The sequence below is a fragment of the Streptomyces sp. ISL-99 genome (assembly GCF_018614005.1).
Lineage (GTDB): Bacteria > Actinomycetota > Actinomycetes > Streptomycetales > Streptomycetaceae > Streptomyces > Streptomyces flavidovirens.
This window is the reverse complement of record NZ_JAGGPC010000048.1, coordinates 115,344-172,543: the sequence shown is the minus strand read 5'-3', so window position 1 is coordinate 172,543 and position 57,200 is coordinate 115,344. Positions and strand designations below refer to the sequence as shown.

Sequence of the window (57,200 nt, the reverse complement as noted above, 5' to 3'; positions counted from 1 at the left end):
GGATTCGGCTCCGCATGGCCGGGACGGCGCCACGGCCGCCGCGCTACGGGCCGAGGCCGGGCTGCGCAAGCGTTCCGCGCGGGCAAGGCGGACGCTGCTGGCGCACTACGACGCCGTCGTCGCCGCCCATCCCTCCACCGCCGGGCGGCTGGAGCCGCTGCGCGAAGCGGTGGCCAGGCAGGCGGACGCGCTGCGGGGCGAAGGCCCGGCGGGCCGCGCCCCCGCGCCCCCGGCCGTCGCCGCGGAGCGCGGAGCCGCCCTCAGGAAGCTCGCAGCCGAGGAGCAGCGCGGCGCCGACGCGCACTCCGCGGCTCTCCTCGAAGCACCGCCGGAGCTGGCCCGGCTGCTGGCGTCCGTCGCCGCGGCCGGCGCCGCGCACGTATATCTGCTGACCGAGCTGCTGACCGAAAGGAGCGACGGGTGAGCGGGACGCCGACCGCCATGCAGGCGGTGGAGGCCGTACAGGCCGCCCTGGCCGCCGAGCACGCCGCCGTGTACGGGTACGGAGTCGTCGGCGGCCGGGTGGCCGAGGAGCGCAGGAACGAGGCACGGGAGGCGTACGACGCCCACCGTTCGCGGCGCGACGCGCTGGAGCGGACCGTGCGCGACCTGGGCGCCACCCCGGTGGCCTCGGCCGCCGCGTACGCCCTGCCGTTTCCGGTGCCGGACGCGGCGGCGGCCGTACGGCTCGCCGCCGAGCTGGAGGACCGGGTGGCCGGGGTCTACTCCGACGTCGTACGCGCCGCCGGGGGCCCCTTGCGGCGCGAGGCGGCGGGGGCGCTGCGGGAGGCAGCGGTGCGGGCCGTGCGCTGGCGGGGACGCGGCGTAGCCTTTCCTGGGCTTGCCGAGCTGGCCACCCCGGCGGTGAGCCGCAAGCAGTGAGCTTCGACCCGGACTCGAAACCGGCCTCTGAAGGGGACACCACACGCATGCTTTTCGAACCGCCGCAGCGTCTCGTACGAGCGCTCGGCGAGGTGTACCCGGACGTGGCCGCCGACTGGCTCGGGCAGGTGCCCGAACTTGCCGAAGAGGCGGTGTCCCGGCGGAAGTTGACTATCGAGCGGGTGCAGAACCCCGGCGGCAGGAGCAGCCTGGTCGTCCTCGTACGGCAGCAGGACGGCACCCCCGCCGCGCTCAAGATCGCACCGGAGGCGGCCGGGCCCGCCCTGGAGCGCGCGGCGCTGGCGCACTGGAACGGCTGGGGAGCGGTCCAGCTGCTCGACACCGATGCCGGCGCCGACGCGGCCGCCGGCGCGGGTGAACTCCTGCTGGAGCGCCTGCACTCCGAGGTCTCGCTGCGTTCCCTGCCGGAGGCCAAGGCCCTCCTGGAGGCGGCCGGAATCGTACGCCGGCTCTGGATCGAGCCGCCCCCGGACCACGTCTTCGAGACGGTCGCCGGGCGCACGGCCCGCCAGACGGCGGCGATGCGCTCGGCCGACCCCGCGCTGGCCCCGCTGATCGAGGCCGCCCTCGCGGCGCGCGACGAACTGACGGCATCCGCGGACGAACTCCTGCTCCTGCACGGCAACTTCAGGCAGGGCAAGGTGCTCGCCGGCGACCGGGCGCCGTGGCTGGCCGTCGGGCCCGATCCGCTGGTCGGCGAGCGGGCGTACGACCTGGCCCGGCTGGTCCGCGACCGCGTCGAGGACTTGGTCGCCTCCGCCGGCGGCCCGTCCGCCACCCGCCGCCGGGTGAACAGGCTCGCCGACTCACTGGACGTCGACCGGGCCAGGCTGCACGGCTGGACGCTGTTCCGTGCGGTGGAGTCGGGCGTACGGGCGACCGCGGCCGGCCGCCACCAGGACGCGGAGCTCCTGCTGGAGTTCGCGGCCTGGCTGTAACCGGCCCGGATCCGCTGCGCGGGCTTTCCCCGACCCGCCCCTTCCCGAACTGGGGGCAAGCCCCCAGACCCCCGGGACGCCCTTCGGGCGTGTCCTCAAACGCCGGACGGGCTGGACGTGCCGCTCAGCGGCAACTCTCAGCCCCTCCGGCGTCTGAGGAGCGGGGTCTGGGGCGGAGCCCCCCGCGGCGGAGCCGCAAATGTCACGGCCGGGAAGGGGCGGGTAGGGGAACAGCGCCGCAGGCACCCGCACCCGCACCTCCCGGCCGGGCCTCAGGCCGTCAGGCGGGCGATCGCCTCGTCGACGGTCAGCTCCTCGCGCTCGCCCGTGCGGCGGTCCTTGAGCTCCACGACGCCCTCCGCGCTGCGGCGCCCCGCCACCAGGATCTTCGGTACGCCGATCAGCTCGGCGTCCGTGAACTTCACACCCGGCGAGACGCCCGGACGCTCGTCCACCAGCACCCGCAGCCCCGCCGCGCCCAGCTTGTCCGCGACCTCGACGGCCAGCTCGGTCTGGAGCGCCTTGCCCGCGGCGACGACGTGCACGTCCGCCGGGGCGATCTCGGCGGGCCAGCACAGGCCCTTGTCGTCGGCGGACTGCTCGGCGAGCGCGGCCACGGCGCGCGAGACGCCGATGCCGTACGAGCCCATGGTCACGCGGACCGGCTTGCCCTGCTGGCCGAGCACGTCGAGCTGGAAGGTGTCGGCGTACTTGCGGCCGAGCTGGAAGATGTGGCCGATCTCGATGGCGCGGTCGAGCTTGAGGCCGGTGCCGCACTTGGGGCAGGGGTCGCCCTCTTCGACGACCACGACGTCGAGGTACTCGTCGACCTCGAAGTCGCGGCCCGCGACGACGTTCTTCGCGTGGGTGTCGGGCTTGTTGGCGCCGGTGATCCAGGCGGTGCCGGCGGCGACGCGCGGGTCGGCGATGTAGCGGACCTTCTCCAGGCCCTGCGGGCCGACGTACCCGCGTACGAGGTCGGGACGGCCCACGAAGTCCTCGGCCGTGACGAGCTCGACCACGGCGGGCGCCAGGTGCTCGCCGAGCTTGCCGAGGTCGACCTCGCGGTCGCCGGGGATGCCCACGGCGACGATCTCGCCGTCGACCTTGACCAGCAGGTTCTTGAGGGTCGCCGACGCCGGTACGCCCAGGTGGTCGGCGAGCGTCTCGATCGTCGGGGTGTCGGGGGTGTCCAGCTCCTCGACCGGGCCGTGCTCCGAGCCGTCGTACGCGGCGGCGACGGCCTCGGCGCTGAACGTCACGGCCTCGGTGTTGGCGGCGTAGTCGCACGCCGGGCAGTCCACGAAGGTGTCCTCGCCCGCCGCGGCCGGGGCCAGGAACTCCTCGGACGCCGAGCCGCCCATCGCGCCGGACACGGCGGAGACGATGCGGAAGTCGAGGCCCAGGCGCGTGAAGATCTTCTGGTAGGCGGCGCGGTGCAGCGCGTACGACTCGGCGAGGCCCTCGTCCGTCGTGTCGAAGGAGTAGGAGTCCTTCATCTGGAACTCACGGCCGCGCAGCACGCCGGAGCGCGGACGCGCCTCGTCGCGGTACTTCGTCTGGATCTGGTAGAGCATCACTGGCAGGTCCTTGTAGGACGTGCACTGGTCCTTGACCGTCTGCGTGAAGATCTCTTCGTGCGTCGGGCCGAGAAGGTAGTCGGCGCCCTTGCGGTCCTTGAGACGGAACAGCAGGTCGCCGTACTCCTCCCAGCGGCCGCTCGCCTCGTACGCCTCCTTGGGCAGGAGGGCGGGCAGCAGCACCTCCTGGGCGCCGATCTCGTCCATCTCCTCGCGCACGACGCGCGAGATGTTGTCGAGGACCTTCTTGCCCAGCGGGAGCCAGGTCCAGATCCCCGCCGCGTTCCGGCGGACATAGCCTGCGCGCACCAGCAGCTTGTGGCTGAGCGTCTCGGCGTCCGCCGGGTCGTCACGCAGTGTCTTGACCATCAGACGGGACATGCGCTGGACCTGGGCCATGGTGAACTCCTGCGAAGAAAAGTGTGATGGCAAGGAGGTTAGCCGGGCGGCACAGACACGGGAAATCCGTTACTGGCCGTGACGGCGCAGCGGTAGCGGCGCACCCATGACGGCGTACGGCCTCGGGGCGCTCGGGAAGTGGACCTGGCGCGCCAGGTCGACGTAACCCAGCGCCCGGTAGAGGCCGCGGGCCGGGCTCTCGATGTCGATGGCCGAGAGGATCGAGCGGGGCTGCGCGGCGGCGTCCGTGATGGTGGTGATCAGCTCGCGGCCGATGCCGCGTGCCTGGTGGGTGGGGGCGACGTGCAGTTCGGTGATGACGAAGGAGTCGTCGAGCCAGTCGTCGTTGCCGGTGCGGCGCAGGTACGGCTCGACGACGGTGGACCACCAGTGCGTACGGTCGTTGGGCATCCCGTAGACGAAGCCGACGAGCCGTCCGTCGGGTGTCGTGGCGCCGAGCGCCCGCGCGCCGGGGCTGAGCAGGTGCCGCAGCACGATGTGCCGGCGTACACCGATCTCTTCGTCGGTGAGCCCGAAGGCGAGGGCCTGTACGGCGAGCGCCTCGTCCACGCGCGCGGCGAGATCGACCGGCGCGACCACTACGGCGGGGGTCTGGGGTCCGCCCCCGGAAAGAGGTGCCATGCAGCGCACCCTACTTCGGGGCGGCGTCAGAACAACACGCTCATGAACGCGCCCACCTCGCGGAAGCCGACCCGGCGGTACGACGCACGCGCCGCCGTGTTGAAGTCGTTCACGTACAGGCTGACCACGGGCGCGACATCGGCCAGCGCGTAGCGCAGAACGGCAGCCATGCCGGTCTCGGACAGTCCCTGGCCGCGGAATTCGGGGGCCACCCAGACGCCCTGGATCTGGCAGGCCCGCGAGGTCGCGGCGCCGATCTCGGCCTTGAAGACGACTTTGCCGTCCTCGATGCGGGCGAACGACCGGCCCGCCGCGACGAGTTCGGCGACCCGCGCCTGGTAGAGCAGCCCGCCGTCGCCCGCGAGCGGCGAGACGCCGACCTCCTCGGTGAACATCGCCACGCACGCGGGCATGATCACGTCCATCTCGGCCTTGCGGATGCGCCGGACGCGGGGGTCGGGCCGGACGTCGGGCGAGGGCTGCTCGGTGACCATGAGCGGCTGGTGCGGGCGTACTTCGCGGGCGGGGCCCCAGCTGGGTTCGAGCAGCCGCCACAGCTGCCTGGTGCTCTCGGCGGGGCCGACGATCGACGAGCAGCGGCGGCCGGCCCTGCGGGCGCGGTCGGCGAAGCCGCGTACCGCTTCGGGGGTGGCGCAGATCGGGACCAGGTTGGCGCCGGAGTAGCAGAGCGAGCGGAGGCGGCCGTCGGCGTACCAGCCCCACATCTCGCCGCCGAGGCGCCACGGGTCGAGGCCGGCGGCCTGGACGCGCGAGGTCACGAAGGCGTTGGCGACGGGCTCGCTTTCGAGGATGGCGAGCGCGGCGCCGAGTTCGCCGGGGTCGAGGACCCGGGTAGTGGTCTGAGTCAACACGTGAGGGGCCTCACCGTACGGTCTTCTGATCTCCGCACTCTACCGGGCGTGTCCGCGGGGCGTCGCCTACGGAACGGAGCCCCGCCGGTGGGGGCGGGGCTCCGTGTCGTCGTTGTGCGGGCGCGTCAGCCGACGGAGACCGCCGGCTCGCCGGACATGACGCCGTCCTTCTCCATCTGCTCGGCGATTTTCATCGCCTCTTCGATGAGCGTCTCGACGATCTTCGACTCGGGCACGGTCTTGATGACCTCGCCCTTGACGAAGATCTGGCCCTTGCCGTTGCCGGACGCGACACCGAGGTCCGCCTCACGCGCCTCACCAGGACCGTTGACGACACACCCCATGACGGCGACGCGCAGCGGCACCTCCAGGCCGTCGAGACCGGCGGCCACCTGGTCGGCGAGCTTGTAGACGTCGACCTGCGCGCGGCCGCAGGACGGGCAGGACACGATCTCCAGACGCCGCTGCTTGAGGTTGAGCGCCTCCAGGATCTGAAGGCCGACCTTGACCTCTTCGACCGGCGGCGCGGACAGCGAGACCCGGATGGTGTCGCCGATGCCCTCGCTCAGCAGCGCGCCGAAGGCCACTGCGGACTTGATCGTGCCCTGGAACGCCGGACCGGCCTCCGTCACACCCAGGTGCAGCGGATAGTCGCACTGCGCGGCGAGCTGCCGGTAGGCGTTGACCATCACGACCGGGTCGTTGTGCTTGACCGAGATCTTGATGTCACCGAACCCGTGCTCCTCGAAGAGGGAGGCTTCCCACAGCGCCGACTCGACGAGCGCCTCCGGGGTGGCCTTCCCGTACTTCTGCAGCAGCCGCGCGTCGAGCGACCCGGCGTTCACACCGATGCGGATCGGGGTGCGGGTCTCCAAGGCCGCCTTGGCGATCTCCTTGACCTTGTCGTCGAACTGCTTGATGTTGCCCGGGTTCACCCGGACCGCCGCGCAGCCGGCGTCGATGGCCGCGAAGACGTACTTCGGCTGGAAGTGGATGTCCGCGATCACCGGGATCTGCGACTTGCGCGCAATGGTCGCCAGCGCGTCCGCGTCGTCCTGGGTGGGACACGCCACCCGTACGATCTGGCAGCCCGAGGCCGTCAGCTCCGCGATCTGCTGGAGCGTCGCGCCGACGTCGGACGTCCTGGTGGTCGTCATCGACTGCACCGAGACGGGCGCGTCCCCGCCGACCGCCACTGATCCGACCTGGATCTTGCGGCTGACCCTACGGTCGGCGAGCTTCGTCGGAACGGACGGCATTCCGAGAGAAATTGCAGTCATCTGCTGTGCAACCCCAAGGTGTGGATCAAGGTCCCGAGATCGGCGGGCTCCGGACATCGAGGTTACGTCACCGCGAAAGCCCGGAGCACACCACGTCTGCGAGTCCGCTCAGGAGATTCGTACCGGATTGACCACATCCGCCACCAGCACGAGCGCCGTGAAGCAGATGAAGATCCCGGCGACGACGTACGCGACGGGCATCAGCTTGGCGACGTCGAAGGGGCCCGGGTCGGGCCGCCGGAAGACCTTCGCCACATTGCGCCTCAGCGACTCCCACAGGGCTCCCGCGATGTGCCCGCCGTCGAGCGGCAGGAGCGGCAGCATGTTGAAGAGGAAGAGGGAGAGGTTGAAGCCCGCGACGAGGTACAGCATCATCGCGGCGGTGTTCTCCATGGGCAGCCCGAGCCCGAGGATCTCGCCGCCCACGCGCGCCGCGCCGACCACGCCCATCGGGGAGTCGGCCTTGCGCTCCTCGCCGTTGAACGCCGCGTTCCACAGGTCGGGGACCTTGGACGGCAGGGCGATGAGCGAGTCCACACCGGACTCGATCATGACGCCCATCCGGTCCACCGAGTCGGTGAAGGACAGCGGCGTGACGGCCATGCCGGGGCCGAAGCCGAGGTAGCCGGCTTCGACGTACTGATCGGCGACGGGCTGGCCCTGGGCGTCCTTCTTGGCCACCTTGTTGGCGATCAGGTTCGCGTGGAGGACCTTCTCCCGGCCGTCGCGCTCGACCGTGATCGTGGCGGGGCCGATGGTCTCGCGAATGCGGTCCGAGAGGGTGGTCCAGTCCTCGACGGGCTTGCCGTTGAAGGCGACGATCTTGTCGCCTTTCTCCAGGCCGGCGGCCTTGGCCGGCGACGCGGGGTCGCCCTTGCGGCAGTCGCGGTTCTCGCTCTGCGCGACCACACAGGGGACGACCTGGTCCACCGTGGTCGTCTGCTGGTTCAGACCGATCGTCATGAAGACACCGAGGAAGATCGCCACGGCGAGGATCAGGTTCATGAAGGGTCCGGCGAACATGACGATCACGCGCTTCCACGGCTTGCGCGTGTAGAAGAGGCGCGTCTCGTCGCCGGGCCGCAGTTCCTCGTACGCCGCCGAACGGGCGTCCTCGATCATGCCGCGCCACGGGGAGGTCGACCTTGCCTCTATCTTCCCGTCGGTTCCCGGCGGGAACATCCCGATCATGCGGATGTAGCCGCCGAGGGGGATCGCCTTGATGCCGTACTCGGTCTCGCCCTTGTGGCGCGACCAGATGGTGGGTCCGAAGCCGACCATGTACTGCGGCACGCGGACGCCGAAGAGCTTGGCGGTCGAGAGGTGACCGAGCTCGTGCCAGGCGATGGAGATGAGCAGCCCGGCGAAGAAGATGACTATCCCGAGGACCGTCAACAGGACCGTCGTCATGCGCGAGCCTCCGCTGTTGCCTGTGCAGCTGTCTGTACTGCGATTTCACGGGCCCGGGCTCGTGCCCAGGTCTCGGCTTCCAGGACGTCCGCGACCGTGAGCGAGGTTCCCGTACGAGGGGTGCCGTGCTCGGCCACTACTTCGGCGACCGTATCCACGATTCCCGTGAACGGCAGCCGTCCCGCGAGAAACGCGTCGACGCACTCCTCGTTCGCGGCATTGAACACCGCGGGGGCCGTGCCCGCGAGCCTACCGACGTGACGGGCGAGTGCCACGGAGGGGAACGCGTCGTTGTCGAGCGGGAAGAACTCCCAGGTCGACGCCTTGGACCAGTCGAAGGCGGGGGCGGCGTCCGGGACACGCTCGGGCCACCCGATGCCGATGGCGATCGGGCCACGCATGTCGGGCGGCGTCGCCTGGGCGAGCGTCGAGCCGTCGCTGAATTCCACCATCGAGTGAACATACGACTGAGGGTGGACGACCACCTCAATGCGGTCGAAGGGAATGTCGTAGAGGAGGTGCGCCTCGATGACTTCGAGCCCCTTGTTGACCAGGGTGGCCGAATTGACCGTGATCACCGGGCCCATCGCCCAGGTGGGGTGCGCGAGGGCGTCCTCACGGGTGACATGCGCCAGTTCGGCCTTCGTACGTCCGCGGAAGGGGCCGCCTGACGCGGTGACCACGAGCTTGCGTACGTCGGAGCGGGTGCCGCCGGCCAGCGCCTGGAAGAGCGCCGCGTGCTCGGAGTCGACCGGGATGATCTGGCCGGGCTTGGCGAACGCCTTCACGAGGGGGCCGCCGACGATCAGCGACTCCTTGTTCGCGAGCGCGAGGGTACGGCCCGCTTCGAGGGCGGCGAGGGTGGGGGCGAGGCCGATGGATCCTGTGATGCCGTTGAGGACGGTGTGGCACGGGGACGCGGCGACCTCGGTGGCGGCGTCGGGCCCGGCCAGGATCTCGGGGAGCGGCTCTGTGGTCCCGTACTGCGCCTTCAACGCCTCGCGCAGCGCGGGCACGGCGTCCTCGCGGGCGACCGCGACGGTACGGACCCGCAGCTGCCGCGCCTGCTCGGCGAGCAGTCCGACCCGGCCGCCGGCCGCGGAGAGCGCGGTGACGCGGAAGCGGTCGGGGTTGCGGAGAACCAGGTCGATGGCCTGGGTTCCGATGGACCCGGTGGAGCCGAGGACGACGATGTCCCGGCGGCCTTCGGACGGGTCGAAGGCGATGTGCGGGTCGGCGAGGGGGGCTGGGCTGTCGCTCATGACCCCCATTGTTGCCGCAATGGCTCACCGGTTGGACAGCACGTCCCGTCGATCCGGGTCACTTGGGGCCCACCGCCGCCCGGAACTTCTCCCACTGGGCGTCGGTGACCTCCTCGGGCACGCCGCCGAAGTCCTTGGTGTCGGTGATCTCGCCGCGGAAGGAGAGGGTGGCCGAGCCGGAGCGTACGACGGTGAGGTACTCGTGGAGCTTGAGCTTGCCCTTCACGTCCAGAATCGTGAAGTGGTACGCCCTGGCCTCGTCCGCGCCGGCTCCGAACTCGGGCGCCTTGACCGGCTCCACCTTGAGGTACTTCCCCTTCGCGACGGCACGCACCTCGGTGAAGCCGTCGGCGCACTCCTCGCCGGCCTTGTCGAGCGCCTTCATGACGCGGGCGGCGTCGCCGCCTCCGTACGAGCGGAGCTGGACGGCGACGGTGAGGCCGAGCATCTCGTCCGGGACGTCCGCCTGGCGGTTGACCTCACTCTTCAGGTCGTAGTCGGTCACGTCGGCGGCGAGGCTGACGAGGGGCTGGCAGACGGCGGGGTCGGCGGTGTAGTCGTCGCCGTGGGGCGCGCCGAGGGTGTACTCGGACGCGGTGTACTTGCCGACCGTCTCGCCGTCGGTGAAGGAGGCGGCGGTGAGCTGCGCCTCGGTGAGCGCCTTGGGCCCGGTGGCGCTCGCGGTGGCCTTGCTCTTACCGCTGGGCTTCTTGTCGTCCTGCCCGCCGCCGTCGCCCTCGCCGCCGCACCCGACCGCACCCGCGAACAGAAGTCCGCCCACGGCGAGGGCCACCCCACGCCGCCGCCTGTTGTGCCTTCCCGCCCCGAACATGCGTGACCCCTGGTTCTGTTGACGCGTGGGTGAGGGCACGATTGTGGTGCATGGGTGCGGCTCGCGCCACAGGCGCCGCCCCCGGTCGCCCGTACGAGAAGGAGCTCTCCGTGACCACCGACCGCATCAGTCCGTTCTCCATCGCAGGTGAGCGCGAGACACTGCGCGCCTTCCTGGACTTCCACCGCGCGACGCTCGCCATGAAGTGCGAGGGGCTGACCGACGAGGACCTGCGCGAGCAGTCGATGCCGCCGTCGACGCTGTCGCTGCTGGGGCTGGTGCGGCACATGGCGGAGGTGGAACGGGCGTGGTTCCGGCGGGTGATCAACGGCGACGACATACCGCTCGTGTGGTCGGACGAGGGCGATTTCCAGGCGGCGTACGACGCGAGTTCCACCACCCGGTCGCAGGCGTTCGACGCCTGGCAGGCGGAAGTCGAGCACGCGCGCCGCATCGAGGCGGAGGCGGAGTCGCTGGACGTGACGGGCGTCTGGGCGAGGACGGGCGAGGACGTGTCCCTGCGGGTGGTGATGCTGCACATGATGCATGAGTACGCCCGCCACAACGGTCACGCCGATTTCCTCCGCGAGGCGATCGACGGAAGCGTCGGCGTGTGAGGCGCGGCGAGCGCCTGACGGGTCACCAGGCGCGCTGAAGCGCCGCGAAGGCCTCGTGGAAGGCCGGGAAGGTTTTCCGTACACAGCCAGGATCGTCGAAGGTGACGCCGGGTGTGGTGCGCAGTGATGTGACCGCGAAGGACATCGCCATGCGGTGGTCGCCGTGGGTGGCGATCTCGGTGGGGCGGGGCGTGCCGGGGTGGATTTCGATCCAGTCGGGGCCGGTGGCGACCGTGACGCCCATCCGGCGCAGATTCTCCGCGCACGCCTCCAGCCGGTCGCACTCCTTCACGCGCGTGTTGGCCACGTCCTCGATGCGGACCGGTCCCGCGGCGTACGGCGCGATGGCCGCCAGCGTCGGCATGGTGTCGGAGATGTCGCGCATGTTGACGGTGAGGCCGTTCAGGGTGCCGGTGCCCCGGACGGTGGTGCTGTCGGGCGTGACGCGGACCTGCGCGCCCATCCGCTCCAGTACGTCGACGAAGCGCAGGTCCCCCTGGAGCGCGCCCGCGCCGAGCCCGGGGACCGTGACCTCGCGGCCGGGCGAGAGCGCCGCCGCCGCGAAGAAGTAGCTCGCGGTGGAGGCGTCGGGCTCGACGGCGTACGTCGTCGCGCGGTAGCCGCCGGGCGGGACGGTGAAGGTGTCGCCCTCGCGGGTCACTTCGACGCCGAAGCCGCGCATCATCGCGAGCGTGATCTCGACGTACGGCGCCGAGACGAGGTCGGTGACGGTGATCCGCAGGCCCTCGGCGGTGAGCGGGCCGAGCATCAGGAGCGCGGTCAGGTACTGCGACGACTCCCCCGCGTCCAGGGTCACTTCACCGCCCTTGATGCCGACGGCGGCGATCCGCAGCGGGTGGTGGCCCTCGGCCTCCTCGTGGCGCAGGTCGACGCCGAGCGCGCGCAGTGCGTCGGTGAGCGGGGCGAGCGGGCGGCGGCGCATCTGCGGGGACGCGTCGAAGCGGTACGTACCGGACGCGCCGGCCGCTGCGAGCGTGGGCAGAAAGCGGGCGGTGGTGGCGCCGTCGCGGCAGTAGACGTCGGCCTCGCTCACGGCCGGGCCCTGCGGGCGCCCCTCGACGCGCCAGGCGTCGGGCTCCCGGTCCACCCGGTACCCGAGCCGGCCGAGCCCCTTGGCGAAGCCCTCGGTGTCGTCCGAGCGCAGCGGGCGCAGCAGGGTGGTGGTTCCGGCGGCCGCGGCGGCGAGAAAGAGGGCACGCGCGGTCACGGACTTGGATCCGGGGATGTCTACGACGGTCACGCGGCCCATCCTGCCGGGTACGCGGCGGCGGACACGGGCTGTTTCGCCCTTTGGACGACGGGGGTCGGCGGTCGGCCGCCGACCCCGGTCACACACGGTCCGCTCAGCGGATCGGGCGGTGGACGTTCTCCCGTTCGGAGGGGCCGGGTGCGGCCTCCGCGATCCAGGGGCCCTCGCCGCTCGGGTCGACGATGCCCTGCTCCAGCCAGGTGTACGTACCGGACAGGACGCCCTTGACGACCTTGTTGTCGAGGTCGTCGGTGTTGGTCCACAGGCGGTTGAAGAGTTCTTCCGTCCGGATGCGGGACTGGCGGCAGAAGACGTCGGCCAGTTGGTACGCCTCGCGGCCGTGGTCCGTTGTCGTACGCAGGAGTTCGGCGCGTACGCACGCCGCGCTGATCGCGAAGAGCTCCGCGCCGATGTCGACGATGCGGCCGAGGAAGCCCTGCTTCGTCTCCATGCGGCCCTGCCAGCGTGACATCGCGTAGAAGGTGGAGCGGGCGAGCTTGCGTGCCGTGCGTTCGGCGTAGCGGAGGTGGACGGAGAGGTCCGGGTGGCCGGGCGGGTGGAACTCGGCGTACGAGCGCGGGAGCTGACCGGGGCCGGTCACCAGCTTCGGGAGCCACTTGGCGTAGAAGCCCGCCGCGTTCGCGCCCGCCTTCGCCTTCGCCGACAGCGGCTTGTCGGGGTCGATGATGTCGCCCGCCACCTTCAGGTGGGCGTCGACGGCCTCGCGCGCGATCAGGAGGTGCATGATCTCGGTCGAGCCCTCGAAGATGCGGTTGATGCGCAGGTCGCGCAGGATCTGCTCGGCGGGGACGGCCCGCTCGCCCCGCGCCGCCAGGGAGTCGGCCGTCTCGAAGCCCCGCCCGCCGCGGATCTGGACCAGCTCGTCGGCCATGAGGCAGGCCATTTCGCTGCCGTACAGCTTGGCGAGGGCGGCCTCGATGCGGATGTCGTTACGGTCCTCGTCGGCCATCTGCGAGGAGAGGTCGAGGACGGCTTCGAGCGCGAAGGTCGTCGCGGCGATGAAGGAGATCTTCGAGCCGACGGCCTCGTGGTAGGCGACCGGCTTGCCCCACTGCTCGCGCACCGACGACCACTCGCGGGCGATCTTCAGGCACCACTTGCCGGCGCCCACGCACATCGCGGGCAGCGACAGGCGGCCGGTGTTGAGCGTGGTGAGGGCGATCTTCAGGCCGGCGCCTTCGGGGCCGATGCGGTTCGCGGCGGGGACCCGTACCTGGTGGAAGCGGGTGACGCCGTTCTCCAGGCCGCGCAGGCCCATGAACGCGTTGCGGTTCTCGACGGTGATGCCCGGCGAGTCCGCCTCCACCACGAACGCGGTGATGCCGCCCTTGTGCCCCTCGGACTTCGGCACGCGCGCCATCACGACCAGCAGGTCGGCGACCACCCCGTTCGTCGTCCAGAGCTTCACGCCGTCCATGACGTACGAGTCGCCGTCCGGCACCGCCGTCGTCGCGAGCCGGGCCGGGTCCGAGCCCACGTCGGGCTCGGTGAGGAGGAAGGCGGAGATGTCGGTACGGGCGAGGCGCGGCAGGAAGGTGTCCTTCTGCTCCTGCGTGCCGAAAAGTTTGAGCGGCTGCGGTACGCCGATCGACTGATGCGCCGACAGGAGCGCGCCGATGGCCGGGTTCGCCGAGCCGACGAGCGCCAGGGCCTTGTTGTAGTACACCTGGGTGAGGCCGAGGCCGCCGTACTTGATGTCGATCTTCATGCCGAGCGCGCCGAGCTCCTTGAGCCCGTTGATCACCTCGTCGGGGATCTTCGCGTCGCGCTCGATCCGCGCGCCGTCGATCTTCGTCTCGCAGAAGTCCTGGAGCTTGGCGAGGAAGGCCTCGCCGCGCGCCGCGTCCTGGGGCGGCGGCATCGGATGCGGGTGGATGAGGTCCATGCGCAGGCGGCCGAGGAACAGTTCCTTGGCGAAACTGGGCTTGCGCCAGTCCTGTTCGCGCGCCGCCTCCGCGACCTGGCGCGCTTCGCGCTCGGAGACCTTGGGCTGCTGGGTCGGTTGTGCGGACATGAGGAGCTCACCTCGCCGCGAGTCGTGGCCCGGTCGGTCGCATTACCGACCGGTTTTACTCGACCGTATCTACCCGATTCCCGGCATCCTCACCACCCCTGGCGCACCGATCGGCGACGATCGGCGTTCGCGGCACAAGGGAACGGCCGGAGCCCCCGCACAGTGGGCTCCGGCCGTGGCTCAGGTGTCGTACGAGGTCAGAGGGCGAGGCCCGTGAGGACCATGACCCGCTCGTACGTGTAGTCGTCCATCGCGAACCGCACACCCTCGCGGCCCACGCCGGACTGCTTGACGCCGCCGTACGGCATCTGGTCCGCGCGGTACGACGGGACGTCGCCGACGACCACGCCGCCGACCTCCAGCGCGCGGTGGGCGCGGAAGGCCGTCTGGAGGTCGTGCGTGAACACGCCCGCCTGGAGGCCGTACTTGGAGTCGTTGACCGCGGCGAACGCCTCGGCCTCGCCCTCCACCCTGCGCACCGTCAGGACCGGGCCGAAGACCTCCTCGCAGGAGATCGTGGTGTCGGCCGGTACGTCGGCGAGAACGGTCGGGGCGTACGACGCACCCTCACGCTTTCCGCCGGTGAGCAGGGTCGCGCCCGCCTTGACGGCCTCGTCGACCCACGCCTCGACGCGCTTGGCGGCGTCCTCGTTGACCAGCGGGCCGACGTCGGTGGCAGCGTCGTTCGGGTCGCCGGTGACCTGGGCCTCGACGGCCGCGACGATCTTCGGGACGAGACGGTCGTACACGGACGCGTCGGCGATCACGCGCTGCACGGAGATGCAGGACTGGCCGGCCTGGTAGTTGGAGAAGGTCGCGATACGGGTCGCGGCCCAGTCCAGGTCCTCGTCCGAGGCCCAGTCGGCCAGGACGACGGCCGCGCCGTTGCCGCCGAGCTCCAGGGTGCAGTGCTTGCGCGGGACGGAGTCCATGATCGCGTAGCCGACGGTCTCGGAACCGGTGAAGGAGATGACGGGCAGGCGCTCGTCCTGGACGAGGGCCGGCATCTTGTCGTTGGCCACGGGGAGGACGGACCAGGAGCCGGCCGGGAGGTCCGTCTCGGCGAGCAGCTCACCCAGGATCAGGCCGGACAGCGGCGTCGCGGGCGCCGGCTTGAGGATGATCGGGGTGCCGACGGCGATGGCCGGGGCGACCTTGTGCGCGCACAGGTTCAGCGGGAAGTTGAACGGCGCGATGCCCAGGACGGTGCCGCGGGGGAAGCGGCGCGTCAGGGCGAGGCGGCCGGTGCCGCCGGCGTCGGTGTCGAGGCGCTGGGCCTCGCCGCCGTTGAAACGGCGGGCTTCCTCGGCTGCGAACCGGAACACGGAAACGGCGCGGCCGACTTCACCGCGGGCCCACTTGATCGGCTTGCCGTTCTCCGCGGAGATGAGCTGCGCGATCTCTTCGGTGCGCTCGACGAGGCGCTTGCTGACGTGGTCGAGGGCGGCGGCGCGGACGTGCGCGGGTGTGGCCGCGAACTCGGCCTCGACCGCGTACGCGGCGGCGACGGCCTCTTCGACCTGCGCGTCGGTGGGGATGCTCACCGAGCCGACGAGCCGGCCGTCCCAGGGGGACGTGACGTCGAACGCGTCCTCGCCGGTGGCCTGGCGGCCGGCGAGCCAGAAGGCGTGGGTGGAAGTCATATCGTTTCCGGCCCTTCCGAGGGGGTGGGTGCTGATGTCCACCACGGTAGGGGTGCGGAGGCCGCAGGTCGTTTGTCCGAGGTGGAGTGCTGCGGGTCGCGGGGACGCCGGTTTGGAGGACGACACGCCGTTACGCCTCCGGCTGGGGGGCGGGGACGCGTGGCGGGGGTGGGGTGCGGGGTGCGGGGTGCCTGCGGCGCTGTTCCCCTACCCGCCCCTTCCCGAACTGGGGGCATGCCCCCAGACCCCCGGACGGGCTGGATTTGCCGCGCAGCGGCAACTCTCAGCCCCTCCGGCGTTTGAGGAGCGGGGTCTGGGGCAGCGCCCCGGCACCCCCCATCAGGCGGAGCCGGACCCCGTCCCCGATGTTGCCTTCAGCGCCAGCCACAGCTCCATCCGTACGTCCGCGTCGTCCAGCGAGCGGCCCAGGATTTCCTCGACGCGCCGCATGCGGTAGCGCAGCGTATGCCGGTGGACGCCCAGGTCCGCCGCCGCCGCGTCCCACTGGCCGTGCCGCGAGAGCCACGCCCGCAGGGAGGCGATGAGGTCGCCCCGGCCCTTCGCGTCGTGCTCGTGCAGGGCCCGCAGCGTGCCGTCCGCGAAAGACCGGACCGCGTCGTCCGCCAGCAGCTGCATCACCGAGCCGGCCGCGAGCTCCTCGTGCTCGACCAGCGCACGCCCCCGCCGCCGCGCCACCGAGAGCGCCTGTTCGGCCTGCTTGTACGCCCCGACCGCCGCTATCGGCCCGGCCGGCGCCGAAAGGCCGACCACCAGCTCGTCCTCGTCCGCCGGCTCGTGCGGCCGCGCCGAGTCGCCGCGCCGTGCCTCCGCATGGGCGAGGCACGCGCGCACCGCGTCTCCTCCGTCCGCCGCGAGCACCACAAGCCGGTCGCCGTCCGGCACGGCCAGAACCGGCTCCCCGGCCCGCAGCGCCGCCGACTCCATCGCCTCGGCGAGCGCGTGCAAGGGATCCGACGTCGTAGGCGCGCCCTCCGTCTCCGCGGCCGCCCGCTCGGCGATGAGGAGCCGGAAGGGGGCGTCCAGCAGCGCCCCGTACAGGTCGCCGGCGACGGCCCGCGCATGGTCCGGTTCCCCCGCCAGCAGCATCCGCAGCACCGCCGCACCGAGCCGCTGTTCGGCGGCCTGCAGGGACCGCGACCGCTCCGTCGTCAGCGTCAGGAGCGCGATGGCCGAGTGGACGGCGTACCGCTCGGCCGTCCCCAGCGGGGCCCCGGTCCCGACCGCCAGTACGCCGCGCACGCGTCGCCCCGCGCCCAGCGACTGCAGCTCGACGCGGTCGTCCGCCTCGGCGTCGCCGTCCGCCCCGCCGCCTCCGACGACGGAACTCGCCGGCGCGGGCCGCTCCCGCAGCCGTTCCACGTCGGCCGTGAGGCGGGCGGCGCGGCGCGCGGCCCAGTCGGGCGCGGCGGCGACGACCGCGCCGGAGACGTCGTACAGCGCCGCCCAGCCGTTCACGTGCGAGGCCAGGCGCGCCAGCAGATCCCCCGGGCCGTCGCCCGACAGCGCGGCCTTCGTCAGCTCGCGCTGCGCCTCGAAACCGGCGGTCACCGCGCGGTACTGGTCGGCGGCGTTCGCGGCGGACACGGCCTTGCTGATGGCGATGAAGGGCGTACGGCGCGGCACTTCCAGCAGTGGCAGCCCCTCCTCCGTCGCCGCGTCGACGAGCGCCTGCGGAATGTCGTCGTAGTGGACGCCGATGGCGAAGCCGAGCCCCACGACACCCGCGCCGGCCAGCCGCCGCACGTACCGCCGCATCACTTCCGGGTCCTCGGCTTCGAGTTTCACGGCGGTGACGAGCAGCAGCTCGCCGCCCTCCATGTAGGGCACGGGGTCGGGGAGCTCACTGACGTGGGCCCAGCGCACCGGCGTGTCCAGCCGGTCCTCCCCCGCGCGCACGGTGAGCTTGAGCGCCGAATGGTGGACGAGGGAGGCGAGGGTGGGCGGCATGGACGGTTGACCTTAGGACGGAGGATTTTTCGGAAGTTTTTCGCCGTCGCGTATGAACGGCTCATATCGATTCTGCCAGGGCGTACGGGTCTCCGGCACCGCGCGCCGCGCCATTCAGCTCCGCAGGTCCACCAGCAGCGGCGGCGCGTGCTCCCCCCGCACCGTCGTCAACGACAGCACCGCGTGCCCGGCCGGCACCGAATGCGCCAGCTCCGACGCGGACCACCGCTCGCGCTCGACCTTCCGTACCGTGATCGCGTCCGTCGTCACGGCCTTGCCGGTCACGATCCGCCGGAAGACGTGAAGGGCCCGGGTCAGTGGCTGGTCGGCGAAGACCGTCCGGCTCGTCACGTCACGCGTCTCGACCCACTCGGTCCCCCACGCCTCCGCGAACCGCTTCCCGTCCCAGGTCGTGACTCCCGAGAAGGCCATCCGGCACCCGACCGCGCCGAGCAGCGCCGCGTGCAGGTTCTCCGGTACGTCGTCGAGCGACCGCAGCGTGATCACGGCGCCCGCGTGGGCCGACCTCAGCCGCTGGATGCCCCGCACCGTCTCCGCGGTGATCGCGCGCGTCGCGTCGTCCAGTACCAGGCAGGCGAAGAGCGAGCGGTCGGCGCGGTGCGCGGCGCTCGCGGTGAACTGGGCGAGGACGAGCCGCGCGAGCATCCGCGACGCCTCGGCGTGACCGCGCTCGGGCAGGTCGATACGGACCCGCAGCGGATGCTCCAGGGAGCGCAGCGAGAAGGGCCGCGCCGAGCCGCTCGTGTCGAAGAACGAGGCGAACGCGGGCCGGTCGAGCAGCGCGACCCGGTCGGCGAGAGCGATACCGGGGTCCCCCGGCGTCCCCGACTGCCGGGCCCGCGCGTCGAGTTCGCGCTGGAGGGCGTACTGCGTACCGTCGTCGAGCGCCCCGCGCAGCGCGGCGAGGGCGGTCGGTACGCCGTCGAGCAGCTCCCGCAGCTCGGGTACGGAGGGGAAGCGGCCGTAGGCGCCGCGGAACGGGCCGAGGAGCTGGGCGAGGGCGGTGGCGGCGCGGCGGCTGTCGACGTCGGGAAGATCGCCCACGAAGCCCTCGGCGAGTACGGCTGCGGCCTCGTCCGGGTCGGTGGTGCCGCCGTACAGGTCCAGGTCGTACGCGGAGGCCGGGTCGCCGAGCTTGATGACGACGTCGTACGCCTCGTCCGGGCCGAGCAGCGCGCCGGCCGCCGCGACGGCGATCACGGCGGCCTGGCCCGCGAGCGCCTGGAGGGCGAGCGATTCGACGACGGGCCGTACGAGGGACCGGGTCTTGCCGGTGCCGGGCGGGCCGACGGCGACGAGAGAGGTTCCGAGCAGCTCCGGGTCGAGGGCGAGGCCGGTGCCGCGGCGGGCGTACGGATTGCGCTCGCCGGGGTGGACGGTGCCGAGCCTGACCTGGCGGGCGCGGAGGTCGTGCGCGGCGGCGCGTACGGGCAGGTCGCGCGCGCCGGAGGGGTGGGTGCAGGCGGCGGCGCCGTTGCGCAGGACGGTGTCCGTGAAGGCGCTCAGCCGGGACGGGTCGGCCTGGACGGACTGCCAGGCGCGGCGGATCCGGGCGTAGTCGACGTCGTTCATCCGCCCGGACCTGGCTTCCTCGGCGAGCCTCGCGGCGGCCTCGGCCTGGCCTGCGCCGCGCAGCTCGGGCCACTCGGCGGGGTCGGCGGCGGAGCCGGGTTCGGTGCGGGGGTCGGGGACGGGGCCGGCCGGGCTGGGCTTGGGGAGGAGGTAGCGGCGTACGACCTCGGCCCAGCGGCCCATGCGGCCGAAGGCGACGGCGAGGAGGAGGGCGAAGAGGCCGTAGTAGAGGTACGACACCCAGACGTACGCCATGTTGCCGCCGTCCTCGCGCCACGATTCGGGGGTGAACCAGAACAGCGGCCAGAGCCAGAAGCTGATGTAACCGTTCCAGCAGAGCGACCAGATCAGCAGGGCGGTGAGGAGCGAGATCAGGGCCCCGCTGACGAGCTGGCGCCCGGGGATCGTCTCGGGCTCCTCCGCGGGGCGCGGGACATGACCGTACGACCAGACGCCGGGGCCGTCGGCGTTGCGTGGCGTGCGAAGCCATTCGGTGAGGGTCGGGCCGGTGGTGGGGGCGTGGGTGGGGGCGGGCGGTACGGCGGGTGGTGCGGAGGGGGGCGGGCCGGCGGGGTGCGGTACGGGGTTGGTGGCGCGGGTGGTGGCGCGTGCGTCGGGTGTGCCGGTGCCCTCGGTGTTCATGTGCTGCCCTGCCCCTCATCCCCTGACCAGCGTGTGCGCAGGGCCTCAATCTAGTGCCCGGCGCTGGGCAGTTCACCGCCCCGCGCGCGTGGGCGGGGGGCATGTCGCCCGCGCCCGCACGGCCCCCAGCCGCCCGCCGCTATGTCCGCCACGGACAAGGACACGCCCCCACTTCTCCCGAACGGAACATGCCACCCCCCACCCACCACCCCTAGCCTGCGAAGTAAAGAAGCGTCCGGAACACCCCCAGGAGCCCCCCATGACCGCAATCCCGCAGGAGCGCCGCGTCGTCACCGCGATTCCCGGCCCGAAGTCGGCAGAGCTGCAGGCCCGGCGCACCGCCACGGTCGCCGGTGGCGTGGGCTCCGTGCTGCCCGTCTTCACCGCGCGCGCGGACGGCGGCATCATCGAGGACGTCGACGGCAACCGCCTCATCGACTTCGGCTCCGGCATCGCCGTGACGTCGGTCGGCGCGTCCGCCGAGGCCGTCGTACGCCGTGCCTCCGCGCAGCTCCAGAACTTCACCCACACCTGTTTCATGGTCACGCCGTACGAGGGCTACGTCGAGGTCTGTGAGGCGCTCGCCGAGCTGACGCCCGGCGACCACGCCAAGAAGTCCGCGCTGTTCAACTCCGGCGCCGAGGCCGTCGAGAACGCCGTCAAGATCGCCCGCGCGTACACCAAGCGCCAGGCGGTCGTCGTGTTCGACCACGGTTACCACGGCCGTACGAACCTCACGATGGCGCTGACCTCCAAGAACATGCCGTACAAGAACGGCTTCGGCCCGTTCGCCCCCGAGGTCTACCGCGTCCCCGTCGCCTACGGCTACCGCTGGCCGACCGGCGCCGAGAACTGCGGCCCCGAGGCCGCCGCGCAGGCCATCGACCAGATCACGAAGCAGGTCGGCGCCGACAACGTCGCCGCGATCATCATCGAGCCGGTCCTCGGCGAGGGCGGCTTCATCGAGCCCGCCAAGGGCTTCCTGCCGGCGATCGTGAAGTTCGCCAACGACAACGGCATCGTCTTCGTCGCCGACGAGATCCAGTCCGGCTTCTGCCGCACCGGCCAGTGGTTCGCCTGCGAGGACGAGGGCATCGTCCCCGACCTGATCACCACCGCCAAGGGCATCGCGGGCGGTCTGCCGCTCGCCGCCGTGACCGGCCGCGCCGAGATCATGGACGCCCCGCACGGCGGCGGCCTGGGCGGCACGTACGGCGGAAACCCGGTGGCCTGCGCCGGCGCGCTCGGCTCCATCGAGACGATGAAGGAGCTCGACCTCAACGCGAAGGCCAAGCGGATTGAAGAGGTCATGAAGGGGCGTCTCGCCACCATGGCCGAGAAGTTCGACATCATCGGTGACATCCGTGGCCGCGGCGCCATGATCGCCATCGAGCTGGTGACGGACCGCGACACCAAGGAGCCGAACGCGGCCGCCGCCGGCGCCCTCGCCAAGGCGTGCCACGCCGAGGGTCTGCTGGTCCTGACCTGCGGCACCTACGGCAACGTGCTCCGCTTCCTCCCGCCGATCGTCATCGGCGAGGACCTGCTCAACGAGGGTCTGGACATCATCGAGGCGGCCTTCGCCGGCGTCTGACCGGGTTGCGACCTGTGAAGAAAGGGTGGGGGGCCGATGGCGGGATGGAGTTCCGCCTGTCGGTCCCCCACCCGCTGCCGTACGGTTTCCGCAGATGAGAGAAACACCCCGCTCGCAGGGGACTGCGGGCGGTTCCAGGTCGAGGCACCCCCTGCCCCGCCCTGGCCGTGCCCTCGCGCACATGACTGGAGCCTCCGGCTCCGGAACTCCTCACCGATCGGATCGCCGCCCATCCCACACCCCCCGGGGCGCGCGGCACCCCGGTCCAGGCGGCTGCCTCGGAACTACCCCCCCTGTTCCGGGGCAGCCGGCTTTCCTCTTCCTCGGCTTCTTCGGCTTCTTCGCCCTCTGTGGGCTTCTCTTCGCGCTGGTCACCTGGCAGGTCGCTGCCACCGGACCCCTGCGCCGCGCCGACGAGCGCCTCAGCCGGGCCGTCGTGGGCCACGGCCCCACCGGCCTCACGGAATTCCTCGCCGACCTCGGCAACATGGCGGTCGCGCTGCCCGTGCTGGCCGCGGCGATCACGTACACCCTGTGGCGCGCAGGCCGTCACGACCGCGGCGCTCTCGCCCGCGCCTCGGCCGCCGCGCTCGCCATGGCGGCGGTGCCCGCCCTCGTCTCCCCGCTCAAGTCCTGGATCGCCCGTCCGGGCCCGCTCACGCAGGACACCGGCTACTACCCGTCCGGGCACACGGCGACAGCGGCCGTCGCCTACTGCGGGGCGGCCCTGCTCCTTCGCGCGTACGTACGCCGCCACCGCTGGTGGCCACCGGTCCTCGCGCTCGTACTCACGCTCGCCACCGGCGTCGGTCTCGTCCTGCGCGGCTACCACTGGCCGCTGGACGTCCTCGGCAGCGGGTTCCTGTGCGTCATGCTTCTCGTTCTCAGCCATCGCCTTCCCGCGCGATACTCGAGGCCGCCTCGTGCATCGCGAGCTCCAGCAGCGCCGGATCAGTGAGCGTGCCCGCGCCGTCCGGCAGGACCAGCCAGCGGACACCGCCGGCCGCCCGGCCGGGGTAGGGCACGACGATCCAGGTGCCGCGCCCCGCGCCGCGTACGCCCGTACCGAGCCAGCGGTCCACCGTGCCCGGTGGCACGAAGAAGCCCATGCGGGAATCACCGAGACCGGCGAGTACGGCACCGGGGCGGTCGATGAGGCGCGCCAGGATGTCGAGCGTGGGGTAGCCGAGCTCCCCCGGCAGGATCAGCACGTCCCAGCGCCTGCCGGCGGGAAGGGGCGACCCCCAGAGGGTTGCGCTCCCACTCCCGCCGGCAGGCGTCGGGATCCGGTGCCACCGACACGAGCCAGTCCACCGCGGTTTCGGCCCCCGAGCCAGTCATGTTGTCCGGCCTCCATTCGTGTGCGCAGCGAGTGCGTTCACGAGGGAGAGGGGGCTGGGCCCGGCTCATTACGCGGGTTCGGTCACCTTGTTGAGGTGAACCGGGTCTCAGCTGTCGAAGCCGAGCCCCAGCTTGTCCATGGCCTTCAGCCACAGGTTGCGGTGCCCGCCGTTGTCGTCCGACCGGGCCAGCGACCACTTGGTGATGCCGATGCCCGCCCAGGCGAAAGGTTCCGGCGGGAACGGCATCGGCTTGCTGCGGACCATTTCCAGCTCGGTGCGTTCGGTCCGCTCGCCCGCGAGCAGGTCGAGCATGACGTCCGCGCCGAAGCGCGTGGAGCCGACGCCGAGACCGGTGTACCCGGCGGCGTACGCCGCCTTCCCCGCGTGAGCCGTCCCGAAAAAGGCGGAGAAGCGCGAGCAGGTGTCGATCGCGCCGCCCCACGCGTGGCTGAAGTTCACGCCTTCCAGCTGCGGGAAGCAGCGGAAGAAGTGCCCGGCCAGCTTGAGGTACGTCTCGGGGCGGTGGTCCAGCTCGGCGCTCAGCCGGCCGCCGAAGGGGTAGATGGCGTCGTAACCGCCCCACAGGATCCGGTTGTCGGCGCTGAGGCGGAAGTAGTGGAACTGGTTCGCGCTGTCGCCGAGGCCCTGGCGGTTCTTCCAGCCGATCGAGGCGAGCTGGTCGTGGTCAAGCGGCTCGGTCATCAGCGCGTAGTCGTAGACCGGGACGGTGTACGGGCGGACCCGCTTGACCAGCGACGGGAAGATGTTGGTGCCGAGCGCCACGCGGCGGGCGAAGACCCGGCCGTACGGCGTGCGCACCGCCATCCCCGCGCCTGCCGGGACCAGGTCCAGGCCCCTGGTGTGCTCGTAGATCCGTACGCCCAGCCCGAGGCACGCCTGCTTGAGCCCCCAGGCCAGCTTGGCCGGGTGCAGCATGGCGACGCCGCGCCGGTCGAACAGGCCGCCGATGAACGTCGGCGAGTCGACCTCGGCGCGCACCTGGTCCCGGTCGAGGAGTTCGAGATGGCCGGCGAAGCCGAGCTTCCGCGCCTCCTCGTACATCTCCTTCAGCTCTTCGAGCTGGTGCGGCTCGGTGGCGACGTCGATCTCACCGCTGCGCTCGAAGTCGCAGTCGATGCCGTACGCCGCCACCGCCGCCTCGATCGCGTCGAGGTTGCGCTCGCCGAGCTCCTCCAGCTTCGCCAGCTCGCCGGGCCAGCGCGAGATGCCGTTGCTCAGGCCGTGGGTGAGAGAGGCGGCGCAGAATCCGCCGTTGCGGCCCGAGGCGGCCCAGCCCGCCTCGTGCCCCTCGATCAGTACGACATCGCGCCCGGGGTCGCGCTCCTTGGCGAGGAGCGCGGTCCACAGTCCGCTGTATCCGCCGCCGATGACGAGCAGATCGCAGCGCTCGTCGCCGGTGAGGGCGGGCTGTGGTGCGGGCTTCGCCGGATCGTCCAGCCAGAATGACACCGGCTTCACGCCGGAAAGGGATTGTGCAGCAGTACGCATGGCAACTGGGGCCATGGTTTCCAACTCCTTCAGGACTTACTGGGGCTGTGCGTTGTTCTTTCGCCGGCTCGCGATGAGCTGACCGCCGAGCACCATCAGTACGGCGATGACGAACATGGCCGTGCCGATGACGTTGATCTGTACAGGCGTACCGCGCTGCGCCGATCCCCACACGAACATGGGGAAGGTGACGGTCGAGCCCGCGTTGAAATTGGTGATGATGAAATCGTCGAAGGAGAGCGCGAAGGCGAGCAGCGCTCCCGCGGCGATTCCGGGCGCGGCGATCGGCAGGGTCACCCGCAGGAATGTCTGCACGGGGCCTGCGTAGAGATCGCGCGCGGCCTCTTCGAGGCGCGGGTCCATCGACATCACGCGCGCCTTGACCGCCGTGACCACGAAGCTCAGGCAGAACATGATGTGCGCGATGAGGACGGTCCAGAAGCCCAGCTCGGCGCCCATGTTGAGGAAGAGCGTCAGCAGCGAGGCGGCCATGACGACCTCGGGCATGGCCATCGGCAGGAAGATCAGCGAGTTGATCGCGCCGCGCGCCCGGAAGCGGTAGCGGACCAGCGCGAAGGCGATCATCGTGCCGAGGGCGGTGGCGCCGACCGTGGCCCAGGCGGCGATCTGGAGCGAGAGGGACAGCGAGCCGCACAGGTCGGCGACGCCGCACGGGTCCTTCCACGCGTCCAGCGAGAATTCCTGCCAGGCGTAGTTGAAACGCCCCTTCGGATTGTTGAAGGAGAACACCATCACGACGATGTTCGGCAGAATCATGTAAGCGAGCGTCAGCAGCCCGGCGATGACGACGAGATTGCGCCGAATCCAGCGAAGCACAGACATCAGACCAGATCCTCCGTCCCGGACTTGCGGATGTAGACGGTGACCATGGCCAGCACGATCGCCATCAGGATGAAGGAAAGCGCGGCCGCCGTCGGATAGTCGAGCACCCGCAGGAATTGCGACTGGATGACGCTGCCGACCATTTTCGTGTCGGTCGAGCCGAGGAGTTCCGCGTTGACGTAGTCACCGCTCGCCGGAATGAAGGTGAGCAGCGTGCCCGAGACGACACCCGGCATGGAGAGCGGGAAGGTCACCTTGCGGAAGGTGGTCGCCGGGGTGGCGTACAGGTCACCGGCCGCCTCGTGCAGCCTGCCGTCGATGCGCTCCAGGGAGGTGTAGAGCGGCAGGATCATGAAGGGCAGGAAGTTGTACGTGAGACCGCAGACCACCGCCATCGGCGTGGCCAGGACGCGGCTGCCCTCGGTCCAGCCGAGCCAGCTCGTGACGTCCAGGACGTGCAGGGTGTTCAGCACGTCCACCACCGGGCCGCCGTCCGCGAGGATCGTCTTCCAGGCGAGCGTACGGATCAGGAAGCTGGTGAAGAACGGTGCGATGACCAGCACCAGGACCAGGTTCCGCCAGCGGCCCGCCTTGAAGGCGATCATGTACGCGAGCGGGTAGCCGAGCAGCAGGCACAGCAGGGTGGCGGTGCCGGCGTACAGCAGCGACCGTACGAACTGGGGGTAGTAGTCCTTCAGCGCGTCCCAGTACGTCTGGAAGTGCCAGGTGACCTCGAAGCCCTGCTCCAGCGAGCCGGTCTGCACCGAGGTCGACGCCTGGTAGACCATCGGCAGCGCGAAGAAGACGATCAGCCACAGGATGCCGGGCAGCAGCAGCCAGTACGGGACGAGCCGCTTGCGGGTGGATGCCTTGCGCGGGGCGGGCGGCTCCACCGGTGAGGGCGCCAGGGGCGGCGCGTCGGTGACGCTCACGCGCTCTCCTCCACCGTCTCCACGCCGGCGTCGATGTCCTGGTCGGCGTCCAGCCCGAAGGTGTGGGCGGGGTTCCAGTGCAGGACGACCTCGGCGCCCGGGACCAGCCGGGAGTCGCGCTCGGTGTTCTGGACGTACACCTCGAAGTCGGCGCAGGCCGGGCTGTCGACGATGTACTGCGTGGAGACACCGATGAAGCTGGAGGCGACGATCCGGCCGGTGAGCCTGTTGCGCCCGACCGAGATGTCTCCCGCGTCGTCGGCGTGCGCGAGGGACACCTTCTCGGGGCGTACACCGACGAGCAGCTTGCCGCCGGTGCTGGGCCGTGACACGCACCGCTCGCCGGGGAGGCGCAGCTTGGAGCCGCCGCAGGTGACCACGGTTTCGCCGCCGGCCGTCTCGACGACCTCGGCCTCGATGAGGTTGGACGTACCGAGGAAGTTGGCGACGAACGTCGTCTTCGGGTTCTCGTAGAGGTCGGCGGGCGCGCCGAGCTGTTCCACGCGGCCGCCGTTCATCACCGCGACCTGGTCGGCCATGGTCATGGCCTCCTCCTGGTCGTGGGTGACGTGCACGAAGGTGATGCCGACCTCGGTCTGGATGCGCTTGAGCTCAAGCTGCATCTGGCGGCGCAGCTTGAGGTCCAGTGCGCCCAGCGGCTCGTCGAGGAGCAGCACCTGCGGGTGGTTGATGAGCGCCCGGGCGACGGCGACGCGCTGCTGCTGGCCGCCGGAGAGCTGGTGCGGCTTGCGGCCGGCGAAGGTGCCGAGCTGAACGAGGTCGAGCATGTCGTCGACCTGCTTCCTCACGGACTTGATGCCGCGCCGGCGCAGGCCGAAGGCGATGTTCTCGGAGACGTTCAGGTGGGGGAAGAGCGCGTAGCTCTGGAAGACGGTGTTGACCGGGCGTTTGTAGGGCTGGAGGTCGGTGACGTCCTTGTCGCCGAGGAGGACCGTGCCGGTGGTCGGGTCCTCCAGACCGGCGATCATCCGCAGCGTGGTGGTCTTGCCGCAGCCGGACGCGCCGAGCAGGGCGAAGAAGGAGCCCTGCGGGATGGTGAGGTCGAGCGGGTGTACGGCCGTGAAGGAGCCGTAGGTCTTGCTGATCCCGGAGAGGCGGACGTCGCCGCCTTCTGTCTTCTGCGTCATGGGGTGTGGTCCCAGGTGTTGAGGGGGCAGGGCGGAAGCGGACAGCGGCTCAGGCGCCGATGAGCTTGGCGAACTTCTCCTCGTACGCCGTCTCTTCCTTGCTGCTGAGCGAGCGGAAGGCGCGGGACTTGGCGGCCATCGCCTTGTCGGGAAGGATCAGCGTGTTGGTGGCCATCGACTCGTCGATCTTGGCCAGTTCCTCGCGCACGCCCTCGACCGGGCAGACGTAGTTGATGTACGCGGCGAGTTCGGCGGCGACGGGCGGCTCGTAGTAGTAGTCGATGAGCTTCTCGGCGTTGGTCTTGTGCCGCGCCTTGGCCGGGACCAGCAGGTTGTCGCTGGAGGTGATGTAACCGGCCTCCGGGATCACGAACTTGATGTCCGGGTTGTCCGCCTGGAGCTGGATGACGTCACCGGCCCACGCGAGACAGGCCGCGAGGTCGCCCTTGCTCAGGTCCGACGTGTAGTCGTTGCCGGTGAAGCGGCGGATCTGCTTCTTGTCGACGGCCTTCTGGATCCGGGCTACGGTCGCGTCGAAGTCGTCGTCACTGAACTTGCCGGGGTCCTTGCCCGAGTCGAGCAGCGTCATGCCGATCGAGTCGCGCATCTCGGAGAGGAAGCCGACCTTGCCCTTGAGGGACGGATCCTCCAGCATCTGGCTGACCGAGTCGACCTTCTTGCCGCCCGTCGCCTTGGAGTTGTACGCGATGACGGTGGAGATGCCGGTCCAGGGGTACGAGTAGGCCCGCCCCGGGTCCCAGTCGGGCGACCGGAACTGCGGGGACAGGTTGGCGAACGCGTGGGGGAGGTTCGCCGGGTCGAGCTTCTGCGCCCAGCCGAGCCGGATGAGCCGGGCGGCCAGCCAGTCGGTGACGCAGATCAGGTCGCGCCCGGTGTCCTGGCCGGCGGCGAGCTGCGGCTTGATCTTCCCGAAGAACTCGACGTTGTCGTTGATGTCCTCGGTGTACTTGACCGTGATCCCGGTGCGTTGGGTGAATGCCTCCAGGGTGGGCCGGCTCTTCTCGTCCTCGCTGACGTCCATGTACTCGGTCCAGTTGGAGAAGCTGATCCGCTTCTCCTTGGCCGAGTGGTCGTCGGACGCCGGGCTGTCGCCTTCCCGCTTGGCCGGCGGGATACCACAGGCGCTCAGCGTGCCGAGGCCGCCGACCGCGAGCGCGCCCATGCCTGAGGCGCGCAGCAGGGAACGGCGGGTGAGGGCGCCCCGGCCGCTCGTCGCGCTGCGTCGCATGGCGGCCACTTGGGCCGCGGACAGGCTGTCAGGCTCGTACTGCTCCATGCGCAAGTGCCCTTTCGGGTGGGTAGGGCCGCTGGTCGTGCGGCGTATCTCTATCGGTCCCCGAAGATCGTGCGGTGCCAGTCCTTGCGGGCGACCGCCGTGTTGTCGTACATCACGTGCTTGACCTGCGTGTACTCCTCGAAGGAGTACGCCGACATGTCCTTGCCGAAGCCGCTGGCCTTGTAGCCGCCGTGCGGCATCTCGCTGATGATCGGAATGTGGTCGTTCACCCACACGCAGCCCGCCTTGATCTCGCGGGTGGCGCGGTTCGCGCGGAACACGTCGCGGGTCCAGGCGGAGGCGGCGAGCCCGTACGGGGTGTCGTTCGCCAGCGCGATCCCCTCGTCGTCGCTGTCGAAGGGCAGCACGACGAGCACCGGCCCGAAGATCTCGGCCTGGACGATCTCGCTGTCCTGGGGCGCGTCGGCGACGAGGGTGGGACGGTAGTACGCGCCCTTGGCGAGGTCGCGTTCGTTCTCTCTGGCGCCGGGAGCCTCTCCCCCCGTCACCACACGGGCGTACGCACGGGCCCGCTCGACGAAACCGGCGACCCGGTCGCGCTGGGCGTGGCTGATGAGCGGCCCGAGGTCGGTGGACGGGTCGAAGGGGTCACCCAGCCGCACACTCTCCATCAGCTCGGCGACCCCCGCGACGAAGGCGTCGTACAGCGGGCGCTGGACATAGGCGCGGGTCGCGGCCGTGCAGTCCTGCCCGGTGTTGATGAGCGAGCCGGCGACCGCGCCGTTCACCGCGGCTTCGAGGTCCGCGTCGTCGAAGACCACGAAGGGTGCCTTGCCGCCGAGTTCGAGGTGGAGGCGCTTGACGGTGGAGGTGGCGATCTCGGCGACGCGCTTGCCGACGGCGGTGGACCCGGTGAAGGAGGTCATGACCACGTCCGGATGCCCGACGAGGTGCTCGCCCACGTCCTTGCCGGCGCCGGTGACGATGTTGACGACACCGTCCGGGATGCCGGCCTCCTTCGCCGCCTGCGCGAACATGATCGACGTGAGTGGTGTGAGCTCGGCCGGCTTCAGGACGATGGTGTTGCCCGCGGCGATCGCCGGAAGGATCTTCCAGGCAGCCATCTGGAGGGGGTAGTTCCAGGGCGCGATGGACCCTACGACACCGATCGGCTCACGCCGTACGTAAGAGGTGTGGTCGCCGGAGTACTCGCCGGCCGCCTTGCCTTCGAGGTGCCGGGCCGCGCCCGCGAAGAACGCGGTGTTGTCGACACTGCCGGGCACGTCGAACTCGGTGGACAGCTTGATCGGCTTGCCGCACTGGAGTGACTCGACGTACGCGAAGTCCTCGGCCTGTTCGGCGAGTACGGCGGCGAATCGGTGCATCGCCTCGGAGCGCTCGCCGGGGGTGGTGGCGGCCCATCCGGGGAACGCGGCGCGCGCGGCGGCGACGGCGGCGTCGACGTCAGCGGTGGACGCCAGCTCGTACACGTAGACCTTCTCGCCGGTCGCGGGGTCCACGACGGCGTGTGTCCGTCCCGAGGTGCCTGCCCGCAGCTGTCCGCCGATGTACTGCGCACCGTCCGCGAATCGGTCCTGCACCGGGAAGCGGTTGACCATGACGCACTCCGTAGCTCCAGCTGGATTTGAGTGCCGATCCTGGCAGAGGGCTCCATCGCCAACAAGGGATTCCGTTGTTGCCTTTTGGTTACGCGACGGAATCGGTCGACCATGTGTCGAGGTCGGCCGGAAATACGGTACGGAGTGTCCGTGGCGCACGCGCACCTGGCGTGGCATGACCGGGTTGCGGCCCGAAACCGCAGGTGAGACGGGGTGGCCCGGTCCGGACGCCGCCGGCCCCCCGGTCGGGGACCGGGGGGCCGGGGCGGGGCCGTCGTGCGGGGAAGGGATGATGGTCCGCCGAGCCGCGGAAAGGGGTCATGATCCGCCAGGGCCTGTCCGGCCCTGATCCGCCGGACAGGCCTTAGCCGCGGGCCGGAGCCTCCACGACCAGCGACGAGTTCGCGTACGGGTCGTACTCCTCGGAGTCGAGGCCCTTTTCGTTTTCCGACTGGACGATCGCCCAGACCAGGAACCCGATGAACGCCGCGCTGAGCACGAAGCCGACGACACCGAGGATGATCCCCGCCAACGCCATGCCATTGTTCGTCGCCTCGCCGCGCTGCACCCGCTTGCGCCCCAGGATGCCGAAGATCAGCGCCAGGATGCCGAGGATGACGCCGAGACCGTACGCGCAGAAGAACGTGACGGCGATGATGCCGAGCACCATCGCGGCGACGCCGTAACCATTCGCCGGCGCCGGTCCGTGCTGTCCGGTCCAGGCGGCCGGGCCGCCGTATCCCGGGTATCCGGGGTAGCCGCCGGTGTTGTACGGAGCGGGGGCCTGCGGGGCCGCGTACGCCGGGTAGCCGTACTCACCCGGTGGCGCCTGCGCCGGTGCGGCCGGAGGCGGCGGTACCGCCCCCTGCCCCGGCGCCCCGCCCCCTCCCGTGCTCGGACCGAAACCCGGCACCGGGTCCGCGCCCGAAGGCATCGAGGTGACGGTCTGCTGGTCGTGCACCGGAGGCCGCCCGGCCGACGGCTTGTCCAGCGGCACCTTCTGCGCCGACTGCTCGGGCGGAGCCCAGGGGTCCCGCGGCTGCTCGGGCGGCGGGCCCGAGGGGTGGTTTGCGTTGTCTGACATGTGCTCCCCCATCGTGGTCCAGCCATGCTACGGCCTGCGTTCCGCCCCCTACCGCCCGCCTACGATGATCCTTGAACCCGCCTTGCCTGCCCGTACACCGGAGGATTCGATGACCGATCTGCACCCCTTCGTCGCAGGGCTACCCAAGGCCGAACTGCATGTGCACCACGTCGGATCCGCCTCGCCCCGCATCGTCGCCGAGCTGGCCGCCCGCCACCCCGACTCCAAGGTCCCGACCGACCCCGAGGCGCTCGCGGACTACTTCACGTTCACCGACTTCGCGCACTTCATCGACGTCTATCTGTCCGTCGTGGACCTGATCCGCACGCCGGAGGACGTCCGCCTGCTGACGTTCGAGGTCGCCCGCGACATGGCCCGGCAGAACATCCGGTACGCCGAGCTGACCATCACGCTGTTCAGCTCGACCCGCCGCGGCATCGACGAGAAGGCCTTCATGGAGGCGATCGAGGACGCCCGCAAGGCAGCGGAGAGCGAGCTCGGCACCGTACTGCGCTGGTGCTTCGACATTCCGGGCGAGGCGGGTCTGGAGGCGGCCGAGGAGACGACCAGGCTGGCCGTGGACCTGCACCCCGAGGGCCTGGTGTCGTTCGGACTCGGCGGCCCCGAGATCGGCGTACCGCGCCCCCAGTTCAAGCCGTACTTCGACCGCGCGATCGCCGCCGGGCTGCACTCCGTCCCGCACGCCGGTGAGACGACCGGGCCCCAGACCGTGTGGGACGCGCTGAACACCCTGCGCGCCGAGCGCATCGGCCACGGCACCAGCGCCGTCAAGGACCCGGCGCTGCTGGCCCACCTCGCCGAGCACCGCATCGCGCTGGAGGTCTGCCCGACCTCCAACATCGCGACCCGGGCGGTGGCCACGCTGGACGAGCACCCGGTCAGGGAGATGGTGGAGGCAGGGGTCCTGGTCACGATCAACAGCGACGACCCGCCGATGTTCGGCACGGACCTCAACAGCGAGTACGGCGTGGCCGCCCGCCTGCTCGGCCTCGACGAGCGCGGCGTCGCCGGCCTCGCCAAGAACGCGGTGGAGGCCTCCTTCCTCGACCCGGCGGGCAAGCGGCGGATCACCGCCGAGATCGACGCGTACACCGAGAACTGGCTCGCCCGGTAACGCGTCACCGGACAATGGGGCCATGCGCACCGTCACTGCCGTGGCCCACCGCGGCGACCCGTACCGGGTCCGTGAGAACACCCTCGCCTCGCTCCGCTCCGCCGTGGAGCGGGGCGCGGACGCCGTCGAGATCGACGTCCGCCTGACCCGCGACGGCGTCCCCGTGCTCCTCCACGACGATTCGCTCAAGCGGCTGTGGGGTCACGAGCGGCTGCTCGCGGGCCTCACCGAGAAGGACCTGCGCGATCTGACCGGCGGCGGCGTCCCCACCCTGCGCGAGGCGCTGAGCGCCATACCGGCCCACCGCGTCATGATCGACCTGCCGGGCGCCACCGCGCGGTCGGTACGCACCGTGGTCGGCGTCGTCCACGACTGCGGGGCCGCCGAGCGCGCGTACTACTGCGGGGGCACCTCGGCCATGCTGGAGGTACGCGCCACCGACCCCGGCGCCGAGATCGCCATGACGTGGACAACACTCACCCCGCCCCGCGCGACGCTGCTCGACGCGATGAAGCCGCGCTGGCTCAACTACCGCTTCGGCCTGGTCAGCCGCGACCTCACCGACCGGGTGCACAGGGACGGACTGCTGGTGTCGGCATGGACCGCCGACACCGGGCGTACGATGCGCCGCCTGATCACCCGCGGCGTCGACTCGATCACCACCAACCGCGTCGACGTACTGCACGCACTGACCAAGGGTGCCCGGCCGTAGGCTGACCGCCTGACGACAAATCAAACCTATGACCAATGGCTGCTCAAGGCCCGCCGAGGCGGCGGGCATTGACGTCGCGGCTCCCGGGGCCTGAACTACAGCCCGACGATCGCGTTCCACTTCTTCGCGAAGCCGACGCGCTCCTCCGCCGTGATGTCCCGCGCGATCGCCAGCCGCTCGCGCATCGCGTCGTCGGGGAAGATCAGCGGGTCCTCGGCGAGTGCGGCGGTCTCCTCGTCCTTGGCGGAGCCCAGGGTGCCGCGCGCCGCCGGCACCGGGCAGACGTAGTTGACCCAGGCCGCCAGCTCCGCCGCGACCTCGGGGTCGTAGTAGTGGTCGACGAGCTTCTCCGCGTTGCGCTTGTGGCGGGCGAGGTTGGGGATCATCAGGCTCTCCGCCCACAGCTCCGCCCCCTCCTCCGGCACCACGAACTCGATGTCGGGGTTGTCGGCCTTGAGCTGGATGACGTCGCCCGAGTACGCCTGGCAGGCCAGGACATCGCCGCTTGCCAGGTCCTTGATGTAGTCGTTGCCGGTGAAACGCCGGATGTGCTTCCGCTTCACGAGCTTCCCGACCTGTTCGCACACCGTGTGGAAGTCGTCGGCGGTCCACCGCGTCACATCGGCGCCGTTGCCCTGCATCAGCAGCGCGAAGCTCTCGTCGAGCCCGGAGAAGAGCGTCACCTTGCCGCGCAGGTCGTCGGCCCACAGCTGGGAGGTGGAGCGGATCTCATGCCCGAGCTTCCTGCGGTTGTACGCGATGCCGGTGATCCCGGACTGCCAGGGCACGGAGTGCAGGCGCCCCTCGTCGAAGGCGGGCGTACGCAACTGCGGGTCCAGGTACTTGGCGACGTTCGGCTGCTTCGACCGGTCCATCTCCTGCACCCAGCCGAGGCGTACGAACCGGGCGGCCATCCAGTCGCTGATGACGATGAGGTCGCGCCCGGTCTCCTGGCGGTTCATCAGCGCGGGGCTGATCTTCCCGAAGAACTCGTCGTTGTCGTTGATCTCTTCGGTGTAACGGACGGATATCCCGGTCCGCCCGGTGAAGGCGTCGAGCGTGGGCCGCCGCGACTCGTTCTCGTCGTCGGTGTCGATGTAGAGCGGCCAGTTGGCGAACTGGAGGCTGCGGTCCCGCTCCGACCGGTCGTCGGCGGCGGCCCGGTCGCCCGGTTCGACGTACGCGGCGGGCACCCCGCACCCGGCGAGCGCGGCCGGCGCGCCCGCCACCGCGAGTCCCCGCAGCAGCGTACGACGCGACACCCGACCACGACCACGATCACTCATGGCCCCCACCCTCGCCCCGCGCGCGAAGGGCGGGCAATAGACAGTCTGTCTATCGCCCGCCCCTGTGGAACAGCGTCCTGAATCAGCCGGTTCCGGTCAGCCCTCGATGGACGTCATCACGTGCTTGATGCGCGTGTAGTCCTCGAAGCCGTACGCCGAAAGGTCCTTGCCGTAACCGGACTTCTTGAAGCCACCGTGCGGCATCTCCGCGACCAGCGGGATGTGGGTGTTGATCCACACACAGCCGAAGTCGAGGTTCTTGGACATGCGCATCGCCCGCGCGTGGTCCTTGGTCCACACCGAGGAAGCCAGCGCGTACTCGACGCCGTTGGCCCACTCCAGGGCCTGCGCCTCGTCCGTGAAGGACTGGACGGTGATGACGGGGCCGAAGACCTCGTTCTGGATGATCTCGTCGTCCTGCTTGAGGCCGGAGACGACGGTCGGGGCGTAGAAGTAGCCCTTGTCACCGACGCGCTCGCCGCCCGACTCGACCTTGGCGTGCGCCGGCAGCCGCTCGATGAAGCCGCTGACCTGCTTGAGCTGGTTGGCGTTGTTGAGCGGGCCGTACAGCACGTCCTCGTCGTCCGGCTGCCCGGTCTTCGTGTCGGCGGCGGCCTTCGCCAGCGCGGTCACGAACTCGTCGTGGATCGACTCCTGTACGAGTACGCGGGTGGCGGCGGTGCAGTCCTGGCCGGCGTTGAAGAAGCCCGCGACCGAGATGTCCTCGACGGCCTTGGCGATGTCGGTGTCTTCGAAGACGACGACCGGCGCCTTGCCGCCCAGCTCCAGGTGGACGCGCTTGACGTCCTTGGCGGCGGACTCGGCGACCTGCATGCCGGCCCGTACGGAACCGGTGATGGAGGCCATCGCCGGGACCGGGTGCTCGACCATCGCGCGGCCGGTGTCACGGTCGCCGCAGACGACGTTGAAGACGCCCTTGGGGACGATGTTGCCGATGATCTCGGCCATCAGGACGGTCGAGGCGGGCGTCGTGTCCGAGGGCTTGAGGACGACGGTGTTGCCCGCGGCGAGCGCCGGGGCGAACTTCCAGACGGCCATCATCATCGGGTAGTTCCACGGCGCGACCTGCGCGCAGACACCGACCGGCTCGCGGCGGATGATGGAGGTCAGACCCTCCATGTACTCGCCGGCCGAGCGGCCTTCGAGCAGCCGGGCCGCACCCGCGAAGAAGCGGATCTGGTCGACCATGGGGGGCAGTTCCTCGGTCCGCGTGAGACCGAGCGGCTTGCCGGTGTTCTCCGACTCGGCCGCGATCAGCTCCTCCGCTCGCTCCTCGAAGGCGTCCGCGATCTTGAGCAGTGCCTTCTGGCGCTCCGCGGGCGTGGTGTCGCGCCAGGCCGGGAAGGCCGCGGCGGCGGCCGCCATGGCGGCGTCGACGTCCGCCTGACCGGAGAGCGGCGAGGTGGCGTACACGTCGCCGGTGGCCGGGTTGACCACGTCAATGGTCCGCCCGTCGGCGGCTTCGCGGAACTCTCCGTCGATGTAGTTGCGCAGGCGGCGCAGTTCGGTGGTCACAGCCACCCCTCCCTTGTCGGATGTCCAATTACTGAGATCCCTACCCTAGTCGCTCCGGTGTCGCTTTCGACATACCCGCCCGCCAGGAACTTCGGATTCAGCAAGATCCGATGCCTCAAACAACGAATTTCATCGGTTTGGGGTTGCGGAACGGACGAGACGTCGTGCAGAGTGAAGACGTGGCCAGCAGAAGCACAGATTCCAGAACCGGGAACGGCTCGTCCCCAACGGTCGACGCCGTCTCTCTGGCGATCATCGAGCAGCTCCAGGAGGACGGGCGCCGTCCGTACGCCGCCATCGGCAAGGCCGTCGGCCTCTCCGAAGCGGCCGTACGCCAGCGCGTACAGAAGCTGCTCGACCAGGGCGTGATGCAGATCGTCGCCGTCACGGACCCGCTCACCGTGGGCTTCCGGCGACAGGCCATGGTCGGCATCAATGTCGAGGGCGACCTCGACCCCGTCGCCGATGCGCTGACTGCCATGGCCGAATGCGAGTACGTGGTGATGACCGCGGGCTCCTTCGACCTCATGGTGGAGATCGTCTGCGAGGACGACGACCACCTGCTCGAAGTGATCAACCGACGGATCCGGACGCTCCCCGGCGTGCGATCCACCGAGAGCTTCGTCTACCTCAAGCTGAAGAAGCAGACCTATATGTGGGGAACCCGATAGTCGTGAGCCAGGACCTCTCCAAGACCGCGTACGACCACCTGTGGATGCATTTCACCCGCATGTCGTCCTACGAGAACGCACCCGTGCCCACCATCGTGCGTGGCGAGGGCACCTACATCTACGACGACAAGGGCAAGAAGTACCTCGACGGTCTTTCCGGCCTGTTCGTGGTGAACGCCGGTCACGGCCGCCACGAGCTCGCCGAGACCGCGTACAAGCAGGCGCAGGAGCTCGCCTTCTTCCCGATCTGGTCGTACGCCCACCCCAAGGCCGTAGAGCTGGCCGAGCGCCTCGCGAACTACGCGCCGGGCGACCTGAACAAGGTCTTCTTCACCACCGGTGGTGGCGAGGCTGTCGAGACCGCGTGGAAGCTGGCGAAGCAGTACCACAAGCTCACCGGCAACCACACGAAGTACAAGGTGATCTCCCGCGCGGTGGCCTACCACGGCACCCCGCAGGGCGCCCTGTCCATCACCGGCCTGCCGGCCCTGAAGGCCCCCTTCGAGCCGCTCGTACCGGGTGCGCACAAGGTCCCGAACACCAACATCTACCGCGCGCCGATCCACGGCGACGACCCGGTCGCCTTCGGCCGCTGGGCCGCCGACCAGATCGAGCAGGAGATCCTCTTCGAGGGCCCCGAGACCGTCGCGGCCGTCTTCCTGGAGCCGGTGCAGAACGCCGGTGGCTGCTTCCCGCCGCCGCCCGGGTACTTCCAGCGGGTCCGCGAGATCTGCGACAAGTACGACGTGCTGCTCGTCTCGGACGAGGTCATCTGCGCCTTCGGCCGCCTCGGCACGATGTTCGCCTGTGACAAGTTCGACTACGTACCGGACATGATCACCTGCGCCAAGGGCATGACGTCGGGCTACTCCCCGATAGGCGCGTGCATCATCTCGGACCGTCTGGCCGAGCCGTTCTACAAGGGTGACAACACCTTCCTGCACGGCTACACCTTCGGTGGCCACCCGGTCTCCGCCGCGGTCGGCTGCACGAACCTCGACATCTTCGAGCGCGAGGGCCTCAACCAGCACGTGCTCGACAACGAGGACGCGTTCTTCTCGACGCTGAAGAAGCTGAACGACCTGCCGATCGTCGGCGACGTACGCGGCAACGGCTTCTTCTACGGCATCGAGCTGGTGAAGGACAAGGCCACGAAGGAGACCTTCACGGACGAGGAGACGGAGCGCGTGCTCTACGGCTTCCTCTCCAAGGCCCTCTTCGAGAACGGTCTGTACTGCCGCGCCGACGACCGTGGCGACCCGGTCGTCCAGCTCGCGCCGCCGCTGATCTCCAACCAGGACACCTTCGACGAGATCGAGGGCATCCTGCGCCAGGTGCTCACGGAGGCCTGGACCAAGCTCTGATCCCGGAGCCAGGGCACGTTGCTCTGATCGTATGACCCAGTCGCGGCCCGGATACGCCCGTTCGAGTGAGAACGGACGTATCCGGGCCGCGCGCTTGCCACGCCACCACGCCTCGCTTCCTTACGGTGCAGTGACCGATCGGCCCCGTCTTCGTTCCCCCATACGGGGGACGGGTGCTGTGACACTCAAGACGTGCTGTGACACTCAAGACGCGAGGTGTACGCCATGGTGGCCCCACCCGACAACGACGTGCTGTGGGCACGCTCCCTGCACTGCTCCCACAGCGGTTCCCCCGCCCTCACCGGCGTCTCGCTGGGTGTGCGCGAGGGCGAGATCCTGGCCGTCAGCGGTCCGCGCGGCAGCGGTAAGACGACCCTCCTGCGGTGCCTCTCCGGCCGACTCGTCCCCCAGCAGGGCGAGGTCTGGTTCAACAGCGTGCCCGTGCACACCATGAGCGCCCCGCTGCGCGAGCGGCTGCGCCGCGACCGGTTCGGCTGGATCGACCCCGAGCCGGGGCTCGTACCGGAACTCAAAGCCTGGGAGAACGCCGCCCTGCCCCTCCTCCTGCGCGGCTCCTCGCACCGTGCCGCGAAGAAGGCCGCCATGGAGTGGCTGGAGCGGCTCGACATCAGCACGATCGCCCGCAAGCGGCCGGCCGCGCTCCTGCAGTCCCAGCGCCAGCGGGTCGCCGTCGCCCGCGCCCTGGTCGCCACGCCCGCGGTGCTCTTCGCGGACGAGCCGACGGCGCCGCTGCACCGCACGGACCGGGCCCACGTCCTGCGTACGCTCACCACCGCGGCCCGCTCGCACGACATCACCGTCCTCCTCGCGACGCACGACGCGGAGGTGGCGACGGTCGCGGACCGTACGGTCTCGCTGCTCGACGGGCGCCGCGTCAACTCCGTACAGCCGGACGGCGGGGACGCTGCGGAAGGCCGGGCCGCGTGCTCGCTCTCCGTCTAGCCCGCGGCACCCACCCGTTGGTCCTGCTGCGCCGTCTGCTGGTCGCGGCGGCGTCGGGCGGCGTAGGTTTCCTGCTCCTGTGCACCCTGGGGTACGCGCTGGGCCACCCCGAGCAGTCCTCGGACTCGGTGCGACGGCTGCTCTGGTGCCTGCCCCCGCTGGCGGCCACGGTCTACTTCGCGGTGGCGGTGGCCCGTACCGACCCGGGTACGAACGCGCCGCGCACCGGGCTTTCCGCGGTGGGCCTCGGCCCGGTGCGCCTGGCGGCACTCGCCGCGGTCTCCACGGCGCTCTCGTGCACCCTCGGCAGCGCGCTCGCCCTCCTCCTCTTCCTCCACCTGCGCGGCGACCTCTCCGGCCTGCCGTTCGACGGCGCGGGGGCGGAGCTGCTGGCCGCCGGCCGGCCGCTGCCGGCGGCCGGCGTAGTCACCCTGCTGTGCGTGGTGCCGGTCGCGGCGGGGACCGCGACCGCCCTGGCGCTGCGCCCGCGCACCCGGAAGCACCCGGACGACGAGCCCTCCGGCCCCGTCGCCCCCACCGGCCCGCCGTGGGGGGTGGCCCTGGTCGCGGCGGGCCTCGCGGTCGAGACGTACGCGAGCCGCGGCACGCCCGGCGCGCAGCTGGCGCTGCCGGGCCGGCTGGACGCCGTCCCGGCCGGTGTCCTGGCCGGCTGGGCCGTCACCGCCCTCGGTCTCGCGGTGGCGGGCCCGGGTCTGACGTACCTCGCGGGCCGCCTTCTCCAGTCCGTACGCCCCGGCGCGGTCCGGCTCCTCGCGGGCCGCGTCCTGATGGACGAAGCCGGCCGCATCGGCCGCCCGCTGGGCGTGGTCTGCGCGGTGGCGTCGGCGGGGATCACGGCGGCGACCCTGTACGACGCCGGCTCCTCCCCCGCCCCGTTCGGCCCCTTGACCGGCCTGGGTACGGCGCTGGTGGTGGCCTGCACCGTCGCCACGCTGCTGACGGCCGCCCTGGAGGCGAAACGCTTCCGCGCCGCGACCGCCGAAACGCTGGCAGGCCTGGGCGCCCCGCGCCAGACCCTGCGCAGGGCGGCCGCCCTGCGAGCAACAGCCGTCCTCACGGTCTTCACCCCGGTGACCATCGCCCTGGCCACCTTGGCAGCCTTCCCCTTGAACTCCTGACCCCCAGACCCGCCACGAGAACGGCCCCCAACCGCCGGACGCCCTGAGGAACGCCCTGACCGAGAAGCCCGGGGCAGCGGCACCGGCCCCCGCCCCGTCAGACCACACCGGGAACCGCGCCCCACAGCACCGCGTCCCCCTCAGCACGCCCCGGCCCGCCACGGCAGCCCACACACCGCAGGGACACCCGGCCCGGCCCACCGCCCCGCGCCGCGCACCGCCTAGCATCTTCGCGTGCCTCAACTCACGGACCGCGCCCACGACCCCGCCCATGACCGCGAGATCGAAACCCTCGCCGAGTTCGACGAAGCCGTCGCGCGCGGCTCGCTAGACGGTTGCCGCGTACAGGCCGTCGACCTGACGGCCCGTACCCCCGACCTCCTCGCCGTCGCCACATCCGGTGCCGTGTTCCTCGGCTGCCCCATGCAACCCGACGGCCTCGCCAAGGTCCGCGCGGACGGAGCGCTCGTCTTCCCGCCCGTCCCCGACCTGCCGTTCGATCCGTACCGCGGGCTCCTCTACACACCCGAAGCGCTCTTCGAGCACCTTGATGCCGGGTACGAAGCCACCCCCGACGCCCTCGCCTACGCCTGGTTCCAGCGCACCAAGGCCGACGGCGACATATTCGCCTCGATGCTCCGCTCCATCCACGACGACGCCGTCTCCGACGCCCTCGACGAACAGCTCGCCGGCGCCCGCGTCGTCGGCGTCATGGGCGGCCACGCCATGGCCCGCGGCACCAGCGCCTACGCCGGCGCCGCCCGCCTCGGCCGTACCCTCGCCCGCAGCGGCCTGACCGTCGCCACCGGAGGCGGCCCCGGCGCGATGGAGGCCGCGAACCTCGGCGCGTACCTGGCCCCGTTCCAGGACGACGCCGTACTCGACGACGCGCTCGAACTCCTCGCGAAGACCCCGTCGTTCTCCCCCTCCATCACCGACTGGGCCCGCGCCGCCTTCGACGTCCGGGAGCGCTGGCCGTCCGGCGGCGACTCCATCGGCATTCCCACCTGGTTCTACGGTCACGAGCCCCCGAACGCCTTCGCCGGTCACATCGCGAAGTACTTCGCCAACGCCACCCGCGAAGACGGCCTTCTCGCGCGGTGCAACGGCGGCGTCGTCTTCCTGCCCGGCGCGGCCGGCACGGTCCAGGAGATCTTCGACAACGCGACCCCCAACTACTACGAATCGCACGGCGAACCGACCCCCATGGTCCTCGTCAACCGCGCCCACTGGACCGAGAAGCTCCCCACCTGGTCTCTTCTCCAGTCCCTGGCCAAGGGGCGCCCGATGGAGTCCCGCATCGCCCTGGTCGACACCGTCGAAGAGGCCCCGGCGGCCCTGGCCCGCCTATCGGCCGAGTAACTCCGCCAGCCGCTCGTACGACCGGTCCCAGCTCCACTCCGTACGCACCCAGTGCCGCCCCTTCTCGCCCATCGTCCGGGCGAGAAGGGGGTCGGAGAGCATCCGCACCAGCCGCTCGGCGACCGCCGCGTCCGACCGCCCGTCGACGACATGACCGCTCTCCCCGTCCCGTACGGTGTCCGGCGCCCCGCCCGAGTCGCCCACCAGGACCGGCAGTCCGCAGGCGGCGGCCTCCAGGAAGACGATCCCGAGCCCCTCCACCTCCAGCCCGCGCTTTCGCGTACGGCACGGCATCGCGAAGACATCGGCGGCGGCGTAGAAGGACGGCATGGCATCGTGCGGATGACCGCCCGCGAAGACGACGGATTCCATGACCTCGTACTCGGCGGCGATCCGCCGCAGCCTCCGTTCGTACGGACCGCCTCCGACGAGCAGCAGCACAGCGCCCGGCACCTCGCGCCTCACCCTCCCGAGCGCCCTGACCAGTGTGTCCTGCCCTTTGCGCGCGACGAGCCTCGCGGCGCAGAGAATCACCGGCCGGTCCCCGAGGCCGTACCGCTCCCGTACCGGCGCCGCGTCGAGTCCGGGTCCCAAGACGGTGGTGTCGACGCCCGGAACGAGCCGCTCCAGCCGCGCGCCCGGCCCGAGCACCGCCGCGATGGGGGTAGGGTGCTCGCCCCGAGGTACGTCACCGTGTCGGCCCGCGCCCCGATCCGCCGCAGCAGCACCCGCGCGCCCGGCGTGTGTGCCCACCACACCTCGTGGCCGTGCGTCGTCGCGACGGCGGTCCGTATACCGGCCTCGTGCCGCAGCCGCTCCGCCATGAGCCCCAGCGGCGCGGCTGCCCCGAACCACACCCGGTCGCAGCCGTACCGGCGGGCGATCGCGGCCGACCGGGCAGCGGTCCGCCGGGTGGGCAGCAGCGTCCGCACGGGTTCGCGGACGACGGGGTACGGGAGAGTCGCGTCGTACGCCGCCGAGCCCGGCTCGTACGAGGTGTGGACGACGACTTCGCCGACGGGAAACCGGCTCGTCATAGCGTGTACGAACGTCTCGATGCCGCCTTGCCTGGGCGGGAAGTCGTTGGTGACGACAAGCGTGCGGGTCATGCCGGGACCTTTCGCGAGGCGGGTACGGACCGCGCGCACCGGGGCAGCGCCCAGAGCACCAGCGGGTAGACGAGGTAGCCGAAGCGGGTGGCCGGCATCAGGGACATGGCGAGCCCGAGGCCGAGTGCGAGGCGGTCCGCTGCGGCGAGGACGGTGCGGGGTGGCCGTACGAACAGGGAGGCCGCCAGCAGCAGGGCGCTGACCGCGAGCAGCGACAGAGCGATCACCGTGCCGCCGGGCACATACGCGGCGAGGAGGTGGCCCGGCAACGGGCTGGCGGCAGGCGAGGCGGCCGTACCGAGGCCGAGCGGGAAGGCGACGACGTTCGCGTAGAAACCACCGGGGTCCGCGAAGGCGAACGGCGCGACGGCCACGGCGGCGGTCCCCAGCGCCACGGCGGCGAAACGCCCCGCCGGCCGCCCCCCGTTCCGTACGGCGAGAAGCGCGAAGGCGACCGGGAGCGCGGGCCAGGCCGTCCACTTGAGAGCGGCGGCCGCGCCGAGCACCAGCCCCGGCTGCCAGGACCGGCCCTGTCCCGTCAGCGCGATCCCGAGGCACATCAGCCCCACGACGGGCAGGTCCGTGCCGCCCACGCACAGGGGCAGGGCGACGACCGGGCAAGCCATCAGCCATGCCGTCCTGCCGCGCCGGCCCCCGCCCCCGGCGGCGGCCAGTGTCGCACCGGCGAACACCGCGCCCATCCACCAGCGGCCGTCACCGGGAAGCAGTCCGAAGACCGCCATGCCCGGCAGGTACGGGTTGAAGTCGGCGACGGCGGAGGGGGCGGGGAGGTACGGGCTGCCGGTCGCCGACAGCAGCTCCCCCGCACGCTCCACGACGGCCACTTCGAGCTGCGCCAGCCCGGTGGCGACGAGGACGCCCAGCGGCAGTACGACCGCGCCGGCCACGGCGACCGCCCGGGAAGCGGCGACCGCCCGCGAGGCGGTGAGCGCGGCGGCCCCGTAGCCGAGGGACGCGGTCAGGCCCCACACCCGGTGGGGCGTGAGGTCCGACAGGGCGGCAAGCGCGAGTGCGACGGCCGCACAGGCAGCCCACCCGTACCGCGCAAGCCGGACAGACGGTGTGGACACCGGAACGCGGAGATCACTCATGCGTGCCACGCTAGGAATCGCCCGCCCCTACGGCGTCAAACGAGAATCCGATCCTCACCATCAACCCGTGGCATGACATCCGCCGGCCGGCTCAACCCGTGCGGTGACGCACACCGTCCGCCCAACCCGAAGAATGGGGGCATGAGTTCGTCCCCCCGCCGGCGCTTCCGCACCTGGACCGCCACCCCCGCCTACCCCTGGATCACCGGTGGCGCGCTGACGGCCTGCGCGGTCGCGGAACTGCTCGCCTACCCCGGCTCGGTGACCATCGCGACCGGCGTACTGCTCTCCGCCGCGTCGCTGATGTGGCGACGTTCGTGCCCGCCCGTCGCCGTGCTCACGGTCGCCACGGGGCTGGTCAGTTTCGCCGCGGGCAGCAGCCTCTACATCTGCACCATCGTCAGCGGGCTCGTCGGCTTCTATACGCTCGGCCGCCACCGCGTCCACCACCCGGCGATCCTGATCGCGGGCGGCACACTCGGCTCCCTCGCCGTGAATCTGGCGCACATCGCCGACTGGTCACGGCAGGACGGACTGCCGGTGCCCGCGCTCGGCGGTCCCGGCTCCCTGGGGCTCTTCGCCGAGGCGTTCGTACTGTCGGTGGTACTCCTGGGCGCCGTGTCGATGGGTGACGCCGTACGCGCCCGGGAGGAGACGCGCAACGAACGCGCCCTGGCCCACGCCCAGTTGATCACGATGGAGCGGCAACAGGCCGCCGAGGCGGAACGGGCGGCCACCGCCCGCGAGTTGCACGACATCGTCGCCCACTCGGTGTCGATGATCGCGGTGCAGGCGGAGAGCGCGACATACACCTCCCCGGGTCTCACCCCCGAAGCCCGCGACGGCTTCCAGCAGATCGCGTCCACCGCCCGCTCCTCGATGGCCGAACTGCGCCGCCTCCTCGGCGTACTGCGCACCCCGCAGCAGACCGGCACGCCCCTCACCGCTCCGCAGCCGACGCTCGGTCACCTCGCGGAACTCCTCGACCAGCACCGGGCGGTGGGCGGCGAGGCGGAACTGAAGGTCACCGGCGAGCAGGTGTCACTGCCCGCCGCGTGGGAGCTGTCGGCGTACCGCATCGTGCAGGAGGCGCTGACCAACGCGCGCAAGCACGCGCCCGGCGCCCGTACGGTGGTGCAGATCGATTACGGCTCCGACCGGCTGGCGCTGCGCATAGGCGACGACGGACCGGGACTCACCGCACCGGCGACGACCGGCCACGGGCTGGCCGGGATGCGTGAGCGGGCGGCGCTGGTCGGCGGCAGGCTGAGTGCGGGCCCGGGCCCGGACGGCGGTTTTCTGGTGGAGGGGGAGCTTCCTTGGTGATCAGGGCAATGGTGGCCGACGATCAGGCGGTCGTACGGACAGGCTTCGTGAGCCTGCTCGGCACCCAGGACGACATCGAGGTGGTGGGCGAGGCCGAGGACGGCGCGGAGGCGGTCCGTGTCGCCGCCGAGACGCGCCCCGACCTGGCCCTGCTCGACATCCGCATGCCGCACAAGAACGGCATCGAGGCCGCGCGCGAGATCCTCGCCGCTTCGAACGGCGCGACGAAGGTGCTGATGCTGACGACCTTCGGTCTGGACGAGTACGTGTACGAGGCGCTGGCGGCCGGCGCCGGAGGCTTCCTCCTCAAGGACGCCACGTTCCCCGAACTGCTGCACGCGGTTCGAGTGGTGGCGGCCGGCAACGCACTGCTCTCGCCCGAGATCACGAAACGGCTGATCGGGCAGTTCATCAGCGGACGGGCCGCCGCGCGACCGGCGCGCACGGTCGCGGACCTGACCGCCCGCGAGGTCGAGGTGCTGGTCCTGATCGCACAGGGCCTGTCGAACGCCGACATCGCCCACCGCCTGACCATCACCGACCACACCGTGAAGACCCACATCAACCGTCTCTTCACGAAGATGGGCCTCAGGGACAGGGCGCAGGCGGTGATCCTGGCGTACGAACTGGGTCTGGTCCGCGCGGGGGCCACACCCTGACCGAACCAGAACGGCCCCTGCGTCCTTCGGGCATGCCGTCAAACTCCGGAGGGGCTGTGTGGTCGCCGCAACGCGGCACCACCCAGCCCCTCCGGCGATACAGAGGAGCGGGCTCCGGAGCCGAGACCCCACGCGGCGGAGCCGCACAATGTCACAGCGGGAAGGGGCGGGCAGGGGAGCCAGCACGCCGCAGGCGCCGCCCGTCCCGGTGTCAGTCCGCCGCCCCCAGCACCACGACCTCGTCCGCCGCGAAGGCGACGCCTACCTCCGCCCCCACCTCCGGCGCGTCCCGCAGCGCGCACTCCGCCTCCAGCAGCGGCGCCCCCGCCGGCTGCAGGAGTACGGCGACGTGGTGGCCCCGGAAGGTCCGCCCCGTAACGGCACACGGCAGCCCCTCCTCCACCGGCACCAGCCTGACGCCCGCCGGGCGGACCAGGAGCCGGGCCTCACCCTGCGCCGTCCCCGCCGGGACAGGGACCTTGCCCCACACCGTGTCGGCCGCCTCGCCACTGACCGTCGCGGCGGCCACATTGTCGAAGCCCAGAAAGCGCGCGACGAACTCGGAGGCCGGCCGCTGCCAGACCTCCAGCGGCGTGCCGGTCTGCGCGATCCGGCCCTCCCGCATGACCACCACCCGGTCGGCGAGCGCGAAGGCCTCGCCCTGGTCGTGCGTGACGGCCAGCACGGTCGTACCCAGGCGCCCGAAGAGCTGCCGCAGCTCGACGACGAGCCGCTCACGCAGACCGCGGTCCAGCTGTCCCAGCGGCTCGTCGAGCATCAGCAGCTTCGGCTCCGGAGCGAGCGCCCGCGCCAGCGCGACCCGCTGCTGCTCACCGCCCGACAGTGTGCTGATCGCCCGCCGTCCGGCGCCCGGCAGGCCGACCATGTCCAGCAGCTCACCGACCCGGCGCGCCTGTTCCGCCTTCGCCTCGCCGCGCATCCGCAGCCCGAAGGCGACGTTTCCCCCGACATCCCGCTGCGGGAAGAGCTGGTGGTCCTGGAACATCAGCCCGACCCCCCGCCGGTGCACCGGCACCCCGCGCTGGTCGCGCCCGTCGAGCAGCACCCGCCCGGCGTCCGCCGCCTGCAGCCCGGCGACGACCCGCAGCAGCGTGGACTTCCCGCTGCCGCTCGGCCCGAGCACGCACACGATCTCGTGGTCGGCGACCTCCAGGTTTACGTCGTCGAGCACGGCTCGCTTCCCGAACCGCACGGTCGCCCCGTCCAGCCGCAACATCAGAACTCCCCGGATCCGGTTCGGTCGGGCCGCATGCGTTCCAGGACCAGCAGCGACACCGCGCACACCACCATCAAAATCGTGCTCAGGGCCATCGCCTGCCCGTAGTTCAGGTCCCCCGCCCGCCCCAGCAGCCGCGCCACGGCCACCGGCAGCGTCGGATTGTCGGGCCGCGCGATGAACACGGTCGCCCCGAACTCGCCCAGCGATACGGCGAAGGCGAACCCGGCGGCGACGAGCAGCGCCCGCCGCACCATCGGCAGGTCGACCTCCCGCCACGCCCGCAGCGGCGAGGCCCCGAGCACGGCCGCCGCCTCGCGCAGCCTCGCGTCGACCGCCCGCAGTACGGGCAGCATCGTGCGTACGACGAACGGCACACCCACCAGCGCCTGCGCGAGTGGCACCAGAATCCACGACGTACGCAGATCCAGCGGCGGCCGGTCGAGCGTGATGAGGAAACCGAAGCCCACCGTCACGGCCGACACGCCCAGCGGCAGCATCAGCAGCGCGTCGAAGCCGCACACGAGCCGCCCCGCCCGCCGGGTGAGGGCCGCCGCCGCGAGCCCGCCGACCACCAGCGCGATGGCGGTCGCGGCCAGGGCGTACTCCAGCGAGTTCCACACCGCTTCCAGCGGCGGTACGAGGAAGGTGCCCCCGCTCGCACCCGCCGACTGAAGCGCCCGGTAGTACCCGAACCCGTACCCGTCGGGCCCGTCCAGCGACCGCTCGACGAGCACCCCGAGCGGCACCAGGATGAGCCCCGCAACCGTGGCGAGCACGCCGCCGAGCAGCGCCCACTGCCCTGCCCCGCGCGGCGGCCGCGCCGTCTGCGCCGCGTCGACCAGCTTCAGGGCGCTCTCCCTGCGCCGTACCGTCCACGCGTGTACGGCGAGGATCGCGCCCACCGCCGCGAACTGCACCAGCGTCAGCACGGCCGCCGTCGGCAGGTCCAGGAACTGCGCGGTCTGCCGGTAGATCTCCACCTCCAGGGTGGAGTAGGCGGGCCCGCCGAGGATCTGCACGACACCGAAGGAGGTGAACGTGAACAGGAAGACCATCAGCGCCGCGGCGGCCACGGCGGGCACGAGCGCCGGCAGCGTCACCCGCCGCCAGGCGGTGAACCGCCCGGCGCCGAGCACCCGGGCCGCCTCTTCCTGGCGCGGGTCGAGCTGCGACCACAGGCCGCCCACGGTCCGTACGACGACCGCGTAGTTGAAGAAGACGTGCGCGAGCAGGATCGCCCACACGCTGGTGTCGAGCCGTACGCCCCACAGCTCGTCCAGCAGTCCGCCCCGCCCGAGCAGCGCCAGGAAGGCGGTCCCGACGACGACCGTAGGCAGCACGAAGGGCACGGTGATCACGGCGCGCAGCAGCTGCTTGCCGGGGAAGTCGAGCCGGGCGAAGACGTACGCCGCCGGAAGCGCGATCAGCAGTGTCAGGGCCGTGGAGGCCAGTGCCTGCCACGCGGTGAACCACAGAACATCGAGGATGTCCGGATCGGCGAGCACCTCGCCGATCCGGCCGAACCGCCAGACGCCGTCCACCTTGAGCCCGCGACCGACGATCGCGGCCACGGGGTAGGCGAAGAAGGCCGCGAAGAACGCGACGGGCACGGCCATGAGACCGAGCCGCACCGCGCTCCCGCGCACGGCCTTGCCTACTTCAGGACGAGCGAGGACCACGACTTGACCCACTGCTCGCGGTTTTCAGCGATCTTCTCCGGGGCCACGGTCTGCGGCTTGTCGACGACCACGCCGTGCTGCGTGAACAGCTCGGGCAGCTTCGCGTCCTTGACCACCGGGTTCACGAACATGTTCAGCGGCATGTCCTCCTGGAACTTCTTCCCGATGAGGAAGTCGATGAGCGCCTTGCCGCCCTCCTCGTTCTTCGCACCGGTCAGCAGCCCGGCGAACTCGGTCTGCCGGAAGCAGGTGCCGGTCGCGACGCCGGTCGGCGCCTCCTTGGGCTGCGGCTTCGCGTACAGCACCTCGACCGGCGGGCTGGAGGCGTACGAGACGACGAGCGGCCGGTCGGCCTTCGATGCCTTGCCGCCGGCGGAGCCGGAGAACTCCTCGTTGTAGGCCTGCTCCCAGCCGTCGACGACCTTGACGCCGTTGGCCTTGAGCTTCTTCCAGTAGCCCTGCCAGCCGTCGTCGCCGTACTGACCGACCGTGCCGAGCAGGAAGCCGAGACCGGGCGAAGAGGTCCCGGCGTTCTCGGTGACGAGCAGGTTCTTGTACGCCGGCTTGATCAGGTCGTCGAAGGACTTCGGCGGCGCGAGCTTCTTGTCGGCGAAGTACTTCTTGTCGTAGTTGACGCAGATGTCACCGGTGTCGACGGGCGTGACGCGGTGCTTGCCGCTGTCCAGCTGCACCTCGGCCGGGACCTCGCCGAGCCCCTTGGCCTCGTACGGCGTGAAGATGCCGTTGTCGAGCGCCCGCGAGAGGAGCGTGTTGTCGACGCCGAAGAAGACGTCGCCGCGCGGGGAGCCCTTGGTGAGGATCTCCTGGTTGAGGGCGGCGCCCGCGTCCCCGCTCTTGAGGACCTTGACCGTGTAGCCGGTCTCCTTGGTGAACGCCTTCAGTACGGCGTCGGAGGCGTTGAACGAGTCGTGGCTGACCAGGGTCACGGTCTTGGACTTCTTGCCGTCACCGGAGCCGGAGTCGTCCTTGCCGCCCCCGCACGCGGCGAGCGTGGAGACGCCGAGCGCCGCGGCCAGAGCCGTGACCGCGAGCTTCTTGGTGGTGTGCACTGAATTCCTCCTGGGATGGGACATCCAGGAAGAGACGCGGCCCCGCCCGCGGAAAACGGGCAGGGCGCAACAGCTCGAGTAGTGACCGAACTTCCTACCCAGAATGACCTGGGCAAGGTTCAGAGGGTCTGCGGCGTACCGCACTCTCAGCGCTGTGGCGCTCCCCTGTCGGAATATGTAAATGTGCGGCCCACGTTACACGGGCCCTTTCCCCGGCCTATCGCTCGGTAGCCGCCAGCTGTCCGCACGCTCCGTCGATCTCCTGGCCACGGGTGTCCCGTACGGTCACGGGCACGCCATGAGCTGCGATCGCCTCGACGAACGCCTTCTCGTCCTCGGGACGGGAGGCGGTCCACTTCGAACCCGGGGTCGGGTTCAGCGGGATCAGGTTGACATGCACCCGCTTGCCCTTGAGGAGGCGGCCGAGCAGGTCACCGCGCCACGCCTGGTCGTTGATGTCGCGGATCAGCGCGTACTCGATGGAGATCCGGCGGCCGGACTTCTCGGCGTACTCCCACGCCGCGTCCAGGACTTCCCGCACCTTCCAGCGCGTGTTGACCGGCACGAGGGTGTCGCGCAGCTCGTCGTCGGGGGCGTGCAGCGAGACGGCGAGACGGCACTTGAAGCCCTCGTCGGCGAACCGCAGCATCGCCGGGACCAGGCCGACCGTCGACACGGTGATGCCGCGCTGCGACAGCCCGAGCCCGTCCGGCTCCGGGTCGGTGAGCCGGCGGATGGCGCCGACGACGCGCTTGTAGTTGGCGAGCGGCTCGCCCATGCCCATGAAGACGATGTTGGACAGCCGCGCGGGGCCGCCGGGAACCTCGCCGTCGCGCAGCGCGCGCATGCCGTCCACGATCTGGTGCACGATCTCTGCGGTCGACAGGTTGCGGTCGAGACCGGCCTGTCCGGTCGCGCAGAACGGGCAGTTCATGCCGCACCCGGCCTGCGAGGAGATGCACATGGTGACCCGGTCCGGGTAACGCATCAGGACGGACTCGACGAGCGTCCCGTCGTGCATTTTCCACAGCGTCTTGCGCGTGGTGTCGTCGTCGCAGCTGATGTGCCGCAGCACGGTCATCAACTCCGGCAGCAGCTCCGCCTGGAGCTTGTCGCGCGAACCGGCGGGGATGTCGGTCCACTCCGCCGGGTCGTGCGCGTACCGCGCGAAGTAGTGCTGCGACAGCTGCTTGGCGCGGAACGGCTTCTCACCGATCGCGGCCACGGCCTCGCGGCGCTCGGCGGGCGTGAGATCGGCGAGGTGCCGCGGGGGCTTCTTGGCTCCGCGCGGCGCGACGAAAGTGAGTTCTCCAGGTACAGGCATGGTTTATTCAGTGTCGCAGACAATTTGTGCACCACCGAAAGTGGCCATTGAGCAACCCCAACGGCGCCCAGCCACCTCCGCGAGAGCGGCGGCGGTTCAGCCGCAAAAAGGGGTAGGGGCCCGCCGTCCTGTGGACGACGGGCCCCGGACGCACAAACCTGCAGGTCAGCCCGTACCTACAAAGATGACCAGCAGCAGCCACACCACCGGAGCCGTCGGCAGCAGCGAGTCGAGCCGGTCCATGATGCCGCCGTGTCCGGGAAGCAGCGTGCCCATGTCCTTGATCCCGAGATCCCGCTTGATCATGGACTCGCCGAGGTCGCCGAGCGTCGCGCTCGCGGCCACCACGAAACCGATCAGCAGGCCCTGCCACCACGTTCCGTCGTGCACCAGGAACTCCATGCACAGCGCGCCCGCCGCCATCGCGAAGGCGACCGCGCCGCCCAGCCCCTCCCGGGTCTTGCCGGGGCTGATGCGCGGTGCGAGCTTGTGCTTGCCGAAGCGCCAGCCCACGGCGTACGCCCCGGTGTCGCTGACCACCGTCAGCAGCAGGAAGGTGAGTACCCGCTGCGCGCCGTCGTCGGCCGCCAGCATCATCGCGACGAACGTCGCCAGGAACGGCACGTAGAACGCCGCGAAGACGCCCGCCGTGACGTCCTTGAGGTAGCCCTCGGGCGACTCGGTCATCCGCCAGACGAGTACCGCGAGCGCGGTGAGCGCCATGGCGACCCACGCGCCCTCCGCGCCCCTGACGTACCCCGCCACGACCATCGCCGCGCCGCCGACCGCGAGCGGCACCAGCGGGGCCTTGATCCCCTTGCGCTCTTCCAGCCGCGAGGTCAGCTCCCACAGCCCGACCACCACGGCGACCGTTATCACGCCGAGGAAAGCGGCTTTCCAGATGAACAGCGACGCGATGATCACCGCGCCGAGTCCCACGCCCACCCCTATGGCGGCACGCAGATTACGCCCCGCACGCTTCTTCTGCGGGGGCGTCGGCGGGGTGGGCATGGGCTCCTCGGGAGGCACGATGGGCATGGGGCGAGTCTGCTCGGCCTGCTGCGCATCGTAGGCGGGACCCGCCGGGGCAGGCCCCTGGTCGGAGGGTCCCCACGCGGCGGCGTAGTCGCCCCGCGTCGGGGCCCCCCAGGAAGAGTCGTTCATCAGACCTCGAGCAACTCGGCTTCCTTGTGCTTCAGCAGCTCGTCCACCTGCGCGGCGTACTTCGCGGTGGTGTCGTCGAGCTCCTTCTCCGCACGGCGGACCTCGTCCTCGCCGGACTCCTTGTCCTTGACCAGCTTGTCGAGGGTCTCCTTGGCCTTGCGGCGGACCGCGCGGATCGAGATCTTGGAGTCCTCGGCCTTGGTCTTGGCGACCTTGATGAACTCCTTGCGGCGGTCCTGCGTCAGCTCGGGGAACGTCACCCGGATGATGTTGCCGTCGTTGCTGGGGTTGACGCCCAGGTCGGAGTCGCGGATCGCCTGCTCGATGTTGCGCAGCGCGCTCTTGTCGAACGGCGTCACGATGGCCATCCGCGCCTCGGGGACCGAGAAGGAGGCCAGCTGGTTGATCGGCGTCAGTGCGCCGTAGTAGTCAGCCACGATCTTGTTGAACATCGCCGGGTGCGCACGGCCGGTGCGGATCGCGGCGAAGTCCTCCTTGGCCACCACGACGGCCTTCTCCATTTTCTCCTCGGCCTCGAGGAGGATTTCTTCGATCACCACTTGCTCCTGCGTGTCTCGATCGGGCCCGGCATGAACTGCATGAACAGACCCTGTGAACCTGCGTCTGTGAGTGTGCGCGTCTTCTCTGCACGGTGTCCGACCGGCAGAGTGTTTGTCCATCCTCCGGTCAGGCCCGGGTGCCCCGGTCGCTCACGAGCGTGCCGATCTTCTCACCCTTGACCGCCCGCGCGATATTGCCCTCGGCGAGCAGCTCGAAGACGAGGATCGGAAGGTTGTTGTCCCGGCAGAGGGTAATCGCCGTCATGTCGGCGACCTTGAGGTCCCGGGTGATGACCTCGCCGTACTCGAGCGCGTCGAACTTGACGGCTGCGGGGTTGGAACGGGGGTCGGAGTCGTAGACACCGTCGACACCGTTCTTGCCCATCAGCAGAACCTCGGCGTCGATCTCCAGGGCACGCTGAGCGGCGGTGGTGTCGGTGGAGAAGTAGGGCATCCCCATGCCGGCGCCGAAGATGACGACCCGGCCCTTCTCCAGGTGGCGCACGGCGCGGAGCGGGATGTACGGCTCGGCGACCTGGCCCATGGTGATGGCGGTCTGCACGCGGCTGTCGATGCCTTCCTTCTCCAGGAAGTCCTGGAGGGCGAGGCAGTTCATGACCGTGCCCAGCATGCCCATGTAGTCGGACCGGGCCCGGTCCATGCCGCGCTGCTGGAGCTCGGCGCCACGGAAGAAGTTGCCGCCGCCGATGACGACCGCGATCTCCGCACCGTCACGCACGACGGCGGCGATCTCCCGCGCGATGGCGTGCACGACGTCAGGGTCCACACCCAGGCCGCCGCCGCCCGCGAACGCCTCGCCGGACAGCTTCAGCATGAAACGGCCGGTCACTTTGCCGTCGTCGCTCTTCTGGGTATTCGTCATGGAGATCTCCTAGTGCACATACGAAGAAGGCCATTGCCGGTGGGTGCTGAGTCCCGTGCGCGGCAATGGCCTCCTCGTAAGATCTGCGGTCGTCCGTTACGTGCGCGTCCGACTGCTGTAGACCCTAGCGGGGTCCACGCTCGATCGCTGAAACGGACTAGATGCCGACCTTGATGCGCGAGAAGCGCTTCAGGGTGACACCGGCCTCGTCCAGAACCTTCTGGACGGACTTCTTGTTGTCCAGGGCGTACGGCTGGCCGAGGAGGGTGGCCTCCTTGAAGAAGCCGTTGACGCGACCCTCGACGATCTTCGGGAGCGCGGCCTCGGGCTTGCCCTCGGCGCGCGTGGTCTCCTCGGCGACGCGGCGCTCGGCCTCGACGACCTCGGCGGGGACGTCGTCGCGGTCCAGGTACTTCGGAGCGAAGGCGGCGATGTGCTGGGCGATGCCGCGGGCCAGCTCGGCGTCGGCCTTGTCCAGCTCGACCAGGACACCGATCTGCGGGGGCAGGTCGGGCATGGTGCGGTGCATGTACGCGCTGACGTAGGCGCCGGAGAACTGTGCGAAGCGGTCCAGGACGATCTTCTCGCCGAGGTTGGCGTTGGCCTCGTCGACGTACGCCTGGACGGTCTTGCCGGGCTCGATCTCGGACGCGAGGAGCGCCTGGATGTCCGCCGGGGACGTCGCGGCGACGTGGGCGGCGAGCGCGTTGGCGACGGCCTGGAACTTGTCACCCTTGGCGACGAAGTCCGTCTCGCACTTCAGCTCGACGATGACACCAGAGGTGTTGTCGTCGGAGATGAGGGAGACGACGGCACCGTTCTCGGCGGAACGGCCCTCGCGCTTGGCGACGCCCTTCTGGCCCTTGATGCGCAGGGCCTCGACGGCCTTGTCGACGCTGCCCTCGGCCTCGTCGAGCGCCTTCTTGCAGTCCATCATGCCGGCGCCGGTGAGCTCGCGGAGCTTCTTGACGTCCGCGGCGGTGTAGTTCGCCATGATCTGTGAATCTCTCTCGAAGTCGAAACGAAGATCTACGGGTGGCGGCGGGGGCGGGCGCTTGTCGCGCCCTCCCCCGCCGTCGTCAACCGTGACGGGTGTCAGGCCTGCTCGGCCTCGGCGGCCGGGGCAGCGGCCTCGGCCGGAGCAGCCTCGGCCGGGGCGGCCTCGTCGGCCTTCTCCGCGTCGGCGACCTTCTCGGTCTCGGCGGAGGTCTGCACCTCGAAGTCGGCGGCCGGAGCGGCTTCGTCAGCCTTCTTGTCGCCCTCGAGCAGGTCGCGCTCCCACTCGGCGAGCGGCTCGCCGGCGGCCTTGTCGCCCGGCTTCTGGTCGCCGGTCGCGGCGCCGGAGCGGGCGATGAGGCCCTCGGCGACGGCGTCGGCGATCACGCGGGTGAGCAGGGTGACGGAGCGGATCGCGTCGTCGTTGCCCGGGATCTTGTAGTCGACCTCGTCGGGGTCACAGTTGGTGTCGAGGATCGCGACGACCGGGATGTGGAGCTTGCGCGCCTCACCGACGGCGATGTGCTCCTTCTTGGTGTCCACGATCCAGACGGCGCTGGGCACCTTGGACATCTCGCGGATACCACCAAGGGTCTTCTCCAGCTTGGTCTTCTCGCGGGAGAGGACCAGGAGCTCCTTCTTGGTGAGGCCCGACGCGGCCACATCCTCGAAGTCGATCTGCTCAAGCTCCTTCAGACGCTGAAGGCGCTTGTAGACGGTGGAGAAGTTGGTCAGCATGCCGCCGAGCCAGCGCTGGTTGACGTAGGGCATGCCCACGCGCGTCGCCTGCTCGGCGATCGCTTCCTGCGCCTGCTTCTTGGTGCCGACGAACATGATGGAGCCGCCGTGGGCGACGGTCTCCTTGACGAACTCGTAGGCGCGGTCGATGTACGACAGCGACTGCAGCAGGTCGATGATGTAGATGCCGTTGCGCTCCGTGAAGATGAAGCGCTTCATCTTCGGGTTCCAACGACGGGTCTGGTGACCGAAGTGGACGCCGCTTTCCAGCAGCTCCCGCATCGTGACGACGGCCATGGCCGTACTCCTTGAGTTACTCGGTTTGCCGCGTCCGCAGGATTGCGGTCGCGCCTGACGCCCCATGCGCCGTGCCACGAGGGACCGAGCGGCGCGGCCACCCACCGCAGAGAGGGTGTGGTGGCGGGGCGTGCGAAGTCGACCCGGTGACCCGGATCGCCACAAGAAGTGTACGGGACCTACGCGGTGCCGGGTGACGGCGATGTCCACAACCGTCCCGCGATCCACAGATCGGCGTCATGATCCCCAGGAATCGTCTCGTCACGCGACGGTGTGTGGATGCGACGAATGACTGTGCTGGTACTGGCCCTGATCACCGCGATGCTCACCCCTCCCCCGGACGCCATCGCCGGTGCGATCCCGGAGGCGGCGGTGTGGCCGGTGGGCGAGCGCCCCCCGGTCGTACGGTCCTGGGAGCCGCCGCCCTCCCCGTACGCGGCCGGGCACCGCGGCGTGGACCTGGCCGCCGGGCCGGGTGAGCCGGTGCGGGCGGTGGCCTCGGGGCGGGTCTCCTTCGCGGGCCCGGTCGCGGGGCGCGGGGTCCTGTCCGTCACCCTGCCGAATACGGGGGAACCGCCGCTGCGGACGACGTACGAACCGGTGCGCGCGCTGGTCGCGAAGGGCGACGAGGTGAGAGCCGGCCAAGTGGTGGGCGTACTCCAGGACGGCCCGTTCCACTGCCCGTCCGCCTGCCTGCACTGGGGCCTGCGCCGAGGCAAGACCTACCTGAACCCACTGACGCTGCTCCCTGACCACCTGCTCCGCCGGGGCCCGCCCCGCCTGCTGCCGGTCTTCGGCATGCCGAAAGCCGAAGGCGCCACCGGGAGCATCCAGCCCTTCCGGCGTTTGAGGAGCGGGGTCTGGGGCGGAGCCATGGTTCGCGAAGGGGCGGGACGGGGAACAAGCCCGCCGCAGGCGACGCGTCAGGCCTTGCCCTGGACCCCATGCAGCGCCATGGCGACCGTCGTATCCGCGATCACGTCCGGATCCTCCGCCGCACCGAGCTCGATACGCCGCACCGCAGCGTCGACAACTCCCTGGAGCATCATCGCGGCCAGCCGGGGCTGCTCGTGGCCCAGCGCACCGAGCGCGTCGACGATCATGGTCACCAGACCGCCGTGCGCCGCGCGGATCTTCTCCCGGGCCCCTGCGTCGAGCTCGCTCGCGGAGATCGCGACCACGGCGCGGTGACGCCGGTCGCCGACCAGGACGAGCTGCGCGCGTACGTACGCCTCGACCTTGCCCGCCGGGGTGTCGGCCCGCTCCATGGCGTTCTCGACGTCGGCCGCCCAGACCGGGAAGTCGACGGCGCACAGCTCTTCGACGACGGAGGCGCGGGAACGGAAGTACTCGTACACGGACGACCGGGCGAGGCCGGTGCGCTCAGCGAGGGCGGGGAAGGTCAGCGCTTCCGTACCGCCTTCGGACAGCAGGGAGCGGGCGGCGTCCAGCAGGGCGCCGCGCTGCATCGTCCGGTGCTCGGCCACCGAGGCCGCTCGAATCCTTGGCACGGTCCCACTCTACGGATGAGCCGCCGCCGTGACGACGTAACGGGAGCGGCAGGGACGATTCAGCGCTTGTCAACGTCCCGCGTCGGCCAGCTTCGCCCTGAGCTGGAGCACCGATTTGGTGTGGATCTGGCTGACCCGGCTCTCGGTC

The 57,200-nt window shown here is 70.7% G+C and carries 49 protein-coding genes, 3 pseudogenes and 1 riboswitch (2 of these 53 cut by a window edge); of the genes and pseudogenes, 16 read left to right on the top strand and 36 right to left on the bottom strand.

The window, feature by feature from the left end; genetic code table 11:
• The 3 genes in view from J7E91_RS28390 to J7E91_RS28380 are tightly spaced (at most 47 nt apart) and all read left to right on the top strand, a layout consistent with a single transcriptional unit that may run on beyond the window.
• On the top strand, positions 1–424 hold the 3' portion of the coding sequence (locus tag J7E91_RS28390; RefSeq protein ID WP_214909447.1) for a twin-arginine translocation signal domain-containing protein. It extends 86 nt beyond the left edge of the window; 424 of the gene's 510 nt are visible here — the last part of the coding sequence; its start codon lies beyond the left edge, outside the window; its stop codon occupies positions 422–424.
• A 17-nt stretch (positions 425–441) separates the two neighbouring features.
• A complete protein-coding gene (locus J7E91_RS28385; protein ID WP_214909507.1) occupies positions 442–882 on the top strand; it encodes a ferritin-like domain-containing protein in 441 nt (146 codons plus the stop codon).
• Between the two features lie 47 nt (positions 883–929).
• Positions 930–1,841 carry an aminoglycoside phosphotransferase family protein gene (locus tag J7E91_RS28380; protein ID WP_214909445.1) on the top strand — a complete coding sequence of 304 codons (912 nt, stop codon included), beginning with the start codon at positions 930–932 and terminating at the stop codon, positions 1,839–1,841.
• Between the two features lie 272 nt (positions 1,842–2,113).
• Here J7E91_RS28380 and J7E91_RS28375 read toward each other — a convergent pair whose 3' ends face one another.
• The 7 genes from J7E91_RS28375 to J7E91_RS28345 all read right to left on the bottom strand — a co-directional run bounded on the left by J7E91_RS28375 (position 2,114) and on the right by J7E91_RS28345 (position 10,067).
• On the bottom strand, positions 2,114–3,820 hold the full coding sequence (locus J7E91_RS28375; RefSeq protein ID WP_214909443.1) for a proline--tRNA ligase: 1,707 nt from the start codon (positions 3,818–3,820) through the stop codon (positions 2,114–2,116).
• A gap of 69 nt (positions 3,821–3,889) precedes the next feature.
• On the bottom strand, positions 3,890–4,462 hold the full coding sequence (locus tag J7E91_RS28370) for a GNAT family N-acetyltransferase (protein WP_214909441.1): 573 nt from the start codon (positions 4,460–4,462) through the stop codon (positions 3,890–3,892).
• Between the two features lie 26 nt (positions 4,463–4,488).
• Positions 4,489–5,334 carry a GNAT family N-acetyltransferase gene (locus tag J7E91_RS28365; protein WP_308377380.1) on the bottom strand — a complete coding sequence of 282 codons (846 nt, stop codon included), beginning with the start codon at positions 5,332–5,334 and terminating at the stop codon, positions 4,489–4,491.
• 125 nt (positions 5,335–5,459) lie between these two features.
• Entirely contained in the window at positions 5,460–6,614 is a 1,155-nt protein-coding gene (gene ispG / locus J7E91_RS28360; protein ID WP_214909437.1) for a flavodoxin-dependent (E)-4-hydroxy-3-methylbut-2-enyl-diphosphate synthase, read from the bottom strand.
• A 108-nt stretch (positions 6,615–6,722) separates the two neighbouring features.
• Entirely contained in the window at positions 6,723–8,024 is a 1,302-nt protein-coding gene (locus J7E91_RS28355; protein WP_214909435.1) for an RIP metalloprotease, read from the bottom strand.
• The gene (gene dxr, locus J7E91_RS28350) at positions 8,021–9,286 is read right to left on the bottom strand and encodes a 1-deoxy-D-xylulose-5-phosphate reductoisomerase (protein WP_214909432.1); all 1,266 of its coding nucleotides are present in this window, start codon (positions 9,284–9,286) and stop codon (positions 8,021–8,023) included. Before dxr ends, J7E91_RS28355 begins: the two co-directional genes overlap by 4 nt.
• Positions 9,287–9,344: 58 nt before the next feature.
• Entirely contained in the window at positions 9,345–10,067 is a 723-nt protein-coding gene (locus J7E91_RS28345; protein ID WP_214909430.1) for a hypothetical protein, read from the bottom strand.
• Positions 10,068–10,228: 161 nt separating this feature from the next.
• Here J7E91_RS28345 and J7E91_RS28340 point away from each other — a divergent pair, with 161 nt between their 5' ends.
• Entirely contained in the window at positions 10,229–10,735 is a 507-nt protein-coding gene (locus J7E91_RS28340; RefSeq protein WP_308377376.1) for a DinB family protein, read from the top strand.
• 22 nt (positions 10,736–10,757) lie between these two features.
• On the opposite strand, the gene aroA is transcribed toward J7E91_RS28340, so the two are convergent.
• The 5 genes from aroA to J7E91_RS28315 all read right to left on the bottom strand — a co-directional run bounded on the left by aroA (position 10,758) and on the right by J7E91_RS28315 (position 19,886).
• The gene (gene aroA, locus J7E91_RS28335) at positions 10,758–11,996 is read right to left on the bottom strand and encodes a 3-phosphoshikimate 1-carboxyvinyltransferase (RefSeq protein WP_214909426.1); all 1,239 of its coding nucleotides are present in this window, start codon (positions 11,994–11,996) and stop codon (positions 10,758–10,760) included.
• Between the two features lie 103 nt (positions 11,997–12,099).
• Complete coding sequence (locus tag J7E91_RS28330; RefSeq protein ID WP_214909423.1) at positions 12,100–14,040, bottom strand: acyl-CoA dehydrogenase family protein; 1,941 nt, start codon at positions 14,038–14,040, stop codon at positions 12,100–12,102.
• 197 nt (positions 14,041–14,237) lie between these two features.
• Positions 14,238–15,683: an aldehyde dehydrogenase family protein gene (locus tag J7E91_RS28325; RefSeq protein WP_214909421.1), complete on the bottom strand. Its 1,446-nt coding sequence runs from the start codon at positions 15,681–15,683 to the stop codon at positions 14,238–14,240.
• 339 nt (positions 15,684–16,022) lie between these two features.
• A complete protein-coding gene (locus J7E91_RS28320; RefSeq protein ID WP_214909419.1) occupies positions 16,023–17,651 on the bottom strand; it encodes a PucR family transcriptional regulator in 1,629 nt (542 codons plus the stop codon).
• Positions 17,652–17,765: 114 nt separating this feature from the next.
• A complete protein-coding gene (locus J7E91_RS28315; RefSeq protein WP_214909417.1) occupies positions 17,766–19,886 on the bottom strand; it encodes an ATP-binding protein in 2,121 nt (706 codons plus the stop codon).
• A gap of 259 nt (positions 19,887–20,145) precedes the next feature.
• Between J7E91_RS28315 and gabT the strand changes: the two genes are divergently transcribed.
• Both gabT and J7E91_RS28305 read left to right on the top strand, forming a co-directional pair.
• Positions 20,146–21,480 carry a 4-aminobutyrate--2-oxoglutarate transaminase gene (gene gabT, locus J7E91_RS28310; protein WP_214909415.1) on the top strand — a complete coding sequence of 445 codons (1,335 nt, stop codon included), beginning with the start codon at positions 20,146–20,148 and terminating at the stop codon, positions 21,478–21,480.
• 94 nt (positions 21,481–21,574) lie between these two features.
• Positions 21,575–22,438, top strand: coding sequence for a phosphatase PAP2 family protein (locus J7E91_RS28305; protein WP_214909413.1), 864 nt, complete (start codon positions 21,575–21,577; stop codon positions 22,436–22,438).
• Here the strand turns inward: J7E91_RS28305 and J7E91_RS28300 are convergent.
• The 8 genes and pseudogenes from J7E91_RS28300 to J7E91_RS28265 all read right to left on the bottom strand — a co-directional run bounded on the left by J7E91_RS28300 (position 22,365) and on the right by J7E91_RS28265 (position 31,216).
• Positions 22,365–22,821: pseudogene (locus J7E91_RS28300) on the bottom strand (hypothetical protein). The gene J7E91_RS28305 and the pseudogene J7E91_RS28300 overlap by 74 nt on opposite strands.
• Positions 22,822–22,928: 107 nt before the next feature.
• The gene (locus J7E91_RS28295; RefSeq protein WP_214909412.1) at positions 22,929–24,347 is read right to left on the bottom strand and encodes an FAD-binding oxidoreductase; all 1,419 of its coding nucleotides are present in this window, start codon (positions 24,345–24,347) and stop codon (positions 22,929–22,931) included.
• A 21-nt stretch (positions 24,348–24,368) separates the two neighbouring features.
• On the bottom strand, positions 24,369–25,175 hold the full coding sequence (locus tag J7E91_RS28290) for an ABC transporter permease (protein WP_214909410.1): 807 nt from the start codon (positions 25,173–25,175) through the stop codon (positions 24,369–24,371).
• Positions 25,175–26,107, bottom strand: a complete 933-nt coding sequence (locus J7E91_RS28285; RefSeq protein ID WP_214909409.1) for an ABC transporter permease — start codon at positions 26,105–26,107, stop codon at positions 25,175–25,177. Before J7E91_RS28285 ends, J7E91_RS28290 begins: the two co-directional genes overlap by 1 nt.
• Positions 26,104–27,255: an ABC transporter ATP-binding protein gene (locus J7E91_RS28280; RefSeq protein WP_214909408.1), complete on the bottom strand. Its 1,152-nt coding sequence runs from the start codon at positions 27,253–27,255 to the stop codon at positions 26,104–26,106. Before J7E91_RS28280 ends, J7E91_RS28285 begins: the two co-directional genes overlap by 4 nt.
• 49 nt (positions 27,256–27,304) lie before the next feature.
• Positions 27,305–28,552, bottom strand: coding sequence for a PotD/PotF family extracellular solute-binding protein (locus J7E91_RS28275; protein ID WP_214909407.1), 1,248 nt, complete (start codon positions 28,550–28,552; stop codon positions 27,305–27,307).
• Between the two features lie 50 nt (positions 28,553–28,602).
• On the bottom strand, positions 28,603–30,132 hold the full coding sequence (locus J7E91_RS28270; protein ID WP_214909406.1) for a gamma-aminobutyraldehyde dehydrogenase: 1,530 nt from the start codon (positions 30,130–30,132) through the stop codon (positions 28,603–28,605).
• Positions 30,133–30,496: 364 nt separating this feature from the next.
• Positions 30,497–31,216 (bottom strand): DUF4190 domain-containing protein, encoded by a 720-nt coding sequence (locus J7E91_RS28265; protein ID WP_214909405.1) that lies wholly within the window; start codon positions 31,214–31,216, stop codon positions 30,497–30,499.
• A gap of 109 nt (positions 31,217–31,325) precedes the next feature.
• Between J7E91_RS28265 and J7E91_RS28260 the strand changes: the two genes are divergently transcribed.
• Both J7E91_RS28260 and J7E91_RS28255 read left to right on the top strand, forming a co-directional pair.
• Positions 31,326–32,351, top strand: a complete 1,026-nt coding sequence (locus J7E91_RS28260; protein WP_214909403.1) for an adenosine deaminase — start codon at positions 31,326–31,328, stop codon at positions 32,349–32,351.
• A 22-nt stretch (positions 32,352–32,373) separates the two neighbouring features.
• Complete coding sequence (locus J7E91_RS28255) at positions 32,374–33,063, top strand: glycerophosphodiester phosphodiesterase (RefSeq protein WP_214909401.1); 690 nt, start codon at positions 32,374–32,376, stop codon at positions 33,061–33,063.
• A 95-nt stretch (positions 33,064–33,158) separates the two neighbouring features.
• Here J7E91_RS28255 and J7E91_RS28250 read toward each other — a convergent pair whose 3' ends face one another.
• Both J7E91_RS28250 and J7E91_RS28245 read right to left on the bottom strand, forming a co-directional pair.
• Positions 33,159–34,325, bottom strand: a complete 1,167-nt coding sequence (locus J7E91_RS28250; protein WP_308377399.1) for a spermidine/putrescine ABC transporter substrate-binding protein — start codon at positions 34,323–34,325, stop codon at positions 33,159–33,161.
• A gap of 120 nt (positions 34,326–34,445) precedes the next feature.
• Positions 34,446–35,885 (bottom strand): gamma-aminobutyraldehyde dehydrogenase, encoded by a 1,440-nt coding sequence (locus J7E91_RS28245; protein ID WP_214909397.1) that lies wholly within the window; start codon positions 35,883–35,885, stop codon positions 34,446–34,448.
• Between the two features lie 179 nt (positions 35,886–36,064).
• Here J7E91_RS28245 and J7E91_RS28240 point away from each other — a divergent pair, with 179 nt between their 5' ends.
• The 5 genes from J7E91_RS28240 (at position 36,065) to J7E91_RS28220 (ending at position 41,384) form a co-directional block, all read left to right on the top strand.
• Positions 36,065–36,556 (top strand): Lrp/AsnC family transcriptional regulator, encoded by a 492-nt coding sequence (locus tag J7E91_RS28240; RefSeq protein ID WP_308377367.1) that lies wholly within the window; start codon positions 36,065–36,067, stop codon positions 36,554–36,556.
• Positions 36,541–37,920 (top strand): aspartate aminotransferase family protein, encoded by a 1,380-nt coding sequence (locus J7E91_RS28235; RefSeq protein ID WP_214909394.1) that lies wholly within the window; start codon positions 36,541–36,543, stop codon positions 37,918–37,920. The genes J7E91_RS28240 and J7E91_RS28235 overlap by 16 nt, the downstream gene beginning before the upstream one ends.
• 225 nt (positions 37,921–38,145) lie before the next feature.
• The gene (locus tag J7E91_RS28230) at positions 38,146–38,883 is read left to right on the top strand and encodes an ABC transporter ATP-binding protein (protein ID WP_214909392.1); all 738 of its coding nucleotides are present in this window, start codon (positions 38,146–38,148) and stop codon (positions 38,881–38,883) included.
• Positions 38,865–40,022, top strand: a complete 1,158-nt coding sequence (locus J7E91_RS28225; protein WP_214909391.1) for a hypothetical protein — start codon at positions 38,865–38,867, stop codon at positions 40,020–40,022. Before J7E91_RS28230 ends, J7E91_RS28225 begins: the two co-directional genes overlap by 19 nt.
• A gap of 234 nt (positions 40,023–40,256) precedes the next feature.
• On the top strand, positions 40,257–41,384 hold the full coding sequence (locus J7E91_RS28220; protein WP_214909390.1) for an LOG family protein: 1,128 nt from the start codon (positions 40,257–40,259) through the stop codon (positions 41,382–41,384).
• Here the strand turns inward: J7E91_RS28220 and J7E91_RS28215 are convergent.
• Positions 41,370–42,493, bottom strand: a pseudogene (locus J7E91_RS28215) (glycosyltransferase family 4 protein). The gene J7E91_RS28220 and the pseudogene J7E91_RS28215 sit on opposite strands and share 15 nt — an antisense overlap.
• Complete coding sequence (locus J7E91_RS28210) at positions 42,490–43,605, bottom strand: glycosyltransferase 87 family protein (protein WP_214909389.1); 1,116 nt, start codon at positions 43,603–43,605, stop codon at positions 42,490–42,492. The pseudogene J7E91_RS28215 and the gene J7E91_RS28210 overlap by 4 nt, the downstream one beginning before the upstream one ends.
• A gap of 141 nt (positions 43,606–43,746) precedes the next feature.
• Here J7E91_RS28210 and J7E91_RS28205 point away from each other — a divergent pair, with 141 nt between their 5' ends.
• Both J7E91_RS28205 and J7E91_RS28200 read left to right on the top strand, forming a co-directional pair.
• Entirely contained in the window at positions 43,747–44,931 is a 1,185-nt protein-coding gene (locus J7E91_RS28205; protein ID WP_214909388.1) for a sensor histidine kinase, read from the top strand.
• Complete coding sequence (locus J7E91_RS28200) at positions 44,925–45,590, top strand: response regulator transcription factor (protein WP_214909387.1); 666 nt, start codon at positions 44,925–44,927, stop codon at positions 45,588–45,590. The genes J7E91_RS28205 and J7E91_RS28200 overlap by 7 nt, the downstream gene beginning before the upstream one ends.
• Positions 45,591–45,801: 211 nt before the next feature.
• Here J7E91_RS28200 and J7E91_RS28195 read toward each other — a convergent pair whose 3' ends face one another.
• The 10 genes from J7E91_RS28195 to J7E91_RS37395 form a co-directional block, all read right to left on the bottom strand.
• On the bottom strand, positions 45,802–46,827 hold the full coding sequence (locus J7E91_RS28195) for an ABC transporter ATP-binding protein (RefSeq protein WP_214909386.1): 1,026 nt from the start codon (positions 46,825–46,827) through the stop codon (positions 45,802–45,804).
• On the bottom strand, positions 46,827–48,446 hold the full coding sequence (locus J7E91_RS28190) for an iron ABC transporter permease (RefSeq protein WP_214909505.1): 1,620 nt from the start codon (positions 48,444–48,446) through the stop codon (positions 46,827–46,829). The genes J7E91_RS28195 and J7E91_RS28190 overlap by 1 nt, the downstream gene beginning before the upstream one ends.
• A gap of 38 nt (positions 48,447–48,484) precedes the next feature.
• Positions 48,485–49,579: a thiamine ABC transporter substrate binding subunit gene (locus tag J7E91_RS28185; protein ID WP_214909385.1), complete on the bottom strand. Its 1,095-nt coding sequence runs from the start codon at positions 49,577–49,579 to the stop codon at positions 48,485–48,487.
• Positions 49,580–49,652: 73 nt separating this feature from the next.
• Positions 49,653–49,756: riboswitch (TPP riboswitch) on the bottom strand.
• Between the two features lie 40 nt (positions 49,757–49,796).
• A complete protein-coding gene (gene rlmN, locus J7E91_RS28180) occupies positions 49,797–50,903 on the bottom strand; it encodes a 23S rRNA (adenine(2503)-C(2))-methyltransferase RlmN (protein ID WP_214909383.1) in 1,107 nt (368 codons plus the stop codon).
• Positions 50,904–51,068: 165 nt separating this feature from the next.
• Positions 51,069–52,067: a phosphatidate cytidylyltransferase gene (locus J7E91_RS28175; RefSeq protein WP_214909382.1), complete on the bottom strand. Its 999-nt coding sequence runs from the start codon at positions 52,065–52,067 to the stop codon at positions 51,069–51,071.
• Positions 52,067–52,624, bottom strand: coding sequence for a ribosome recycling factor (gene frr, locus J7E91_RS28170; protein ID WP_214909381.1), 558 nt, complete (start codon positions 52,622–52,624; stop codon positions 52,067–52,069). The genes J7E91_RS28175 and frr overlap by 1 nt, the downstream gene beginning before the upstream one ends.
• Positions 52,625–52,754: 130 nt before the next feature.
• Complete coding sequence (gene pyrH / locus J7E91_RS28165; protein ID WP_251016361.1) at positions 52,755–53,510, bottom strand: UMP kinase; 756 nt, start codon at positions 53,508–53,510, stop codon at positions 52,755–52,757.
• 157 nt (positions 53,511–53,667) lie between these two features.
• Complete coding sequence (gene tsf, locus J7E91_RS28160) at positions 53,668–54,504, bottom strand: translation elongation factor Ts (protein ID WP_214909380.1); 837 nt, start codon at positions 54,502–54,504, stop codon at positions 53,668–53,670.
• Between the two features lie 101 nt (positions 54,505–54,605).
• Positions 54,606–55,541: a 30S ribosomal protein S2 gene (gene rpsB / locus J7E91_RS28155; RefSeq protein ID WP_214909379.1), complete on the bottom strand. Its 936-nt coding sequence runs from the start codon at positions 55,539–55,541 to the stop codon at positions 54,606–54,608.
• Between the two features lie 179 nt (positions 55,542–55,720).
• The gene (locus tag J7E91_RS37395) at positions 55,721–56,095 is read right to left on the bottom strand and encodes a hypothetical protein (protein WP_374224790.1); all 375 of its coding nucleotides are present in this window, start codon (positions 56,093–56,095) and stop codon (positions 55,721–55,723) included.
• On the opposite strand from J7E91_RS37395, the pseudogene J7E91_RS37390 reads away from it, so the two are divergent.
• A pseudogene (locus J7E91_RS37390) lies at positions 55,995–56,216 on the top strand (peptidoglycan DD-metalloendopeptidase family protein); the annotation flags it as partial. The gene J7E91_RS37395 and the pseudogene J7E91_RS37390 overlap by 101 nt on opposite strands.
• A 248-nt stretch (positions 56,217–56,464) precedes the next feature.
• Here J7E91_RS37390 and J7E91_RS28145 read toward each other — a convergent pair.
• Positions 56,465–57,028, bottom strand: a complete 564-nt coding sequence (locus tag J7E91_RS28145; protein WP_214909503.1) for a TetR/AcrR family transcriptional regulator — start codon at positions 57,026–57,028, stop codon at positions 56,465–56,467.
• Positions 57,029–57,121: 93 nt separating this feature from the next.
• Positions 57,122–57,200, bottom strand: the final stretch of a protein-coding gene (gene whiG / locus J7E91_RS28140) for an RNA polymerase sigma factor WhiG (protein WP_214909378.1). 758 nt of this gene lie beyond the right edge of the window; 79 of the gene's 837 nt are visible here — the last part of the coding sequence; its start codon lies off the right edge, out of view — the gene reads right to left on this strand; the stop codon is at positions 57,122–57,124.

Excerpts from the sequence above, each read along its gene's own strand:
- gabT (WP_214909415.1), top strand. The coding sequence starts at position 20,146 with ATGACCGCAATCCCGCAGGAGCGCCGCGTCGTCACCGCGATTCCCGGC.
- J7E91_RS28355 (WP_214909435.1), bottom strand. The coding sequence starts at position 8,024 with ATGACGACGGTCCTGTTGACGGTCCTCGGGATAGTCATCTTCTTCGCC.
- J7E91_RS28205 (WP_214909388.1), top strand. The coding sequence starts at position 43,747 with ATGAGTTCGTCCCCCCGCCGGCGCTTCCGCACCTGGACCGCCACCCCC.
- J7E91_RS28375 (WP_214909443.1), bottom strand. The coding sequence starts at position 3,820 with ATGGCCCAGGTCCAGCGCATGTCCCGTCTGATGGTCAAGACACTGCGT.
- J7E91_RS28290 (WP_214909410.1), bottom strand. The coding sequence starts at position 25,175 with ATGTCTGTGCTTCGCTGGATTCGGCGCAATCTCGTCGTCATCGCCGGG.
- tsf (WP_214909380.1), bottom strand. The coding sequence starts at position 54,504 with ATGGCGAACTACACCGCCGCGGACGTCAAGAAGCTCCGCGAGCTCACC.
- J7E91_RS28320 (WP_214909419.1), bottom strand. The coding sequence starts at position 17,651 with ATGCCGCCCACCCTCGCCTCCCTCGTCCACCATTCGGCGCTCAAGCTC.
- J7E91_RS28195 (WP_214909386.1), bottom strand. The coding sequence starts at position 46,827 with ATGTTGCGGCTGGACGGGGCGACCGTGCGGTTCGGGAAGCGAGCCGTG.
- J7E91_RS28190 (WP_214909505.1), bottom strand. The coding sequence starts at position 48,446 with ATGGCCGTGCCCGTCGCGTTCTTCGCGGCCTTCTTCGCCTACCCCGTG.
- J7E91_RS28265 (WP_214909405.1), bottom strand. The coding sequence starts at position 31,216 with ATGTCAGACAACGCAAACCACCCCTCGGGCCCGCCGCCCGAGCAGCCG.
- J7E91_RS28295 (WP_214909412.1), bottom strand. The coding sequence starts at position 24,347 with ATGGCCCCAGTTGCCATGCGTACTGCTGCACAATCCCTTTCCGGCGTG.
- J7E91_RS28275 (WP_214909407.1), bottom strand. The coding sequence starts at position 28,552 with ATGGAGCAGTACGAGCCTGACAGCCTGTCCGCGGCCCAAGTGGCCGCC.
- J7E91_RS28280 (WP_214909408.1), bottom strand. The coding sequence starts at position 27,255 with ATGACGCAGAAGACAGAAGGCGGCGACGTCCGCCTCTCCGGGATCAGC.
- J7E91_RS28210 (WP_214909389.1), bottom strand. The coding sequence starts at position 43,605 with ATGAGTGATCTCCGCGTTCCGGTGTCCACACCGTCTGTCCGGCTTGCG.
- pyrH (WP_251016361.1), bottom strand. The coding sequence starts at position 53,510 with ATGACGAATACCCAGAAGAGCGACGACGGCAAAGTGACCGGCCGTTTC.
- ispG (WP_214909437.1), bottom strand. The coding sequence starts at position 6,614 with ATGACTGCAATTTCTCTCGGAATGCCGTCCGTTCCGACGAAGCTCGCC.
- J7E91_RS28380 (WP_214909445.1), top strand. The coding sequence starts at position 930 with ATGCTTTTCGAACCGCCGCAGCGTCTCGTACGAGCGCTCGGCGAGGTG.
- J7E91_RS28385 (WP_214909507.1), top strand. The coding sequence starts at position 442 with ATGCAGGCGGTGGAGGCCGTACAGGCCGCCCTGGCCGCCGAGCACGCC.
- rpsB (WP_214909379.1), bottom strand. The coding sequence starts at position 55,541 with ATGGCCGTCGTCACGATGCGGGAGCTGCTGGAAAGCGGCGTCCACTTC.
- J7E91_RS28305 (WP_214909413.1), top strand. The coding sequence starts at position 21,575 with ATGAGAGAAACACCCCGCTCGCAGGGGACTGCGGGCGGTTCCAGGTCG.
- J7E91_RS28325 (WP_214909421.1), bottom strand. The coding sequence starts at position 15,683 with ATGACTTCCACCCACGCCTTCTGGCTCGCCGGCCGCCAGGCCACCGGC.
- J7E91_RS28260 (WP_214909403.1), top strand. The coding sequence starts at position 31,326 with ATGACCGATCTGCACCCCTTCGTCGCAGGGCTACCCAAGGCCGAACTG.
- J7E91_RS28370 (WP_214909441.1), bottom strand. The coding sequence starts at position 4,462 with ATGGCACCTCTTTCCGGGGGCGGACCCCAGACCCCCGCCGTAGTGGTC.
- dxr (WP_214909432.1), bottom strand. The coding sequence starts at position 9,286 with ATGAGCGACAGCCCAGCCCCCCTCGCCGACCCGCACATCGCCTTCGAC.
- J7E91_RS28330 (WP_214909423.1), bottom strand. The coding sequence starts at position 14,040 with ATGTCCGCACAACCGACCCAGCAGCCCAAGGTCTCCGAGCGCGAAGCG.
- J7E91_RS28270 (WP_214909406.1), bottom strand. The coding sequence starts at position 30,132 with ATGGTCAACCGCTTCCCGGTGCAGGACCGATTCGCGGACGGTGCGCAG.
- J7E91_RS28255 (WP_214909401.1), top strand. The coding sequence starts at position 32,374 with ATGCGCACCGTCACTGCCGTGGCCCACCGCGGCGACCCGTACCGGGTC.
- J7E91_RS28315 (WP_214909417.1), bottom strand. The coding sequence starts at position 19,886 with ATGAACACCGAGGGCACCGGCACACCCGACGCACGCGCCACCACCCGC.
- J7E91_RS28230 (WP_214909392.1), top strand. The coding sequence starts at position 38,146 with ATGGTGGCCCCACCCGACAACGACGTGCTGTGGGCACGCTCCCTGCAC.
- rlmN (WP_214909383.1), bottom strand. The coding sequence starts at position 50,903 with ATGCCTGTACCTGGAGAACTCACTTTCGTCGCGCCGCGCGGAGCCAAG.
- J7E91_RS28175 (WP_214909382.1), bottom strand. The coding sequence starts at position 52,067 with ATGAACGACTCTTCCTGGGGGGCCCCGACGCGGGGCGACTACGCCGCC.